A 55,421-nucleotide genomic window follows, 5' to 3' on the forward strand; every position below is an offset into this window, starting at 1 on the left:
CAGGAAGGAGAGAAGCGAGGCGTCGAAACCGGCGCCCTGAAAATAGGTGAACTGGTAGGGCGAGGGAACGAAGGCATCGGCGTTGGAGGCGCAGCCGAAGGCGAAGTCGAGGAGCGGCACGCCGCCGACCGCGCCCTGCTCGATCACCCAGGTCACGGCGCCGTGCAGGCCTTCCTCCAGCAGGATGCGCGGCACGTTGGCGGAGATGCCGAAGCCGAGATTGACGGCGCTGCCGGCCTCAAGCTCCTGCGCCACGCGGCGGGCGATGACCTTCTGGATGTTGAACTCCGGCACGCGGAACGAGCCGAGCGGCCGGAAGATCTCGCCGGAGATGGTGGGATCATAGAGCGTCTGCGTCGTCTGCTTCTGCTCCGGGTCGACCACGACATAGTCGACCAGCGTGCCCGGCACGCGCACGTCGTGGGGCTTCAGCGAGCCGTCCTTGGTGATGCGTTTCACCTGGGCAATGACGATGCCGCCGTTGTTGCGGGCGGCGAGCGCCTGGTCGAGGCCGCCGAGATAGGCGCCCTCGTGCTCGTAGGTGAGGTTGCCGCGCTCGTCGGCCGTCGTGGCGCGGATGATCGCCACCTGGGGTGCGATCGCCTTGAAATAGAGCCAGTCCTCGCCGGCGAAGACGATCTTCTCGACCACCGGCTCGGCGCTCGCCAGCGCGTTCATCGCGCAGCCCTCGCGGGTCGGGTCGACGAAGGTTTCGAGCCCGACCTTGGTGATGACGCCCGGGCGCCTGGCGGCGGCCTCGCGGTGCATGTCGAAGAGGATGCCGGAGGGGATGTTGTAGGCCGGGATCTCGTTGCCGGTGATCATCTGCCAGATCAGCGGCGGCTCGGACGAGGAGGGGCCGGAAGGGTAGGAGCCGGCGATGATCTTCGCGAGCAGGCCCTTCTTGGCGATGTGGTCCACGCCTTTGATGCCACTCATGTCGCCGGCGGCGATCGGATGCAGCGTCGTCAGGTTCCTCGGGTGGCCCGTCTCGTCGAAGCGCGCGCCGATCGCCTTCAGCATCAGGTCGGGGCAGCCGAGGCCGGAGGAGGAGGAGACCGAGACGACCGCGCCGTCGGGAATGAGGCGTGCCGCCGCTTCGAGGGAAATATGCTTGCTCATCGTTTCTTTCAGAGTCCCGGTTCGATCTTCACCGCGCGGCCCGTGCGGGCCGCCTCGACCACGGCAAGGCCGGCGGCGAGCGACCAGACGCCGTCCTCGCCGGTGGCGGCCGGCGCACCCTTGCCGGCGACGGCGGCATGGAAGGCGGCAAGCGCGGTCTCGTAGAGATTGCGGTGGTCGAGCGGCAGGTCGTGCTCGCCCGTGGCGTCGCGCAGCGTCACGGTGCCCGTCGCGCGCTGGGTCATGACGTTGCGGCCGACCAGCGACCCCACGGTGCCGTGCACCTCGAGGCCGGTCTCGGCATATCCGGTGGTGAAGCCGTCGTGGAACTGGGCGACCAGGCCGGACTTGAAGCGCATCACGCCCATGACCGCGTCCGCCAGCTCGCCCTTCGCCATGCCGCCGGCCTGCGAGAAGGCGACGGCCTCCACCGGGTCGTCGTCGAGCACGAAGCGCAGCGTGTCGGTGTCGTGCACGGTGATGTCGAGGATGACGCCGCCGCCGGCCTCGGGCCTGTCGAGCCGCCAGCCCTGCAGGTGCGGCGGCAGGTAGACGGCGTGGAAGACGCGGGCGGCAAGCGGCCGGCCGATCCGGCCGGCGCGGACGGCGTCGCGGATCGCCCGATGGGTGGCGGCGTTGCGCAGGTGATGATTGGTGGCGAGCACCACGCCCGCCTCCCGGGCCGCGGCGACCATGGCGCGGGCATCGTCCAGCGACAGGGCGAGCGGCTTCTCGCACAGCACGTGCTTGCCGGCCCTCACGGCCGCGAGCGTCTGGTCGCGGTGGAGCTCGTTGGTGGTGGAGATGTAGACGGCGTCGATTGCGGGATCGTTCACCAGCGCGTCGAGATCGGTCACGGCCTTCGCGATGCCGTTCTCGGCGGCATAGGCCTGGCCGCGTCCGGCGCCGGTGCTCATCACGGAGACCACCTCGCCGCCGGCGGCGCGGATCGCGCCGATCACCCATTCCTTCGCGATCGTGCTCGCGCCGATCAGCCCCCATCTCGTCATGCCGAAATCCTCCTCTGCCCGTCCGCACGGGGCGCGCCGCAGCTTTCGCGCACCACGAGGCGCACCGAGCTGACGACGGCCTCCGGCTCGACCCGGCCCGCGTTGATCTGTTTCAGAAGCATCTGCGCCGCGCGCCGGCCCATGCCCTGCGGATCGACCGAGACGGTCGTCAGCGCCGGCACGGCCGTCTCCGCCTCGATTACGTCGTCGAAGCCGACGACGGCGAAGTCGTGGCCGGGCTCCTTGCCCTTCGCGCGCAGCCCGTCGCAAACGCCGAAGGCGGCCGCGTCGTTGAAGCAGAGGGCGGCGGTCGGCGGCACGGGCAGGGAGAGCGCCCGCTCGACGGCCGCGACCCCGCCGGCACGCGCGGCGGTGGAGGCGATCGCCAGCTCTTCCGGCGCCTCCAGCCCGGCCTCCGCAAGCGCGTCGCGCCAGCCCTGGGTGCGCTCGGCGAAGACCGTCGTGTTGGCGATGCCGCCGAGGAAGGCGATGCGGCGGTGGCCGAGCGAGATGAGGTGCCGGACGGCGTCCTTGGCGCCCGCATGGTTGTCGGAAAACAGCGTCGAGACCTTGGCGCCGACCACGTTGCGCACGACGGCGACGACCGGCACGCCGCTTGCGGTGAGCGGCTTCAGGTCGGCGGCCTCCGTGCCGCGGGCGGGCGAGAGGATGAGGCCGGAAATGCCGTGCTCGCGCATCGAGGCGATCACCTGGCGCTGGCGGTCGAGGCTTTCGGCGGAATTGGAGAGGAACTGCACGTAGCCCGCCGACTGCAGCACCATGTCCATGCCGACGGCGAGCTCGGCGAAGAAGGAGTTGGTGAGATCGTTGACGACGATGCCGATGATCCGGGAGGAGGCCGATTGGCGCAGGTTTGCCGCGCCCCGGTTGTAGACATAGCCGAGGTCGCGGATCGCCGCGTTCACCCTGGCGCGGGTCGCCTCGTTGACGAGGGGGCTCGCCTGCAGGACGAGCGAGACGGTCGACTTCGACACGCCGGCGGCGCGTGCGATATCGACGACGGTCACGCGTCCCTTGCTCACGGTCTTCCTCCCTGCCTCTCCCGGCTCGTTGTGCGGGCAGTTAATTGGATCGTTCCAAATTTGTCAAGCGCTCCTTGCGGAAATTATTAGCTGAATTATGCGGAGACGCGGACCTCTTCTATCTTGCAATTTGGAACGATCTAAATTATTCGACACAAAACTCCGGAGGACGCCATGCCCATCAGCCTCACCCTGCCACAATCGGACGGCCGCCTCGAACGCTACGATCTCGCCGGCACGCCGCTCGCCCGGCCGGCCGCCGTGCCGCGCTTCAACCGCATCGCCTATGCGGCGGCCCACGTGGTCTCCGATCCGCTGCGCGACGCGCGGCCGTGGGAGCAACCCGCCATCGACTGGGAGCGGACGATGGCCTTCCGCCATCACCTCTGGACGCTCGGCTTCCGCATCGCCGAGGCGATGGACACCGCCCAGCGCGGCATGGGGCTCGATTGGGCGGGTGCGCAGGAGCTGATCCGCCGCTCGCTCGTCGAGGCGAAGACCGTGCCGGGCGCCGATCTCGCCTGCGGCGCCGGCACGGACCATCTCGCGCCCGCCGACGCCCGGTCGCTGGACGACGTGATCGCCGCCTACGAGGAACAGGTCGGCTTCGTGGAGAAGCACGGCGGCCGGGCGGTCATGATGGCGAGCCGGGCGCTCGCCCGCATCGCCGCCTCGCCGGACGACTACCGCAAGGTCTACGGCCGCATCCTGTCCCAGGCGAAGGACAAGGTGGTGCTGCACTGGCTCGGCGACATGTTCGACCCGCAGCTGAAGGGCTACTGGGGCTCGGAAGGCTTCGAGCCGGCGCTCGACACGGTGCTGTCGATCATCGCGGAGAACCGCGACAAGGTCGAAGGCATCAAGATCTCGCTGCTCGACAACGCCTGTGAGGTGGCGCTTCGCGACCGGCTGCCGGAGGGCGTGCTCTGCTTCACCGGCGACGACTTCAACTATGCGGAGCTGATCGAAGGCGACGGGGAAAAATACAGCCACGCGCTGCTCGGCATCTTCGACGCGGTGGCGCCGCAGGCCTCGAAGGCGCTCGCGTCGCTTGCCGCCGGCGATGCCGCCGCCTTCCGCGCCGTGATCGAGCCGACTGTGCCCCTGTCGCGAAAAATCTTCGAGGCGCCGACGCAATATTACAAGACGGGCGTCGTCTTCCTCGCCTGGCTGAACGGGCACCAGGACCATTTCACCATGCCGGCCGGCATGCAGTCCGCCCGCGGGCTCCTTCATTATGCGGAGGTCTTCCGCCTCGCCGACCGGGCGAACGTGCTCGACCGGCCGGAGCTTGCGGCGGAGCGGATGAGAAGCCTGATGCGCGTCTTCGGCGTCACCTGACGTTTCCTGTGGATGGCCGCGGGGCTGCGGCCTCCCTGCCGGGCCTTTGCGCTAAACTCGGCCCGTTTGCGGACGGTGAGAGGAGGCGGCGATGACGGAGGTGAAGATCGGCGAGACCTGGAAGGCGCCGCTTTCGGCGGAGTTCACCAGTCCCTACATGGGCGCGCTGAAGACCTTCCTCGTCGAGCAGAAGGCGCAGGGGCGGCGTGTCTTCCCCAAGGGATCGGAATATTTCCGCGCGCTCGACCTCACGCCGCTCGACGACGTGCGCGTCGTCATCCTCGGGCAGGACCCCTATCACGGCGAGGGACAGGCGCACGGGCTCTGCTTTTCGGTGCGCCCCGGCGTGCGCATCCCGCCTTCGCTCGTCAACATCTACAAGGAGCTGCAGGACGACCTCGGCATCCCGCCCGCCCGCCACGGCTTCCTCGAACATTGGGCACGGCAGGGCGTGCTCCTGCTCAACAGCGTGCTGACGGTGGAGATGGGCCGCGCCGCCTCGCATCAGGGGCAGGGCTGGGAGCGCTTCACCGACGCGGTGATCCGCGTCGTCAACGAGCAGGAGAAGCCCGTCGTCTTCATCCTCTGGGGCTCCTACGCCCAGAGGAAGGCCGCCTTCGTCGACCGCGCGCGCCATCTCGTGCTGCGCTCGCCGCATCCCTCGCCGCTCTCCGCCCACAACGGCTTCTTCGGCTCGCGGCCCTTCTCCAAGGCGAACGATTTCCTGAAGAAGCACGGGCGCGAGCCGGTCGACTGGCGGCTGCCGGACGACGTGGCTTAGAGGTTCGTCCCTCATCCCCCTGCCGGGACCTTCTTCCCGCAAGCGGGGAGAAGGAGAAAAACGGTACGGCATTGGTTCCTCTCCCCGCTTGCGGGGAGAGGATGCCGGCAGGCAGGTGAGGGGCAAATCTACCCCTCAGGCCGCCCGCACCAGCGTCTCGCGGAGCAGCGCCATCGCCCGGTCGACGTCGATTCCGGTGCAGACCTGCTGGCTCGGGATGTCGTCCCAGTTGCCGGGCGGGAAGGCGTGGCCGTCGGGCTTCTGGATGGTCTGGCCGTCGGCGATGCCGCCGGCGACGACGCGGATCGCACCGCTGCGGGTGGCGAAGAGCTCGGGCGCGACGAGGTAGAGGCACGCGCAGCTGTCGTGCACGACCATGCCGTCCTCGACGTGGCGGCCGTAGAAATCGATGTAGAACTGCGAGATGTCGGAGAGCAGCTTCAGCCGCTCTCCGCCTCTCGTCACGAGATCGGCGAGCATTTTCCGGGTCATGACCGTGCGCATCGTCACGTCGAGGCCAACGACGACCACCTTCCACGGTGCGGTCATCACCACGTCGGCGGCCTCCGGGTCGCCGTGGATGTTGGCCTCGGCGGCGGGGGTGATGTTGCCCGGCACGTCGAAGGCGCCGCCCATGATGATCACCTGCCTGACGAGGCCGGCGATCTCCGGCGCCTCCTTCAGCGCATAGGCGAGGTTCGACATGCGGCCGACGGCGATCAGCGTCACCTCGCCGGGATTCGCCTTCACCGTGTCGATGATGAAGCGGTGGGCCGGGCGCGGGTCGACCGGCAGGTCGATCGTCTCCGGCACGTCGATATTGCCGAGCCCGTCGTCGCCGTGGATCGTCACCGGCCAGTCGACGGGGTTGCGCATCGGGTTCCAGGTCCTGCCCTCGCCGCGGGCGACCGGGGCGTCGATGCCCCATTCGCGCTTGAGGAAGAGGGCGTTGCGCGTCGTCGTCTCGACCGAGGCATTGCCGAAGACCGTGGTGATGCCGAGGAGATCGATCTCCGGGTGATGGTGCAGGAAGAGCAACGCCATCGCGTCGTCGACGCCGGGATCGGTGTCGAAAATGACCTTGTGCATGGAAAACCTTCTTTGTCGTTGTTCTTACTGGAAGCGGGCGATCGAGAAGGGCTGGAGTGCGCTTGCGCCTTCTCCGGCCAGGAGCCGCGCGACATGGCGGCCGGTCGTCGCCGAGAGGGTGAGGCCGAGATGGCCGTGGCCGAAGGCGAAGGCGATGCGCGGGTCGGCCGGATGCAGGCTGATGACCGGCAGCGAATCCGGCGTGGAGGGTCGGCGGCCCATCCATTCCGTGCCGCCCTCTTCCGGCAGGTCGGGCACGTAGCGGCGCATCTTGCGGCGCATGGCCGCGGCGCGGGCGTAGTTGGCGGGCGCGTCCGGCCGGGCGAGCTCCACCGCGCCGCCGACGCGCAACGCCTTCTCGAAGGGCGTGGCGACGAAGCCGTGCTCGGCGAAGAAGACCGGCATTTCCAGCGTGACGGCCGGGTCGACGAAAGTGGTGTTGTAGCCGCGCTCCGTCTCGAGCTGCACCCGCAGGCCGAGATCGGCGACGAAGCGGCGCGACCAGATGCCGGCGGTGATCGCCAGCCGGTCGAAAACGAGCCGCTTGCCGGCCTCCGTCGCCACGGTGACGCCGTTCTCGCCCCGGCTCACGGCCGCGACCGCGGCGTCCACGAGCGTGGCGCGCTCGCGCAGCGCGGCCTGCAGCCGGCGCAGCAGTGTCAGCGGATATTCGAAGGTCTGGTAGCCGTCGTTGAAGGTCGCGCCGGCGAAGTCGCCTCTCAGCGCCGGCACGCGGCGGCGGGCCTCGGCCGCGTCCAGCTTCTCGACGGTGAAGCCGAACAGGCGGGCATTCTCCGCCTCCTGGGCGAAGGCCTTGTCGAGGGCCTTGGCGCCGTCGAAGAGCGTCATCGAACCGGTGCGGCGGATATGGCCGGAGATGCCGGCTATCTCGCCGAGGCGCAGGTGATCGGCCTCCGTCGTCTTCATCAGGAAGGTGAGCGCGTCGCGGGCGGCGGCCACCTTCGTCGGGCGGGCGGAGGCGAGGAAGCGGAAGAGCCAGGGCATGAGCGCCGGCAGGTCCTGCCAGCGCACCGAGAGGGGGCCGAGCGGATCGAGCAGCCATTTCGGTGCGGCGAACAGCATGCCGGGCCGGGCGAGCGGATCGATCTCCGGCACGGCGAGGATGCCGGCATTGCCGACGGAGGCGGGCTGCCCGCCCGCGTCGCGCTCGATGATGGTGACGGTGTGCCCGTCCTCCAGCAGGAAGAGGGCGGTGGCGCAGCCGATGATGCCGCCGCCGACGATGCCGATATGTGCCATGGGTCCGGTCTTGCCTCTTGCGATCGCGGCGGACGATAGACGGAAAGGCAAGCGATGTCGATCAGCCGGCGGGCTTCTCCCCGGCCTTGCGGCCGGCAAGCGCCTGCCGCAGGAAAGCGGCGACGAAGAGCCCGGCCATCAGCAGCACGATGGTCGGCGCCGGCGCGCTGTCGAGGAAGAAGCTGAGGTAGATGCCGGCGAAGGAAGCGCCGAGCGCCACCGCCACGGCGACGGCGAGCATGGCGGAAAAGCGCCGCGTCACGAGCGCGGCGATTGCGCCGGGCGCGACCAGCATGGCGACGGAGAGGATGATGCCGACGGCCTTCAGCGCGCCGACGACGACAAGCGAGATCACCGCGAGCAGGCCGTAGTGCAGGAGGCGGACCGGCAGGCCGATCGCCGCCGCATGCTGCCGGTCGAAGGCCTGCACGAGCAGGTCCTCGCGGAAGAACAGGACGAAGCCGGTGGAGGCAAGGGCGATGGCCCCGGTTTCGACGAGGTCGGCAAAGGCGATGCCGAGCATGTCGCCGAAGAGGATGTGGTCGAGATGCACGTCCGGCTGGATCTTCACGTAGAGCACGAGGCCGAGCGCGAACATGCCGGAGAAGACGATGCCGAGGATCGTGTCCTCCTTCACCCGGCTGTTGTCCTTGAGGTAGCCGGCGGCGAGCGCGCAGAAGAGGCCGGCGACGAAGGCGCCGACCGCGAAGGGAAGCCCCACGACATAGGCGATGACGACGCCCGGCAGCACCGCATGCGAGACCGCGTCGCCCATCAGCGACCAGCCCTTGAGCACGAGATAGCAGGAGATCAGCGCCATCGGCACGGCGATCATCAGCGTCACCAGGAAGGCGTTCTGCATGAAGGCGAGCTGGAAGGGCAGGAGTGCCAGCGCGAGCGTCTCGTTCATGGCCGCTCCTCCGTGGCGACGAGTGCCAGCCGCCCCTTGCGCCGCGCCGCCAGCAGCCCGTGCTTCGGCGCGAAGACGAAGGCGGCGAGGAAGATCGCCGTCTGCAGCACGACGATGACGCCGCCCGTCGCACCGTCGAGGAAATAGGATAGATAGGCGCCGACGAGGCTGGTTCCGGCGCCGAGACCGGCGGCTATCAGGATCAGCCGCTGGAAGCGGTCGGTCAGCAGATAGGCGGTCGCCCCCGGCGTCACCACCATGGCGACGACGAGGAAGGCGCCGACCGTCTGCATGGCGGCGACGGTCGAGGCGCTGAGAAGGGTGAAGAACAGGATTTTCAAACCCGTCGGGTTGAGGCCGATCGAGCGGGCGTGGGCCTCGTCGAAGAAGGCCGCCATCAGGTCCTTCCACTTGAGGAGGAGGGCCGCGAGCGTCACCGCGCCGATGATGGCGAGCTGGACCGTGTCCTCGGGCGTGATGGCGAGGATGTTGCCGAGCACGATGGTCTGGATGTTCACCGGCGTCGGCGAGAGCGAGACCATGAACAGGCCGAGGCCGAAGAAGGAGGAGAAGATCATGCCGATGATCGCGTCCTCCTTGAGCTTCGTCGCGCGGTTGAGGAAGAGCATGGCGGCGGCTGCAAGCCCGCCGGAGAGGAAGGCGCCGGCGGCGAACGGCAGGCCGAGCATGTAGGCGCCGGCCACACCCGGCACGATGGAATGGGAAAGCGCGTCGCCGATCAGGGACCAGCCCTTCAGCATCAGATAGGCGGAGAGGAAGCCGCAGATGCAGCCGACCAGCGCGCTCACCCACATGGCGTTGATCATGTAGCCGTAGCCGAAGGGCTCGAGGAGCGTGGCGATCACGACCGTTCCTCCTCCGCCTTGCGCTCGCCGTAGATGACGAAGGGGCGCTCGTCGTCGGTGATCACCTTCACCTCGCGCCGGTCCTCGTCGTCGTGCAGGTCGCGGCCGGCGAGGATGAAATGGCGCAGCACGCCGCCGAAGGCGCGTTCGAGGTTTTCCTCGGTGAAGGTCTCCTCCGTCGGGCCGGAGGCGATCACGGTGCCCTTGACGAAGACGGTGCGGTCGCAGAAGTCCGGCACGCTGCCGAGATTGTGGGTGGAGACGAGCATGACGCGGCCCTCGTCGCGCAGCTTGCGCAGGAGGTCGACGATCTGCTCCTCGGTGGTGACGTCGACGCCGGTGAAGGGCTCGTCGAGCAGGATCACCTGGCCCTCCTGCGCCAGCGCCCGGGCGAGGAAGACGCGCTTTCTCTGCCCGCCGGAGAGCTCGCCGATCTGGCGCTTGCGGAAGGCGGACATGCCGACGCGCTCCAGCGCCTCGTCCACCATCTCGCGGTCGCGCTTTCCCGGGATGCGCAGCCAGTTCATGTGGCCGTAGCGGCCCATCATGACGACGTCCTCGACGAGGACAGGAAAGCTCCAGTCGACTTCCTCGGCCTGCGGCACGTAGGCGACGAGGTTCTTCCTGAGCGCCTCGCGCACGGACAGGCCGAGGATCGTCACTTCGCCGGCGGCGAGCGGCACGAAGCCCATGATCGCCTTGAAGAGGGTGGATTTTCCCGAGCCGTTGACGCCGACCAGCGCGGTGATCGTGCCCTTCGGCACGGAGAAGCTCGCGTGCCGGAGCGCCGTCAGGCCGTTGCGGTAGGTGACGGTCACATCCTCGGCGGTGATGCCCGCCACCACCTTCGCCCGGCCGCCCATCATCATTGCGAAAGGCCCTTCACGATGGTCTCGGAGGTCACGCGCAGGAGGTCGAGATAGGTGGGCACGGGGCCGCCGGCCTCGGAGAGCGAGTCGACGTAGAGCACGCCGCCATAGGCGGCGCCCGTCTCGCTCGCCACCTGCCTGGCGGGGTCGGCGGAGACGGTGCTCTCGCTGAAGACGACATGGATGTCATGCTCGCGCACGGCGTCGATCACCGCCTTCACCTGCTTCGGCGTGCCCTGCTGGTCGGCGTTGATCGGCCAGAGGAAGAGCTCCTTCAGGCCGAAGTCGCGGGCGAGGTAGCTGAAGGCGCCCTCGCTCGTCACCAGCCAGCGCCTTTCCTCCGGCAGCCTGCCGATCTCGGCCTTCATCGCCTCGCCGAGCGTCCTGATCTTCTCGCCATAGGCCTTGGCGTTGGCGTCGTAGGTCGCGGCGTTGGCGGGGTCGGCGGCGGCGAGCGCCTTGCGGATGTTCTCGACATAGATCAGCGCATTGTCCGGCGACATCCAGGCATGCGGGTTCGGCTTGCCCTCGTAGGGGCCCTCGACGATGCTCATCGGCTCCACGCCGTCGCTGACGGTGACGTTCGGCACGTCGCCGAGATTGGCGAGGAACTTCTCGAACCAGAGTTCGAGGTTGAGGCCGTTCCAGAGCACGAGCTTGGCATCCTGCGCCTTGAGGATGTCGCGCGGCGTCGGCTGGTAGTTGTGGATCTCCGCGCCCGGCTTGGTGATCGATTCCACTTCGGCCGCGTCGCCCGCCACGTTCGCCGCGATGTCCGCGATGATGGTGAAGGTGGTGACGACCTTGATCTTCTCCTGCGCGTGGACCGGACCGGCGGCGAGAAGCGGAAGGCTGAGGAGAAGGGCATGGAACGAACGACGGAGCATGAGACAATCCTGCGAATGCTTTTGCGAGTGAGTTGCAATAGAATATAGAGCGCTTTTTCCGCCTGTCAACGCAATTGCAAATCATTCGCAAGAATGGCTTCAAAATTCGTCGAGCGCTTAAAACTTCGGAAACGCCGAAGGGCTAAAGTGCACGGGTTCGCGTGCCGCGCCCGCGTCCCCCCGTACCCCGAGTCCCAGAGAAAAGTCCGCGTTCCCGTGAAGTTGCTTCCGACCTCGTTCCGGCTGTCCCGCAAACTGCTGATCGTTCTTGCCGGCTTGGTGGTGCTGACCGGCGCATCGGGCGCGGCGGCGATCCTCGTCGGACGCGACGCGATCCTCGGGCCGCCCGCCGAGGAGGTTTCGGGTGCCGCCTGCACCACGGTGACGACGGTGCGCGTCGAGCGCGACGGGCAGAACTGGCTGCGCAAATACGTGCGTTCCGACGCCAAGGACGGCGCGGTGCGCGTCAAGACGGCGCTGCGCGTCGCGGGCGCCGTGTCGAACCGCGAGGAGGCCGACCTCTACCAGATCGTGCTGCTCGATGCGGCGGGACCGGTGAACCGTGCCGACATGCGCGGCCGGGCGATCGGCGCGGAGGTGCTGTTCAGCCGCAATCCGGCCGCGATCCCCGGCATGGCGGCGCCCTTCGTCGCCCGCTACGTCGACGGACAGCCGGGCGCGAACGGCGAGTTCTACGGCGAGCGCAAGGAACTGACGCTGGACGAGATCAAGGCGATCGTCACCGCGATGAAGGAACGCTCGGACTGTCTCGACCCGAACGCCGCGGCCGAGACGGACGGCCACGGCGAGGCGAAGAAGGACGGCGGCCACGAGGCGCCTGCCGAAGACCACGCCGCGGCGACAGCCGCCCACGAGGTGGCCTCGAACGGGCATTGAGGGCGCTGCCCCTCATCCTGCTACCGCGCCCTTCTCGCCGCAAGCGGGGAGAGGGATATGCCGCACGGCTTTCCCGAAACGGCAATGTTGGTGGAAGCGCTCGCCGTTCCCCCTTCTCCCCGCTTGCGGGGAGAAGGTGCCGGCAGGCGGATGAGGGGGCTTATCTAAAGACCCTCAGTCCGCCTTGGCGCGCCGTGCCGGGAAGAGGATGACGTCGCGGATCGAGGGCGCGTCGGTGAGCAGCATGATCAGGCGGTCGACGCCGATGCCGAGCCCGCCGGCCGGCGGCATGCCCTGGTCGATGGCGTCGAGGAACTCCTCGTCGAGCTGCTTGTCCTTCTCGCCGCGGGCGTGTGCCTGCTCGAGCTGCTCGACCATGCGGGCGCGCTGCTCTTCCGGGTCGTTGAGCTCGGAGAAGGCATTGCCCAGTTCCCAGGTGTTGCAATAGGTCTCGAAGCGCTCGACGAGGCGCGGCTCGCCCGGCACCTCCTTTGCGAAGGGCGAGATGTCCTTCGGGAAATGGGTGACGTGCGCCGGCTGGATCAGCGTCGGCTCGACCTTCTCCTCGAAGATGAAGGCAAGGCATTCGCCCCAGGTCCAGTCCTTCTCCACCTCGAAGCCGGCGGCCTCGGCCGCGGCGCGGGCCTCCTCGTCCGTCCTGATGGCGAGGAAGTCGATGCCGGTCGCCTCCCTGACGGCATCGGGCATCGGCACGCGGCGGAACGGGCCCTTGAAGGAGATCTGCTTGTCGCCGTAGGTGAACTCGGTCGTGCCGTGGACCTTGATGGCGAGCTCGGCGAAGAGCCGTTCGACGAGGTCCATGATGTCCTCGTAGTCGGCATAGGCCCAGTAGCACTCCATCATCGTGAACTCGGGATTGTGCCGCGTCGACACGCCCTCGTTGCGGAAGTTGCGGTTGATCTCGAACACCTTGTCGGTGAGGCCGGAGACGAGCGTGCGCTTCAGGAACAGTTCCGGCGCGATGCGCAGGTACATGTCGAGCTTCAGCGTGTTGTGGTGCGTCTTGAAGGGTTCCGCCGTCGCCCCGCCGTAGACGGAATGCAGCATGGGGGTCTCGACCTCCATGAAGCCGTCGTTCTCCATGAAGCGGCGGATGCCCGAGACGATCTGCGAGCGCTGGCGGAAGCGCAGCTTCGATTCCTCGTTGGTCATGATGTCGAGGTGGCGCTTGCGGTAGCGGATCTCGACGTCGGCGACGCCGTGCCACTTCTCCGGCATCGGCAGCAGCGTCTTCGTCAGCATGACGATCTTCTGGGCGTTGATCGTCAGCTCGCCGCGCTTCGTGCGGCGCACGACGCCGGTCACGCCGATGATGTCGCCGAGGTCGATCATCGGCAGGAGCGCGCGCGCCTCCTCCGGCGTCGTGTCCTTGTGGCTGAAGATCTGGATCTTGCCCGAGGCGTCATGGATGTCCATGAACATGCCGGAATTGCGCGAGGAATAGACGCGGCCGGCGACCGTCACCACGTCGCCGCTCTCCGTGTCCGGCTCCAGCGCCTCGTATCTGGCGGCGAGCTCGGCATTGGTCATCGTCCGGTGGAAATGCGCCGGATAGACGTCGCCGATCGTCTTGCGCAGCTGCTCGAGCTTCTGGCGGCGGACTTCCGTCGGGTCGGAGGAAAGGGCGGTCTCGGTCTTCGTATCGGTCATCTCGTTAAACCCTATTATGGCACACGCCAGGCAATCAATTGCAAGATTTCCGCCCGTGGCGCCCCTAACCCTCTCACCGAGGGGAGAGGGGACCGGAGCGTTCGGCGACGGCCGCGTTCCCCTTCTCCCCACGAGGAGAAGGTGCCGGCAGGCGGATGAGGGGGTGCCCCTCCTTACCTTCCGCTGCCCGCCATCGAGGCCACCACCTGCGCGGCCACCTTCAGGCGCTGGCGCACGACCGAGCGGCCGAGGATCGCCATACTGTCGAAGAGCGGCAGCGAGCGCGACGAGCCGGAGACGGCGACGAAGAGCGGGGCGACGACCACCTTCAGCTTCTTGCCCAGCCGGTCGGCGCTCGCGCGCAGTTCCGCCTCGATGCTCTCGACGGTCCATTCCGGCATCTTTTCCAGGTCCGCCTGCACCTGGTTGAGGATTTCCAGGATCTCCTCCGGCGCGGACTTCACCTTCGCGAAGGATTCCGGCGTCAGGCCGACGTCGGATTTCAGCAGGAAGCCGGCGAGGTCCGGCAGCTCGCCGAGCTTGGAGATGCGCGACTGCGACAGCTTCAGGCCCTGGCGGATGCGGTCGTTCTCCATCGCCCAGTCGAGCACGCACCTGGCGAAATCCTCCTCCGAGAGCTTTTCGCGCAGCCAGCGGCCGTTCAGCCAGTCGAGCTTCTGGATGTCGAAGATCGCCCCGGCCTTGGAGAGGTTATCGGGATCGAATTTTTCCGCGAGCTGATCCATCGTCAGCAGCTCCTCGCCCTCGGCGATCTGGATGAAGAACAGGCCGAGGAAGTTCATCAGCGCTTCCGGCAGGTAGCCGAGCGCGGAATAGTAGGAGATCGAGGTCGGGTTCTTGCGCTTGGAGAGCTTCGACTTGTCGGCGTTGCGCATCAGCGACAGATGCATGAAGACCGGCTCCTGCCAGCCGAAATAGCGGTAGAGCAGGATGTGCTTCGGCACGGAGGCGAGCCATTCCTCGCCGCGCGCCACATGGGTGATCTTCATCAGGTGGTCGTCGACGACGTTGGCCATGTGATAGGTCGGCATGCCGTCGGCCTTGATCAGCACCTGCATGTCGACGCTCTCCCACGGGATCGACACGTCGCCGTAGACGCCGTCGTGGAAGTCGCAGGAGCCCTCGACCGGGATCTTCATGCGCACGACGGAGGGCTCGCCGGCGGCGAGCCGGCCCGTCACCTCCTCGGCCGAGAGGTTGAGGCAGTGGCCGTCATAGCCCGGCGGCTTGCCGGCGGCACGCTGCGCCTCGCGCATCGCCTCCAGCCGTTCCGGCGTGCAGAAGCAGCGGAAGGCGTGGCCCTTTTCGAGCAGCTGCTCGGCATAGGGCCAGTACATCGCCTTGCGGTCGGACTGGCGGTAGGGGCCGTAGGGGCCGCCGATATCCGGGCCTTCCGACCATTCGAGCCCGCACCATTTCAGCGCGTCCAGCACCTTCTGCTCGAATTCCGGCGTCGAGCGCGTGGCGTCCGTGTCCTCGATGCGTAGGATGAAGGTGCCGTTGTGCTTCTTCGCGAAGAGATAGTTGAAGAGCGCGATATAGGCGGTGCCGACATGCGGCTCGCCGGTGGGCGAAGGGGCGATGCGTACGCGGACGCCGGAAGTGCTCATGATGTGGCCCGTCCTGACAGGGTTCAAAGCCTCGCGGCGGCGGAGGCGTCGTTTCAGGGGAAATCGGGCCGGGTGAGACCATATTCAGCCCGGCGCGTCAAGGGAGGAGAACCTACCGCAACGGCCAGACGTAGAGCAGCGCCGGCACGCTCACCAGCACGATGAGGAGGGACAGCGGCAGGCCGACGCGCGGGTAGTCGGCAAACCTGTAGCCGCCCGGTCCCATCACCAGCGTGTTGCACTGGTGGCCGACGGGCGAGAGGAAGTCGCAGCCCGCGCCGATCGCCACCGCCATCAGGAAGGCCTCCGGCCGGAAGCCGAGCGTGGCGGCGAAGCTCGCGGCGATCGGCGCCATGACGAGCACGGTCGCGGCATTGTTGAGGAAGGGCGTCACGGCCATGGCGGTGATGAGGATGAGCGCGAGCGCGCCGAAGGGCGGCAGGTGGATCGCGACGTCGCCGAGCCAGCCGGCGATGAGCTCGCTCGCCCCCGTCGTGCGCAGGCTGTCGGAGACCGGGATCAGGGCGGCGAGCATGACGAGGATCGGCCCGTCGAGCGCGCCGTAGACCTCGCGCAGCGGCACGGCGCGGAAGACGACCATGGCGACGGCGGCGGCGAAGAAGCCGGTCGCCACCGGCACGACGCCGAGCGCGGTCGCGGCCATCGCGGCGATCAGCACGAGGACCGGGATGAAGGCGCGGCGCGGCGCGCCGAGCAGGATCTCGCGCTGGGCGAGCGGCAGCAGGCCGAGCTCCGGCAGCAGCGTCGGCAGCGTCCGGTTGTTGCCCTGCAGCACGACCATGTCGCCGGGGCGCAGGCGCACCTGCGAGAGCTTTTCGCGCAGCCGCTCGCCCTGGCGGCTGACGGCGAGCAGGTTGATGCCGTAGGAATGGAAGAGCGCAATCGAGCGCGCGGAGATGTCGATGAGGCGGGAATCGTTGGCGACCACCGCCTCGATGGCGCTGATCTCGCCCGCCTCGCCGCGCCCGGCGCGGATCGGCTGGCCGGAGAGCGTCAGGCCGGCGGCGGAGACGACCTTGTCGAGCGCGCCCGCCGTGCCCTCCATCAGGATCGTGTCGCCCGCGGCGAGCCGCACGTCCGGCAGCGGCGCGATGTGGACGTGGCCGCGGATGATGGCGGTGGCGATCACGTCGCCGTCGCCGTTCTTCAGCACCTCGTTCAGCGACTTGCCGATGGCGGGCGAGTTTTCGCCCACGGTCGCGTCGGAGGAATAGGCGGCGGCCTCCAGCGATTCCTCGATCGAGGCGCTGCGGTTCGTCCGCTCCGGCACGATGCGGTTGAAGGCGAGCATGAACAGCACGCCGCAGGCCGTCAGCACCGTGCCGACCGGCGTGAAGTCGAACATGGTGAAGCTCTCGCCGGAAATCTCCTGGCGCAGCCGCGAGACGACGATGTTGGGCGAGGTGCCGATCTGCGTCATCAGCCCGCCGAGGAGGGCCGCGAACGCCATCGGCATCAGGAATTTCGAGGCCGGCGTGCCGGACTGGCGGGCGAACTGGAAGGCGAGCGGCATCATGATGGCGAGCGCGCCGATGTTCTTGATGAAGGCCGACAGCACCGCGACGGAGACGAGCAGCAGCGCGAGCTGCGCGCGCATTCCGGTGAGGTTCGGGAAGAAGCGCTTCACCGCGACGTTGACGATGCCCGAGCGGGCGACCGCGGCGCTCACCATCAGCGCGCTGCCGACGATGATGACGATGTCGTCGGAAAAGCCGGAGAAGGCCTTGTCGAAGGGGACGATGCCGAGACAGAGCGCGAGCAGCAGAGAGCAGCAGGCGACGAGGTCGTAGCGGAAACGCCCCCAGATGAACGCGCCCATCATCAGGGCGATCACGGCGAAGGCGAAGATCTGTTCCGTGGTCATCGGCGGCGGCGCACTCGGCAGGCGGGTTTCAAGGCTGGGCGTCCGCGTCGGCAGGCCGGACGGATGTCGGAACAAATCGCGCGTCCGGCGGGTTTGTCAAGGGAAGGCGCGGCCCGTGTCAACCGGACGCGACGGAGATGGAGAACGCGGGAATTTTTCCGGTTTCTTCCCGCGGCCAACGAAACGGCAGTCGAGCTCCCCACCCGTCCGGCCCGTCTTCTTCCCCTTTTCGTCCGGCAGGAGCCGGCGGCGTCGCCGCCGGCTTCTCCGCGTCAATGGACGGCCGCGCCCTTCGCCTTCTGCCGCGCGCGGCGCGACAGCATGTTGAGGAGCTCGACCAGCGCCGAGAAGGCCATGGCGGCGTAGACGTAGCCCTTCGGCACGTGGAAGCCCATGCCCTCGGCGATCAGCGTCGTGCCGATCATCAGCAGGAAGGCGAGCGCCAGCATGACGATCGTCGGGTTCTTCTCGATGAAGTTGGCGAGCGGCGTGGCGGCGACGAGCATCACCGTGACGGCGGCGATGACGGCGATGACCATGATCGGCAGATGCGGCGTCATGCCGACGGCGGTGATGATGCTGTCGACGGAGAAGACGAGGTCGAGCACGAGGATCTGGCCGATCGCCGCGGCGAAGCCCGTCGTCGCCGTCCCGCCCACCAGGTCCTCCTTGTGGTCGATCGGGTCGACGTTGTGGTGGATCTCCTTCGTCGCCTTCCAGACGAGGAAGAGGCCGCCGGCGATCAGGATCATGTCCTTCCATGAGAAGGCGTGGCCGAAGGCCTCGAAGACCGGCGTGGTGAGCTGCACGATCCAGGCCACGGTGCCGAGCAGCGCCAGCCGCATGACGAGCGCCAGCCCGATGCCGATGCGGCGCGCCTGGACGCGGTGCTCGGCCGGCAGCTTGTTGGTGAGGATCGAGATGAAGATCAGGTTGTCGATGCCGAGGACGACCTCCATCACGACAAGGGTGATGAGCGCGATCCAGGCGCCGGGATCCTGCGCGAGGGCGAGGATGCTGTCCATGCGGTCTTCTCTCCGTGAGGGCTGTTGAATTGCCTCCCGTATTTATGCGGATTTCGCCATCCGGCAAGCGGGGCGGCCTGCGATTTCTCAGCGATCACGAATTCGTCATCGCGCCGGCCGGTCCGCGCCGTAGGCGGCAAGGAAGACGCGGACGGCCGAGGCGACGTTGCGCTCGATCTCGGCCCTGGCCGGCGGCTGCTGGAGGGCGCCGAAGAGGCGCTGCTTGAAGAGGCCGACGGTCGTCAGCTCGATGAACTGCTTGGCGGCGTGCACGGTGTCGTCGCAGACGATCGCGCCCGCCTCCTTCTGCCTGTCGAGATAGGCCTGCAGGACGGAGACCGGGTTGATGCGCATCGCCGAGAAGAAGCTGCTGCAGACCGTCGGCAGGCGATGGTTGGCGGCGATCACCATGCGCATGGCGCGGATCGTGGTGTCCGCGGTCAGGTGCGTGGCGAAGAGTGTGCCGAATGCCGTCAGGCTCTCGGCGACCGGCCGCGAGGCGTCGAGCGTGTTGCCCACCGTCTCGGTGATGCGCGCGCGCTCGCGTTCGATCATCGCGCCGAACAGGTCTTCCTTGTTCTCGAAATAGACATAGATCGTGCCCTTGGAGACGCCGGCCGCGCGCGTGATGTCGTTCATGCTGGCGGCCTCGAAGCCCTGCTCCATGAACGTCCTCTTGGCGCCGTCGAGGATCTGCTCGCGCTTTGCCGGGTCCTCGCCCGCCGCCCGCCTGCCGGGAGGCGGGGCTGCCGGCTTCGATTGCCTCGTGTCCATCTCCGTTTCCTGTCCGTAAGCCATTCGGTGAATTTCGAACCGCTCGGTTCGATTTCACTTGATATGCGGTAGAAAGTGGCCTATGTCAAATCGAACCGAACGGTTCAGTTCGATTTTTTCAATTCAGGATATGGTGGCAAGCGCATGTCGACTTCCCATGGCGCCGGCACGGCGAAGGTTCGCCCGGTCAACGACGATTTCGAACCCGTACCGGCGGCGGACGCGCCCGTCGCCGAGCCTGTCGCGGCGCCTGCCGTGGCGGAAGGGAAGAAGAAGGGCGGGCGCCGGCTGGTGCTGCCGCTGCTCGTCGTCGCGCTCGTTGCGGCGGGCGGCTGGTACGGCCATCAGTGGTGGACGCACGGCCGCTTCATGATCTCCACCGACGACGCCTATGTCGAGGGCGACATCGCGGCGATCTCGCCGAAGGTCTCCGGCTATGTCGCCGCCGTCAACGTCGTGGCGAACCAGCCGGTCAGGGCCGGCGACCCGCTGGTGACGCTGGAGGACGGCGACTACCGGCTGGCGCGCGAGCAGGCCGAGGCGCAGATCGCCACGCAGACGCTCGCGCTCGGCCGCATCGACGCGCAGATCGAGGGCGCGAAGGCGAGCCTCGCCCAGGCCGAGGCGCAGAAGACGGCGGCCACGGCCGCCCTCGGCGGCGCGGAGGTCGCCGAGAAGCGCGCCAAGGCGCTGAACGCCAAGGAGGTGGGCACCACCGCCGCGCTCGACAGCGCCACCGTGGCGCTCGACCAGGCGAAGGCCAACCTCGCCGGCGCGGACGCCAACATCGTCGCCGCCAGGGCGAACATCGCGGTCCTGCAGGCCCAGCGCGCCGAGGCCGAGAGCGGCATCCGCACGCTGGAGCTCGTCCGCGACAAGGCCGAGCGCGACCTCGGCTTCACTGTGCTGAAAGCGCCCTATGACGGCGTCGTCGGCAACATCTCCGTGCAGGTCGGCGACCTCGTCTCGGCCGGCCAGCGGCTCGCAGCCCTCGTGCCCGTCAACGACCTCTATGTCGAGGCGAACTTCAAGGAAACGCAGATCGCCGGCCTCGTGCCGGGCTCGAAGGTGCACCTGCACATCGACGCCTATGCCGAGGACGACATCGTCGGCACGGTGCAGTCGATCGCGCCGGCCTCCGGCTCGGTCTTCTCGCTTTTGCCGGCGGAGAACGCCACCGGCAACTTCACCAAGGTCACGCAGCGCGTGCCGGTGCGCATCGCCATTCCGGCCGAGGCGCTCGCGAGCGGCAAGCTGCGCGCAGGCTTGAGCGTCGTCGTCGACGTCGACAGCCGCACGGCGCCCGACGCGACCCGCGTCGCCGCGAAAGCCGACTGAACCGATCCAGCAGAGGAGCGCGGGCCATGGCCGCGACCGCCCAGGTGGGCCGAGGCGCCGTGACGGCGGCGCCGGCTCATGCCGACAAGGTTCCCGTCCGCCGCGTCATCGCCTTCTTCGCGATGGTCTTCGGCATGTTCATGTCGATCCTCGACATCCAGATCGTCTCCGCCTCGCTCTCCGAGATCCAGGCGGGGCTCGGGGCCGGCGCCGACGAGATCGCCTGGGTGCAGACCTCCTACCTGATCGCCGAAGTGATCATGATCCCGCTATCGGGCACGCTCGCGCGCATCGTCTCGACGCGCGTGCTCTTCGCCGTCTCGGCGGCGGGCTTCACGGCGGCGAGCGCGCTCGCCGCCACCGCGACGAACATCGACCAGATGATCGTCTACCGTGCCATCCAGGGCTTCATCGGCGGCGGCATGATCCCGTCGGTCTTCGCCGCCGCCTTCACCATCTTCCCGCCGTCGAAGCGCAGCGTCGTCTCGCCGATGATAGGCCTCGTCGCCACGCTCGCGCCGACCATCGGGCCGACGGTCGGCGGCTATCTCAGCCATGCCTTCTCCTGGCACTGGCTGTTCCTCGTCAACATCGTGCCGGGCATCATCGTCACGGTGCTCGCCTGGAACCTCATCGACTTCGACAAGCCGGAGCTCGGCCTGATGAAGCGCTTCGACTGGTGGGGGCTCGCCTCGATGGCGGTGTTCCTCGGCTCGCTCGAATACGTGCTGGAGGAGGGCAACAACAAGGACTGGTTCAGCGACGCGCATATCGTCTACGGCTCGATCGCCGTGGCGGCCGGCGCCATCGTCTTCTTCTGGCGCGCCTTCAAGGTGCCGTTTCCGGTGGTGGATCTGCGCGCCTTCTCCGACCGCAACTTCGCCTTCGGCTCGCTCTTCTCCTTCGCCATGGGTATCGGCCTCTACGGCCTCACCTATATCTACCCGCTCTATCTCGCCCGCATCCGCGGCTACGACTCGCTGATGATCGGCGAGACGATGTTCGTCTCGGGGCTTGCCATGTTCTTCACCGCACCCGTCGCCGGCGCGCTCTCCACGCGGCTCGACCCGCGGGTGATGATGACCATGGGCTTCGCCGGCTTCGCGCTCGGCACCTGGACGATGACGCAGCTCACCGCCGACTGGGACTTCTACGAGCTCCTCGTGCCGCAGATCCTGCGCGGCGTCTCGCTGATGATCTGCATGGTGCCGATCAACAACATCGCGCTCGGCACACTGCCGCCGGACCGCATCCGCAACGCCTCCGGCCTCTTCAACCTCACCCGCAACCTCGGCGGCGCGGTCGGCCTCGCCGTCATCAACACGCTGCTCACCCAGCGCTCGCAGGAGCACTACCTGCGTCTCTCCGAGCACGTCCAGTGGGGCAATCCGGAGGCGGTCGAACGCCTGCGCAACATGGCCGCGAACTACGGCGCGCACGGCCTCGACGGCGCGACCATCGCCGTCAAGCAGATGGCCGGCCTGGTTCACCAGCAGGCCTATATCCTCTCCTTCATCGACGTCTTCCTGCTCCTGACGGTCCTTTTCACCGTGCTCATCATCGGCGTGCTGGCGATCCGCAAGCCGCAATCGGGCGTCGGCGGCGGCGGAGGGCACTGAGCCTTCCGCCGTGCGGCCCTCGCCCGCGGGCCGTCGCCGGAACTTTCTGATTTACGTACATCAAAAAATCCTCTAAGGGTCTCCGGGCGGAGGAGAGATGAGACCCACGGTTCACGACATCGCCGAACGGGCGGGCGTCAGCCTCGCGACGGTCGACCGGGTGCTGAACGACCGGCCGGGCGTGCGCGCCGTCACGCGGGCGAAGGTCGAGGCGGCGATCGCGGCCCTCGGCTATGTCCGCGACGTCGCCGCCGCCAATCTCGCCAAGGGACGCGTCTATCCGCTCGTCTTCATCGTGCCTGCGGGCGAGAACCCGTTCATGCGCGGGCTGGAGGCGGAGATCCGCCATGCGGGACGGCATTCGGCCGCCGAGCGCACGCGCCTTTCCGTCGTCACCGTCCCCGCCTTCGATGCGGCCGCGCTTGCCGCCGCCATCGATGCGGCCGCCGCCTCGGACGATACCGCCGGCATCGCCGCCGTCGCCGTCGATGCGCCGGAGGTGGCCGCCGCCATCGCCCGGGCGCGCGAGGCCGGCATCCCGGTGGTGACGCTCGTTTCCGACCTCGCCGCCTCCGGCCGGGACCATTTCGTCGGCGTCGACAACGTCGCCGCGGGCCGCACGGCCGGCAGCCTGATGGGCCGTTTCCTCGGCGGCCGGCCCGGCCCCGTCGCGGTGCTCGCCGGCTCGATGCGCGTGCGCGACCACCGCGACCGCCTCGAGGGCTTTCTCGCCGCCATGGCCGCGATGCCGGTCGCCCGCCAGGTGCTGCCGGTGCTGGAGGGGCAGGACGATCCGGCCGTCTCGCGACGGCTGATCGCCGGTCTTCTCGCCGCCACGCCGGACCTCGCCGGTATCTACAGCCTCGGTGCCGGCAACGGCGGCCTCGTCGCCGCGCTCTCCGGCCGCAGCGACATCTGCGTCATCGCGCACGAGCTGACCGCGGATACCCGCGCGGCACTGGAGACGGGCGTCATCGACGCCGTGCTGAACCAGGATGCCGGCCACGAGGTGCGCAGCGCCGCCCGCGTGCTGCGCGCCAAGGCCGACGGCCTGCCGGTCGTCGCCGCGCAGGAGCGTATCCGCATCGACATCTTCATCAGGGAAAACCTTCCGCCCGCCGCGGAGGAGGACGAACGGTCCGGCGCGGGCCTCTATCAGGGAGACTAGACATGTATCTCGGGATCGACCTCGGCACGTCGAGCGTCAAGGCCATGCTGATCGACGATGCCCAGCGGGTCGTCGGGTCGGCGTCGAGCAGGGAGGTGGCGACATCGCGGCCCCATCCGGGCTGGTCCGAGCAGGACCCGGCCGACTGGATCCGCGCGACGGAGGAGGCGATCGCCGGCCTCAAGGCGGCGCATCCGGCGGAGCTTGCCGCCGTGCGCGGCATCGGTCTCTCCGGCCACATGCACGGCGCGACGCTCATCGACCGGCAGGACAGGATGCTCAGGCCCTGCATCATGTGGAACGACACGCGCAGCCATCGCGAGGCCGCTGCCCTCGACGCGGATGCGCGCTTCCGTGCCATCACCGGCAACATCGTCTTCCCGGGCTTCACCGCGCCGAAGCTCGCGTGGGTGAAGAACAACGAGCCGGACATCTTCGCCGCCGTGCGCTGGGTGCTGCTGCCGAAGGACTATCTGCGCTTCTGGCTCACCGGCGAGCACATGTCGGAAATGTCGGATTCGGCCGGCACGTCCTGGCTCGACACCGGCGCGCGCACATGGTCGGCCGAGCTTCTCGCAGCGACCGATCTCGACGAGAAGCAGATGCCGGACCTCGTCGAGGGCACCGACAGCGCCGGCACGCTGCGGCCCGAGCTTGCCGCGCGCTGGGGCCTCGGGGACGGCGTCGTCGTCGCCGGCGGGGCGGGCGACAACGCGGCGTCCGCCTGCGGCATGGGCACGGTGCGGGAAGGGGCCGCCTTCGTCTCGCTCGGCACCTCGGGCGTGCTCTTCGCCGCGAACGGCAGCTACCTGCCCAATCCGGCGAGCGCCGTGCATGCCTTCTGCCATGCGCTGCCCGCCACCTGGCACCAGATGGGCGTGATCCTGTCGGCGACCGACGCACTCAACTGGCATTCGCGCGTCACCGGCGCATCGGCGTCCGACCTGACGGCGGAGCTCGGCGAGGCGCTTCGCGCGCCCTCCGGCGTCATCTTCCTGCCCTATCTTTCCGGCGAGCGGACGCCGCACAACGACGCCTCGATCCGCGGCGCCTTCGCCGGCCTCGGCCACGAGAGCGGCCGCGCCTTGCTGACGCAGGCGGTGTTGGAGGGCGTCTCCTTCGCCATCCGCGACAGCCTGGAGGCGCTGAGATCGGCCGGCACGAACCTCACGCGCGTCACGGCCATCGGCGGCGGCTCGCGCTCGCGCTACTGGCTGAAGTCAATCGCCACCGCGCTTAACCTGCCGGTCGACATCCCCGCCGACGGCGATTTCGGGGCGGCCTTCGGTGCGGCCCGCCTCGGCCTGATCGCCGCGACCGGCGCCGATCCGCTCGCCGTCTGCACGCCGCCGGCCACTGCGGAGACGATCGCCCCGGAACAGGCGCTCTCGGCCGCTTACGAGGACGCATACCAGCGCTACCGCCGCCTCTACCCCGCCATCAGCGCCGCCACCGCGCTCTGACCGACAAAACGCCATCCAGGGAGACATCCACATGAGCACAGGCTTCTTCGGCGACACGCCCGAAATCCGCTACGAGGGACCGGACAGCACCAATCCGCTCGCCTTCCGCCACTACAACCCCGACGAGATCGTGCTCGGCAAGCGCATGGAGGACCACCTGCGCTTCGCCGTCGCCTACTGGCACACCTTCGTCTGGCCCGGCGGCGACCCCTTCGGCGGGCAGACCTTCGAGCGGCCCTGGTTTTCCGACACGCTCGACGCCGCGAAGCTCAAGGCCGACGTCGCCTTCGAGTTCTTCCAGCTCCTCGGCGTGCCCTTCTACTGCTTCCACGACGCGGACGTCCGGCCCGAGGGCCGCGACTTCGCCGAGAACACGAAGAATCTCAACGCCGTCGTCGATTACTTCGCCGAGAAGCAGGCCGCGACCGGCGTGAAGCTGCTCTGGGGCACGGCGAACCTCTTCTCCAACCGCCGCTACATGGGCGGTGCGGCCACCAATCCGGACCCGGACGTCTTCGCCTTCGCGGCGGCGACGGTGAAGACCTGCATCGACGCCACCCATCGCCTCGGCGGCGACAACTACGTGCTGTGGGGCGGCCGCGAGGGCTACGAGACGCTGCTCAACACCGATATCGGCCAGGAGCTCGACCAGCTCGGCCGCTTCGTCAACATGGTGGTGGAATACAAGCACAAGATCGGCTTCAAGGGCGCGATCCTGATCGAGCCGAAGCCGCAGGAGCCGACCAAGCACCAGTACGACTACGACGTCGCGACCGTCTACGGCTTCCTCAGGCGCTACGGGCTGGAGAACGAGGTGAAGCTCAACATCGAGCAGGGCCACGCGATTTTGGCCGGCCATTCCTTCGAGCACGAGCTGGCGCTCGCCAACGCGCTCGGCATCTTCGGCTCGATCGACATGAACCGCAACGACTACCAGTCGGGCTGGGACACCGACCAGTTTCCCAACAACGTGCCGGAAATGGCGCTCGCCTATTACCAGGTCCTCGCCGGCGGCGGCTTCACCACCGGCGGCACGAATTTCGATGCGAAGCTGCGCCGCCAGTCGATCGATCCGGAGGACCTGCTGATCGGCCATATCGGCGGCATGGACTGCTGCGCGCGCGGCCTGAAGGCGGCGGCGCGGATGCTCGAGGACAAGGCGCTCTCCGGCCCGCTCGCCGAGCGCTACGCCGGCTGGCGCACGCCGGAGGCAGAGAAGATCCTCAAGGGCGGTTCGTCGCTGGAGGAACTGGAAGCCCGCGTGCTCTCCGCAGGCATCAATCCGAAGCCGCGCTCGGGCAGGCAGGAGTTCCTGGAGAACATCGTCAACCGCTACGTCTGAACGGTTCTTCGAGGCGGACAATGCGACAGGGCGCCCTCGCGGCGCCCTTTCCATTTGCCCTGTTCGCGGTGATTCCTCTGGTGCTGCCCGATTCTATACATGTGTGCAACGCCTCACGTTAGGGAAGGACTATCTCCGATTGAGGCGTGATTGTGTACGGTAGCGTACAAATCCAGTTGCGCCATGCCATTTCTCTTCATTCCGGCCTCTTTTGTCTGGAAATACATGGCGAAAGTGGCGCTCTATAGTGTTTTTTTACTATTTCATGCAAAAAATCGCTACATGCCGGAAGCGAAGGCCGACGGTGGTTCCACATCCAGCCGCACACTAAGGAATCCCGATGTCAGCGCAGGATACCAAGACACAGCAACTCCAGGAGCGCCTCCACTTCGTCAATCTCGACGAGAAGCAGCGCGGGGCGCTCAAGCAAGCCTATCCCACCATCTCCGCCTCGCTGGACGGCGCGCTCGACGCCTTCTACCGCAAGGTCCGCGCCCATCCCGAGACGGCGCGTTTCTTCGCGAACGAATCGCATATCCAGGGTGCCAAGGGCCGGCAGGTCAAGCATTGGGAACTGATCGCCTCGGCCCGCTTCGACGCACAGTACGTCGATGCGGTGACGACGATCGGCAAGACCCACGCCCGCCTCGGCCTGGAGCCGCGCTGGTACATCGGCGGCTACGCGCTGGTCATGGAGGCGATCGTCCGGGCGGTCATCGACAAGCATCTCGACGGCCTCCTCCACCGCCGGAAGGCGGCCGTGCTCGGCGAGGAGGTCTCGGCCATCCTCAAGGCGGCGATGGTCGACATGGACTATGCGATCTCCGTCTATCTCGAAGCCCTGCAGCAGGAGCGGGAGAAGGCCGAGGCCGAGCGCCAGGCGCTCAACGCCGAGCAGGAGGAGGCGCTGGCCGCGCTCGACGCCTCGCTCAACCGGCTCGCCGAGGGCGACCTGACGGCGGCGATCACCCAGCCGCTCGCCCCGCAGTTCGACCGGCTCAAGAGCAATTTCAACACCGCGATCGAGCGGCTGGACTCGACGCTCGGTTCCATCGTCGTGGCGGCCGAGGATGCCGCGGGCGATGCCGGCGAGCTGGTGCACGCCACCGACGACATGGCCCGGCGCACCGAGCAGCAGGCCGCTTCGCTCGAGGAGACGGCCGCCGCCGTCGAGGAGATCACGACGATCTCCCACGAGGCCGCCCAGCGGGCGGAGGAGGCGCGCCGCGTCGTCGGCAGCGCCACCGAAGAGGCGAAACGTTCCGGCGAGGTGGTCGAGCAGGCCGTGACCGCCATGGGCGCGATCGAGGATTCCTCGCGCAAGATCACCCAGATCATCGGCGTGATCGACCAGATCTCCTTCCAGACCAACCTGCTCGCGCTCAACGCCGGCGTCGAGGCGGCGCGGGCGGGCGAGGCCGGCAAGGGCTTCGCCGTCGTGGCGCAGGAGGTGCGCGAGCTCGCGCAGAAATCCGCCGAGGCCGCCAAGGAGATCAAGACGCTCATCGACAAGTCCTTCTCGGACGTGCTGCTCGGCGTGTCGCTCGTCAACAAGACCGGCGAGGCGCTGCATCACATCGGCGAGCAGGTGATCCACATCAACGCCCATATCGACGCGATCGCCAGCTCGGCGCGCGAGCAGTCGGCCGGCATCGCCGAGATCAACACCTCCGTCGGCACCATGGACCAGATGACCCAGCAGAACGCGGCCATGGTCGAGGAGACCAACGCGGCGACGCACAACCTGATGCAGATCAGCGCGTCGCTGAAGACGCTGGTCGACCGCTTCACGGTCTCGGCCGCCCGCAGCGAACGGGCCGTGCGGGCGCCGGCCGCGCGCCGCCGCGCCTGACACGGCGGCCTGCAGACGACACCGCGAAGGGGCGGGGGCGACAGGCCTCCGCCCCTTCGCGTTTGCCCGGATTTTTTCGCGTCTCCCGAGGAATCGGATTGCCCGTCCAGACAAAGGCCGGTACGGTCCGCATCGTTGCAGTACGTACCGCAGGTACGGGATACGACGACCGGCCGGGGAGAGCGGCCGGCGCTAGGGAGAAAGCCGAGAGATGAAGACGATCAAGGGTCCGGGCCTGTTCCTCGCCCAGTTCGCCGGCGACGCCGCACCGTTCAATTCCTGGGATTCGATTACCAAGTGGGCCGCCGACATCGGCTACAGGGGCGTGCAGGTCCCGACCTGGGACGGCCGTCTGATCGACCTGAAGAAGGCCGCGGAATCGAAGGCCTATTGCGACGATCTCGCCGGCCGGGCGCGCGACAACGGCGTCGAGATCACCGAGCTCTCCACCCATCTCCAGGGACAGCTCGTCGCCGTGCATCCCGCCTATGACGAGGCCTTCGACGGCTTCGCCGCCCCGGAGGTCCGCGGCAACCCGAAGGCGCGGCAGGCCTGGGCGGTCGAGCAGGTGAAGCTCGCGCTCACCGCCTCGAGGAACCTCGGCCTCGACGCGATGGCGAGCTTTTCCGGCGCGCTCGCCTGGCCTTTCGTCTATCCCTGGCCGCAGCGCCCGGCGGGCCTCGTCGAGACGGCCTTCGACGAACTCGCACGCCGCTGGAAGCCGATCCTCGACCACGCGGAGGACTGCGGCGTCGACGTCTGCTACGAGATCCATCCGGGCGAGGACCTGCACGACGGCATCACCTACGAGATGTTCCTGGAGCGCACCGGCAACCACGCCCGCGCCTGCATGCTCTACGACCCGTCGCATTACGTGCTGCAGTGCCTCGACTATCTCGACAATATCGACATCTACAGGGACCGCATCCGCATGTTCCATGTGAAGGACGCGGAGTTCAACCCGACCGGCCGGCAGGGCGTCTACGGCGGATTCCAGGGCTGGGTGAACCGGGCCGGCCGCTTCCGCTCGCTGGGCGACGGGCAGGTGGATTTCGGCGCGGTCTTCTCCAAGATGGCCGCCAACGACTTTTCCGGCTGGGCCGTGGTCGAGTGGGAATGCGCGCTGAAGCACCCGGAAGACGGCGCGCGCGAGGGTGCCGAGTTCGTCAAGGCGCATATCATCCGCGTCACGGACAAGGCCTTCGACGACTTCGCCGACGCCGGCACGGACGAGGCCGCGAACCGGCGCATGCTGGGGCTTTGAGGCCCGTCGCCGGGCCACGACAGACGTTCAGGGAGAAAACACGATGGCAATCGAAGGAAGCGCGGGCGGCGCCCGCGAGGCGCGTATCAGGCTCGGCATGGTCGGCGGCGGGACGGGCGCCTTCATCGGTGGCGTCCACCGCATCGCCGCCCGGCTCGACGACCAGTTCGAGCTGGTGGCCGGCGCCCTTTCCTCCTCGCCGGAAAAGGCGCTGCAATCGGCGCGCGACCTCGGGCTCGATCCGTCGCGCAGCTACGGCGGCTTCAAGGAGATGGCGATCCGCGAGGCGAAGCTGAAGAACGGCATCGAGGCGGTGGCGATCGTCACGCCCAACCACGTGCATTACGAGGCGGCGAAGGAGTTCCTGAAGCGCGGCATCCACGTCATCTGCGACAAGCCGCTGACCTCGACGCTCGCCGACGCGCGCAAGCTGAAGAAGCTCGCCGACGAGAGCGACGCGCTGTTCGTGCTCACCCACAACTATACCGGCTATCCGATGGTCCGCCAGGCGCGCGAGATGGTGCTGAACGGCGACCTCGGCGCGATCCGCATCGTGCAGATGGAATACCCGCAGGACTGGCTGACGGAAGACATCGAATCCTCCGGCCAGAAGCAGGCGGCCTGGCGCACCGACCCGTCGAAGACGGGCGCCGGCGGCTCGACGGGCGACATCGGCACCCACGCCTACAATCTCGGCTGCTTCGTCTCCGGCCTCGAGCTTGCGGAACTGTCGGCCGATCTCGACAGCTTCGTGCCCGGCCGCCGCGTCGACGACAACGCCCATGTGATGATGCGCTTCAAGGAGCGCGACGGCGTGCGGGCCAAGGGCCTGCTCTGGTGCAGCCAGGTGGCGCCGGGCCACGAGAACGGCCTCAAGGTGCGCGTCTACGGCACGAAGGGCAGCCTCGAATGGGTGCAGGCCGACCCGAACTACCTCTGGTACACGCCCTTCGGCGAGCCGAAGCGGCTCATCACCCGCAACGGCGCCGGGGCGAGCGCCGCCGCCGCCCGCGTCAGCCGCGTGCCGTCCGGCCATCCGGAGGGCTATCTCGAAGGCTTCGCCAACATCTACAGCGAGGCCGCGCGCGCGATCCACGCCAGGCGCAAGGGCGTGGCGGTCGACTCGGCCGTCCTCTACCCGACCGTGGACGACGGCCTCAAGGGCATGCTCTTCGTCGACGCCTGCGTGCAGTCCTCGAAGCGCAACGGCGCCTGGGTCAAGGTCTGAGATACCCTCCCTGTGGGGTCGCTCACGGGCTCGCCGTTCCGGCGGGCCCTTTCCGTGTCCGCTTCGCGGCTATTGGGCGAAATGACGGTTGACATTTCCGTCCGCATCCTTACTGCAACGTTGCAGTTTCCCTGACAGACGGACGATATGACAATGGATCCCAAGGTGCTCGCCGCGCGTTTTCCCGGCGATTTCGTGTTCGGCGTGGCGACCGCCGCCTTCCAGATCGAGGGGGCTTCGAAGGCCGACGGCCGCAAGCCCTCCATCTGGGATGCCTTCTCCAATATGCCGGGCCGCGTCCACGGCCGGCACAACGGCGACATCGCCTGCGACCATTACAACCGGCTGGAGGATGACCTCGACCTCATCCGGTCGCTCGGCGTCTCGGCCTACCGCTTCTCGATCGCCTGGCCGCGGATCATTCCCGAAGGCACCGGCGCGGTGAACGAGAAGGGCCTCGACTTCTACGACCGGCTCGTCGACGGCCTGAAGGCGCGCGGCATCAAGGCCTTCGCCACGCTCTATCATTGGGACCTGCCGCTGATGCTGTCCGGCGACGGCGGCTGGACGGCACGGCAGACGGCCTATGCCTTCCAGCGCTATGCGCGCACCGCCGTCGCCCGCCTCGGCGACCGGCTCGATTCGATCGCCACCTTCAACGAGCCGTGGTGCTCGGTCTGGCTCAGCCATCTCTACGGTATCCACGCGCCGGGCGAGCGCAACATGGATGCAGCACTCCATGCGCTCCACGTCACCAATCTCGCCCACGGGCTCGGCGTCGCCGCCGTACGGGCGGAGCGGGCGGACCTGCCGGTCGGCCTCGTGCTCAACGCGCACCAGATCTATCCCGCAAGCGACAGCGCCGAGGACAGGGCGGCGGCGGAGCGCGCCTTCGATTTTCACAACGGCGTCTTCTTCGGCCCGGTCTTCAAGGGCGAATATCCCGAACGCTTCCTCTCGGCGCTCGGCCACCGCCTGCCGGCGATCCAGCCCGGCGACATGGAGACGATCTCCCAGCCGCTCGACTGGTGGGGCCTCAACTACTACACGCCGATGCGGCTTTCCGCCGATCCGTCTGCCGAGGCCGTCTTCCCGGCCGCCGTCGACGTGCCGCGGGCGGCGGCGGACAGGACCGACATCGGCTGGGAGATCAACGCGCCGGCGCTCGGCGACCTCATCCGCAGGCTCAATGCCGCCTACGACCTGCCGGAGTGCTACATCACGGAGAACGGCGCCTGCTACAACATGGAGGTCGAGGACGGCGCGGTCGACGACCAGCCGCGCCTCGACTACGTCGCCGCCCATCTCGACGTCACGGCCGACCTGATTGCGGAAGGCTATGGCATGCGCGGCTATTTCGCCTGGAGCCTGATGGACAATTTCGAATGGGCGGAAGGCTACAGGATGCGCTTCGGCCTCGTGCACGTCGACTATGCGACGCAGGTGCGAACGGTGAAGAAGAGCGGGCAATGGTATGCCGCGCTCGCCGGCGAGTTCCCGAAGGGCAACCATAGGGCGGGGTAGGGCACTGCCCCTCATCCCGCTGCCGCGGCCTTCTCCCCGCAAGCAGGGAAAAGGGGTGTGCCGAACCGGTTTCCCGATTTCAGGAAACCTTTGCCGTTTTTCTCCTTCTCCCCGCTTGCGGGGAGAAGGTGCCGGCAGGCGGATGAGGGGCGGAAATCCCCGGTCCTACTTCCCCAGATGCCGTTCCCCGCGCTTCCGCGCGAGGTCCATCTGCTTCTGCCGCTCGCGGAAGCGCAGGCGGTCCTCGTCGCTGCGGGCGGCGTGGCAATGGGGACAGGAGACGCCGGGCTCGAAGAGGGGAGAGCGGATCTCCTCCGCGGTCAGCGGGTGGCGGCAGGCGCGGCAGAGGCGGTGCTCGCCCTCGACGAGCCCGTGCTCGACGGAGACCCGCTCGTCGAAGACGAAGCAGGCGCCGTCCCACAGGCTCTCCTCCGCCGGCACCTCTTCCAGGTATTTCAGGATGCCGCCCTTGAGGTGGTAGACCTCGTCGAAGCCCTCCGCCTTCATGAAGGCCGTCGCCTTCTCGCAGCGGATGCCGCCGGTGCAGTACATGGCGATCTTCGGCTTGTTGTGGAGCCCGGCGTTCCGCCGCACCCAGCCGGGGAACTCGCGGAAGGTCTTCGTCCTGGGGTCGACGGCGCCGCGGAACATGCCGATTGCCGTCTCGTAGTCGTTGCGCGTGTCGATGACGATCGTGTCGGGGTCGGAGATCAGCGCGTTCCAGTCGGCCGGCGCCACGTAGGTGCCGACGGAGCGCGTGGGGTCGATGTCCTCGATGCCCATGGTGACGATCTCCTTCTTGAGCCGCACCTTCATGCGCAGGAAGGGCATTTTTTCCGCGCGGCTCTCCTTGTGCTCCAGCCCGGCAAATTCCGGCTGGGCGCGCAGGAAGGCGATGACGGCGGCGATGCCGGCGTCCGGCCCGGCTATGGTGCCGTTGATGCCCTCGTGGGCAAGCAGCAGCGTGCCGCGCACGCCGCTCGTCTCGCACAGCGCCTGCAGCGGTGCGCGCAGCTCGGCAAAACGCGGGATCGCGACGAAATGATAGAGCGCGGCGACGAGGAAGCCGTCGTTAGGGCAAGGGATGTCGGTCATGGCCGTCCCATACCGCGTCGCCGCTTTCGAGGCAATGCGGACGAGGCAATCCGCCCGGCTCAGGCGAGCCTGTGCAGGCCGGCGCTCTCGCCCGTCCCGAAGGCCATCGCCTGGTTGGAATAGCGGCTCTCGCCGGTGACCTCGCGGCCGACCCAGTTCGGCATCTCCGGCTCGTCGTGGATCGAGGCGAGCTCGACCTCGGCGATCACCAGGCCGCGATGGACGCCGCCATAGACGTCGATCTCCCAGAGATGCCGGCCGAAGGGCACCTTGTAGCGCACCTTCTCGATGACGTTGCCGACGCGGTGGCGCAGCATGTCCTCGGCCTCGGCATGGTCGATCTCGAATTCGTACTCGTCGCGCACCAGCGCGGCATGGCCGACCTTCAGCGTCAGCCGCGCCCGCCCGTCGCCATAGAGGCGCACGCGCAGCGAGCGGTCCTCCTGGGCGACGACATAGGCCTGGCGGATCGCCACGCCCTCGTCCGCAAGCGCGCGCCAGCGCCGGTCGGACACCAGGAACTTCCGCTCGATTTCTTTCGCCATCGGGTCGCTTTCGCTCGCGGGAAGGGCTTGGGCAGGGGGAGACTACACGATAAGCTCGCCGTGACAAGACGAGGCTTTCCGCTTTGGGCTCGACAGAGTGACGCGGAGCCTGTATTCCGGACCCGATTTCAATCGTTTTAAAGGCCGAGCCATGAGCGAGAAGAACGCAAGACTCCTTTCCGTCCTCAAGTTGCAGCCGGTGGTGCCGGTGCTGATCGTCGACGACGCGGCCTCGGCCGTGCCGCTCGCCCGCGCGCTGGTCGCCGGCGGCCTCAAGGCGATCGAGATCACGCTGCGCACGCCGGCCGCGCTCGAGGCGATCCGCGCGGTGGCGGACGAGGTCGAGGGCGCCGTCGCCGGGGCCGGCACGATCCTCAACGCGGCGCAGTACGAAGCGGCGGTGGAGGCGGGCTCGCAGTTCGTCGTCAGCCCCGGCACGACGCAGGAGCTGATCGACGCGGCCGCCGACAGCGACGTGCCGCTCCTGCCGGGGGCGGCGACGGCGAGCGAGGCGATGGGCCTGCGCGAGGAGGGCTACGAGGTCATGAAGTTCTTCCCGGCCGAGCAGGCGGGGGGCGCCGCCTATCTCAAGGCGCTCTCCTCGCCGCTCGCGGGCACGCTGTTCTGCCCGACCGGCGGCATCTCGCTTGCCAATGCGCGCGACTACCTGTCGCTGCCGAACGTGGTGTGCGTCGGCGGCTCCTGGGTCGCGCCGAAGGACCTCGTCGCCAGGGGCGACTGGGCCGGCATCACGAAGCTCGCGGCGGAAGCGGCGGCGCTGAAGGGCTGAGCTGGCCTCGACGGGGAGGTGAAGGCGGCGTTTGTAATTGGCCGAGCGCGTTCCTATCTTGCCCTGCAGTCGGCAGGAGAAACGGAGACGCCCGATGTTTGACGCGAAGAAGTTGCTTGACCAGTTCCTCGGTTCGCAGGTGCCGGGTGCGGGAGGGACCGTGCGCGGCCGCGCCGAGCAGGTCGGCCAGCTTGCCAAGGACAATCCGCTTGCCACCATCGCCATCGCCGGCGTGCTGCTCGGCACCGACGGCGGCCGCAAGGTCGCGGGCTCGGCGCTGAAGCTCGGCAGCCTCGCCGCCATCGCCGGCCTCGGCTACCAGGCCTACAAGAACTACCGCGCCGGCCAGAACCCGGCCGAGACGGCCGAGGCCGGCACGCCCGAACTCCTGCCGCCGCCCGTCGATTCCGGCTTCCACCCCGAAGCCGTCAGCGCCGATTTCGCGCTGGTCCTCGTGCGCGCCATGATCGCCGCCGCCCGCGCCGACGGCCATATCGACGCGGCCGAGCGCGTGCGCATCCTCGACAGGCTGAAGGTTTCGGGCCTTGCCGCGGACGCCGCCGACTTCCTGGAGAAGGAGCTGGCGAACCCGGTCGATCTCGACGCCATCGTCGCGGCCGCTGCGAGCGAGGAGCAGAAGGTCGAGCTCTACACCGCCTCGCGGCTCGCCATCGAGCCGAAGACGCGGGCCGAGCGCGGCTATCTCGACCTCGTCGCCGGCCGGCTCGGCCTGCCGGATTCGCTGGTCGACCATATCGAGGCGACGGTCTCGGCGGCGAAGGTCTGACCGCCGCTTTGCCGATTGCGCGGCCGGGGCGCCTGTTCTATGCCTTCCGCACGCCGTGAGAGGGAAGGATTGTCCATGCGCGATCTCAAAGACTGGAAGGGCTGCCCGCCGCCGGCGCCCGTAACGCTCGAAGGCCGCCACGTGCGTCTCGAACCCTACGATCGCGAACGGCATCTCCAGGCACTCTGGGATGCCTTCGGCGGCACGGCGATCAATCCGCTGCTGCGCTATTTCACCCAGCCCGACTTTTCCGGCGTCGCGGATTTCGACGCCTGGTCGGAATCGGTCATCAAGTCCGGCTGGGTGCGCGAGGTCATCGTCGACAAGGCAGATGGCCGGCCGGTCGGCATGGCGCATTACATGCGGCCGGACCCCGTAAACGGCGTGGTCGAGATCGGCGGCATCGCCCACGGCCCCGGCATGGCGCGCTCGCCGCTCTCCACCGAGGCGCAGTATCTGCTGGCGAAGCATGTCTTCGAGGATCTCGGCTATCGACGCTACGAGTGGAAGTGCCACGACGGCAACGCGGCGAGCAAGCGCACCGCCGCCCGCCTCGGCTTCACCTTCGAGGGCATCTTCCGCCAGCACATGCTGTCGAAGGGCGAGAACCGCGACACGGCCTGGTTCTCGATCATCGACGGCGAATGGCCGGTGATCGGAAAGGCGTTCGAGGCGTGGCTGGCGCCGGAGAATTTCGACGCGGAGGGCCGGCAGAAGCGGCGGCTCGAAGACATCCGCGCCGAGATCGCCGGGGAGGACTCGGCATGAGCGGCGCACCGGACCGCAGCGGCCGCTCGGCCGCGCTCGCCGCCCTGACGATCCTGCTCGGCACGGGGCTCGTCTTCTATTTCCTGCCGCGCATCATGGTGGCGCTCGGCGACGTCTCGCCCTGGCTTGCCGGCGTCTTCGGAACGCTGATGGTCCTCGGCTTCTTCCTCGTCTTCTGGCTGCGCGCCCGCTACCAGCGCCGACGCTAGGCCTGCAAGGCCGCGCCGAGCAGCAGGAGACCGAGCAGCATGACAAGCGCTGCCCCGGCGATCTCGATGACCGTGCCGACCCGTGCCGCGGCGGCCCCTTCGCCGGCGAAGCGCACGGCCGCGCCCTTCGCGGTGACGGCGAGTGTGGCAAGCACGGAGACGGTGATGGCGGTGCCGACCGACATGGCGAGGACGGCGAGCACGCCGCCGAGATAAAGGCCGTTCAGAAGCGCGAAGGACAGCACGATCAGCGCGCCCGAGCAGGGGCGCAGGCCCACCGCGACGATGGCCGACCAGGCCTCGCCGAGCGAGAAGCGCTTGCCGCGGAGCATCGCCGGATCCGGCGCATGGGCATGGCCGCAGGTGGCGCAGACTTCGCCCGCCGCGTGGTGATGATGGTGATCGTGACCATGGTCTTCATGCCCGCTTGCCGCCGGCGCGGGGCGGAGCTTGCGGAAGAGCAGCCAGGCGCCGAAGAGGGCGATCAGGCCGTAGCTCGCAATCTCCAGCGCGCGGGTGGCGTCGGTCATCGAGACGGTGGTGCCGCGCAGGAACAGATAGGCCGCGCCGACGAGCAGGATGGCGACGACGCCCTGCAGCAGCGCGGAGAGGAAGGAGAGCGCCACGCCGCGCTTCAGCTCCACCTCGTTCGCCAGCATGTAGGAGGAGATCACCGCCTTGCCGTGGCCGGGGCCGGCGGCGTGGAAGACGCCGTAGGCGAAGGCGAGCGCCACGAGCGTCGAGGCGGCGGCGGGGCTTTCGCGCATCTCCTTCAGCGCGCCGGTCATCAGCCGGTAGAAGCCCTGCTGCTGCGCGTTGATCCAGGAGAAGAGGCCGCCGAACACGCCGGTCGTGCTGAAGCCCGGCTCAGCAGTGCCGATGCCGAGTGGCGACTGCGCATGGGCGACGGTCGCGGCGAGGGTGAGGGCGAGCGCGATGAGGAGGATGGGGGACGCCCCCCTCATCCGGCCCTTCGGGCCACCTTCTCCCCGAGGGGAGAAGGGGAATGCCGTCAGCGCCGCATATCCCTTCTCCCCTCGGGGAGAAGGTGCCGGCAGGCGGATGAGGGGAATTGCCTTGAACCCATTCATCAGCATGTCACTTCCAGCCGCGTGGCGAAGAGCTTGGACATGTCGGTGCCGGCGGGGTCGTCGAAGAAGGCCTCGGTCAGCTTGTCCTGGTTCTGGGCCAGCACCTCGTCCGGGTCGGGGCGGACGACCTTGCGCGTGCAGGCGGTGAATTTCTCGCCGACGGTGACGAGGTCGTCGTCGGAGGCGAAGTCCATCGCCGCATACATGGTCGGGTCGTAGACGCCGAAGCTGAGCCGGCCCTTCAGCGGCATCGCCTCGCCAGGCTTCAGCGTGAAGAACATCAGGAGCTGCCCGTCCTTGAAATCGACGTTAATCGCCTCGGGCTTGGCGACCTTCACGGTCCTCCCGTCCTCGGTGAGGGTCGTGTAGTAGCTGTATTCCTCCAGCGATTCGAGCACGGTCTGGCCGACCTCGGCCAGTTCCTCGGGATCGAGCGTCGCGTTGCCGTTGGCATCGAAGTCCATCACCACGCTCGCCGAGAACATCTCGTCGAAGCGCCAGACGTTGCGCAGCTCGCTCACCGTGCCGTCCGCGCCCGCCACCACCTCCAGCCGCGCCTCGGCGAAGATGTGCGGATGGGCCGCCGCCGCGGCGGGTGTGGCGAGCGCGATGCCGGCAAGGAGAAGGGAGAGCGGTCTCATGGGGCTTCGTCTTTCGGCGCGGCGTTCGGTTCGTCGGATGGCATGAAACGCAAATGGGTCGGAATTGGGACTTCTCACCCCTCGACGCCGGCATTGCGGCGGAACCAGGCCGAGAGGAAATCGACGAAGGTGCGCACCTTCGCCGGCAGGTAGCGCCGGTGCGGATAGATCGCGTAGATGCCGCGGTCGGACGGCAGGAAATCCTCCAGCACCGAGACGAGCGCGCCCGATTCGAGATGGGTACGGGCGATGAAGGCCGGCACCTGGGCGATGCCGAGTCCGCTTGCGGCCGCCCGCAGCGAGGCCATCGGGCTGTTGACCTCGATATGGCCGCTGACCGGCACGCTGAACCCCGCGCCCTTGCCGTCGACGAAGCGCCAGTTGTTGTAGGACTTGCCGTTGGTGTCGATGATGCAGGGCAGGCGCGAGAGGTCGCCCGGATGCGTGACCGGCCCGGCGCGTTCGAGGAAGGCGGGGGCGGCGCAGATCTTCAGGTGGAAGTCGCAGAGCTTTCGCGCGATGAGGGCGGAATCCTCAAGCCGGGTGATGCGGATCGCCACGTCGAAACCCTCCTCGACCAGGTCGACGAAGCGGTCCTCCGCGACGATCTCCAGCGACAGCTCCGGATGCTCCTTGCCGAAATCGATCAGCGACTGGCCGATGTCGGCATCGACGAAGGTGCGCGGCGCGGAGATCTTCAGCTTGCCGCGGAGATCGGCATTGTTCTCGCGCACGAGGTCGGCGAGGTTATCGATCTCCTTGAGGATGTCGGCGGCGGTGCGGTAGTAGGTGTGGCCGGCCTCGGTCATGGAGAACTGGCGGGTGGTGCGGTTGAGCAGCAGCGTGCCGAGCTCGTCCTCCAGTTCGCGCACGTATTTGGACAGCAGCGCCTTCGACCGGCCGGTCTTGCGCGAGGCGGCCGAAAATCCCTCGGCATCGACCACGTCGATGAAGGCGCGGATGCGGGTCAGCGTGTCCATATGTCCCCACTCGTCTTGCAGTGCCGGCTCTGCGGCCGCGTTTTGCGAATGTCGTGGCCGGGGCATAATTTTCAAGGGCGGCGGGCAAAAAACCTCTTGATTGCGACAGGGAATCTCCCTATCTCACCCCTGCCCAAAGTCGCACGTGCCTGTGGGTGTCCGCCGACCCTCGATTTGGTGAGGATCATCGGTAAGGTACCTGGACCTAACCGCTCCAGTCGCTATCCCGGCCAACCGGGAAATGCGAGGACACCTTGAAGCAACGACGGTGCGGGCCTTTCTGGTCTCTGCCGGCTTTCCATCAGCCGGGGTTACTGAAGAGGCACACCTTCATTGCCGGACGTGCGGTCGGGTCTTCCCAACCAATCCATGGCAGACAAAGCCGGATCGAAGCCCTGGCAGGCGTCGTTCCATCGTTCGCGCATCATGCGCATGCCCGGTTCCGGTGTCTCCACCGGCTGGTTCCGGCGCGTGTCCGCATATGCCCTTTGTCCTCCGGGTTTCCGGAGCAACCTGGATATGGGGAATATTGGGATGACCACCGCTCGCATCATCGACTTTCTCGCCACCCGACGTCCCGACGGCCCGTGCCTCGTGGTCGACCTCGATGTCGTGCGCGACAATTTCAAGGCCTTCCGCCACGCGCTGCCCGACAGCGCCATCTACTATGCCGTCAAGGCCAACCCGGCGCCGGAGATCCTGCGGCTCCTCGCGAGCCTCGGCTCCAGCTTCGATTGCGCCTCCGTCGCGGAAATCGAGATGGCGCTCGACGCCGGTGCGACGCCCGCCCGCATCTCCTTCGGCAATACGATCAAGAAGGAGCGCGACATTGCGCGTGCGCATGCGCTCGGCGTGACACTCTTCGCCGTCGACAGTCACGAGGAAGTCGAGAAGATCGCCCGTGCCGCCCCCGGCGCCCGCGTCTTCTGCCGCGTGCTGACGGACGGCGAGGGGGCGGAATGGCCACTGTCGCGCAAGTTCGGCTGCGTGCCGCAGATGGCCGTCGACGTGCTCGTCTACGCCCACCAGCTCGGTCTTGCCTCCCACGGCGTCTCGTTCCATGTCGGCTCGCAGATGACGAAGGTCGATGCCTGGGATTCGGCGCTCGCCGACGCCAAGCGCGTCTTCGTGTCGCTTGCCAAGCAGGGCATCACGCTGAAGATGGTCAACATGGGCGGCGGCTTCCCGGCGAAGTACCTGAAGGACGTGCCGACGGCGGAAGCCTACGGCCAGGCGATCTTCGGCGCGCTGAAGAAGCACTTCGGCAACCAGATCCCGGAGACGATCATCGAGCCGGGCCGCGGCATGGTCGGCAATGCCGGCGTGATCAAGGCGGAGGTCGTCCTCGTCTCGAAGAAGTCGGACAACGATGCGCATCGCTGGGTCTTCCTCGACATCGGCAAGTTCGGCGGTCTGGCCGAGACGATGGACGAGGCGATCCGCTACCCGATCCGCACGGCGCGCGACGACGACGCGATGGAGCCCTGCGTGCTCGCGGGTCCCACCTGCGATTCGGCCGACGTGCTCTACGAGAAGAACATGTACCCGCTGCCGATCACCCTTTCGATCGGCGACGAGGTGCTGATCGAGGGCACCGGCGCCTATACGACGACCTACTCGGCCGTCGCTTTCAACGGCTTCGAGCCGCTGAAGGCCTACGTCATCTGACGTCAAGCGCTCCCGTTGGGACGCAAGGTTGTCGCCCATGGCTTTTGCCCCTCACCCTAACCCTCTCCCCGCAAGCGGGGAGAGGGGACCTGCCCGACGAAATGGAACCGCTTCGGGAAAAGCGGTGCGGCGCATTTCCTTCTCCCCGCTTGCGGGGAGACGGTGGCCGGCAGGCCGGATGAGGGGCCATATCCACACGCAATAACCCTGCATCTCGGCGGGAGCGCACATCCACCGATCCTTTCCGTACCGTCTGAAACGGTTTTGAGCATGGGAGGCCGTGATGGCCGCTGTCCTCGATCCTGTCCGCTCCTTCCTCGTCGACCGGGAGAACGCCGGTGACGTGCTCGCCCGCGAGCGCCTGCTCGACCGCGCCATGGGCGAGGGGCGTTTCAAGAAATCCTCGGAGAAGCTGCGCCGCGGCCGCATGCCGGCCGAAGGGCTGGCGCTCGTCGCGCGCGATGCGGCCGGCCACGTCATCGGCACGGTGCGGCTCTGGGACGTCGAGGCCGGCGTCGACGGTGACGGCGAGGGCGCGCCGGCGCTGCTGCTCGGCCCGCTCGCGGTCGCTCCGGAGCATGAGGGCCTAGGCATCGGCGGCGCGCTGATGCGCGCAGCACTCGCCGAGGCGCGCGACCGCGGCCATGGCGCGGTCCTTCTCGTCGGCGATCCGGAATATTACGAGCGCTTCGGCTTCTTCGCCGAGAAGGCGCGGCATCTCGTCATGCCCGGTCCCTTCGAGCGTCGCCGCTTCCTCGCGCTGGAGCTGAAGGAGGGCTGGCTTGCCGATGCCGCCGGCGTGCTGGTGCCGAGCGGCCGCCGGCGGATCGCGGCCGGCCCGCGCAAGGCGGCCTGAGCCCCTCGTTTGACTTGCCGGGGTCTTTGCGCTATCAGGCCGGCAGGGTGAGAGCCCCTGCCGTCCGCGAGCGCAAGCTTTGGTGAAGTCTCTCCTTCGAACGAACGATCGGTCTTCCACGCTTCAGGCATGCGAACCGGCGGCAATGCGGGCTCCCTCCGAAACGACGCATGCGGACAATGGAGACTCGACATGCGTTCATCGACGCCCCTTCCATCCCTCGATGCCCTGAAAGAACAGGCGAAGCGCCTGCGCAGCCGCTTTGCCGGCGACGGTGAGCCGGTTTCCCATTCGCGCGCGCTGGAGCTCGTTGCCGCGCAATACGGCTTCCGCGACTGGAACACGCTGCACGCGGCGGCCGGCAACCGCCCGGCCTTCGATCCGTGGGCTCTTGGCGCACGCGTGCGCGGCCATTATCTCGGCCAGCCCTTCGATGCCGAGGTGCTGGGCGTGCAGGTCCTGGCCGGCGAGCCGCGGCGCTACCGCATGACCCTGCATTTCGACACGCCGGTCGATGTGGTGACCTTCGAGAGCTTTTCCGCCTTCCGCCAGCGCGTCATCGGCACCGTGGACGAGACGGGACGGTCGGCCGCGAAAACCTCGAACGGCCGGCCCCATCTCGAACTCGAATGGTGAGCTATCCTGCGATGTCGATCACGCCGCAGTCGCCGGCCTCGCTGGCGAAGGCGGCGAGGCGGCCGTTGCGGCTCCAGGCGATCGACGTGATCGCGCCCTTGCCGGGGCGGCGCAGCAAGACCTCGCGGCTGTCGGCGAAGCGGGCGGCGAGCACCATGCCGTCGGAATAGCCGATGGCGACGACGTCCTCGGCGGGATGACAGGCGACGGCCGTCACCATCACGTCGGCGCGGGTGCCGAGCTCCAGCGGCGGCTTGCCCATCGGCCCGTCCTTCGAGGAGAAGGGCCAGACGATGGCGGCCGGCGCACCGGAGGAGGCGAGCCACTTGCCCTTCACCGACCAGGAGAGCGACTTCACCTTGGCGGGATAGCCGGTCATGCGCATGTGGCGAGTCTCCGCGCCCGGCTTGGTGTCGAGCTTCCAGCCGTGCAGCGCGTTCTCCTGCATGCTGGTGACGACGAAGCGGCCGTCCGGCGAGAAGGTGACGGCGTTGTGCGCGCCCTTCCATTCGAGGTCGACCGGCGCCGCTGCCATCGCCACCCAGTGCATCGACACGCCGTTGTAGCGGGAAACGCCGATGCGCAACCCCTTCGGCGCGAAGGCGATGCCCTCCACCGTGCGCGTCTCGGGAAATTCCCTGATCGTGCCGTCGGCAAGCCGCACGCGGCTGGTGCGGCCCTCGGCGAAGGCGACTGCGCCCTGCGGGCCGGCGGCGACCACGGAGATCCACTTGCGCGGCACCTGCGCCAGTTCCGCGACCGTGCCGTCGCCGGAGATCCGAAGCACGCGGCCGTCCTCGCCGCCGGTGACGAGCGTGTCGTTCGCCTCGTCGCGGACCGCGGCGAGCAGGCCGTCATGGGCCACAGTCACCTTGTGGCCGTGGTCGAGGCGGTGAATCTCGCCGGAAGAGGCGGCGAAGAAGGGCACGTCGCCGAGGAAGGCGGCCGAGAGCACATGGCCGTCGAGATCGAGAGGAGCGACTGTCGGCATCAGTGAGGCTGCACTTCACACGCCTTGAAGGTGCGCTCGATCTTCTCGCGGTCGAGGTCGCGGCCGATGAAGACGAGGCGGCTTTCGCGTTTCTCGCCCTCCTTCCAGGCGCGCTGATGGTCGCCCTCGACGATCATGTGCACGCCTTGGACGACATAGCGCTCGTCGTCGCCGGCAAAGGCGATGATGCCTTTGAGGCGCAGGATGTTCGGGCCGTCCGTCTGGGTGATCTTCTGGATCCACGGGAAGAAGCGGTCCGGGTTCATCTCGCCGCCGCGCAGCGAGATCGACTGCACCGTCACGTCGTGGATCGGCGAGGGGCCGTGGTCGTGATGGTGATCGTGGTCGTGGTCGTGGTGATGATGGTCATGATCGTGATGATGGTGGTCATGATCATGGTGGTGATGGTCGTGGTCGCAATCCGGACCGCAGACGTGGTCGGGATGGTCGTGGTCGAGGAAATGCGGATCGTTTTCCAGGGCGCGATCGAGATTGAACGCCCCCTGGTCGAGCACTTTCGTCAGATCGATGTCGGAGCGGGTGGTGCGGTGGATGCGGGCGGACGGGTTGATGGCGCGCACGGTCGCCTCGACCTTGGCCAGTTCCTCCGGCGTCACGAGGTCGGTCTTGTTGACGAGCACGACGTCGGCGAAGGCGATCTGGTCCTCGGCCTCGCGGCTGTCCTTGAGGCGCAGCGGCAGGTGCTTTGCGTCGACCAGCGCCACGACGGCGTCGAGCTCGGTGCGGGCGCGCACGTCGTCGTCCATGAAGAAGGTCTGGGCGACGGGGACCGGATCGGCGAGGCCCGTCGTCTCGACGACGATGGCGTCGAAGCGGCCGGGGCGGCGCATCAGGCCTTCGACGACGCGGATCAGGTCGCCGCGCACGGTGCAGCAGATGCAGCCGTTGTTCATCTCGTAAATCTCCTCGTCGGATTCGACGATGAGGTCGTTGTCGATGCCGATCTCGCCGAACTCGTTGACGATGACGGCGTATTTCTTGCCGTGGTTGCCGGTGAGGATGCGGTTGAGCAGCGTCGTCTTGCCGGCGCCGAGATAGCCGGTGAGCACGGTGACGGGAATGGGTTTCTGCGCGGCGGTGTCGGTCATGGGAGCCTCGGGCGTGTCGGAATCCGTTGCGCCTGATATAGGAGATCGCACGGGGGAGCGCAAATATGCCCGCGCTCAATTCCGCCGGAACAGCTCCATGTCGAAGGTCGCCACGTCTTCAAGAAGCGCGACGAGGCCGCGCACGGCGTGGGCGATCAGCCGCTCGCCCTTCTCCGCCGTCGCGGCACTTGCGTCGCCTGCCACGCCCTTCGGGTTGAGGTCGGACATCTTCCAGCCGAAGGCGTGCGGGCCGTAGGCCCTCAGATGTGCGAAGCGGGCGGAGAATTCCGCCTGCCGCGAGCCGAAGCGCTCGGCGCGGGCCATGTCGACGCGCTCGGGATGAAGCGCCAGCATCGCCGAGGTCTCGATGTCGCCGCCGTGGATGTCGATCGCCCTGTCCTCGGGCGCGATCCAGCCGTCCGGCTGGCCGAAGCGCGTCCAGCTCGTGGCCACGGCGAGCATGCCGAAGCGCACGCGCGCTTCCGTCGCGACGATCGTCATCAGCGGGGAATTGCCGCCATGGGCGTTGAGCATGACGAACTTGCGGATGCCGAGCCCGGCAAGCTCTTCCGCGATGCCGAGCCAGCGCTCCACCGCCTCGGCATAGCCCAGCGAGCGGGTGCCGGGCACGTCGAGATGCTCGGGCGAATAGCCGACCGGCTCGGCGGGCAGGAACGTGACGGGCAGGTGCGCCGGCAGCACGGCGATCAGCCGCGCGGCGATGCCTTCGGCGATCAGCGTGTCGGTCTCGAGCGGCAGGTGGGGGCCGTGGTCCTCGTGCGCGCCGAGCGGCAGGACGGCGATCCAGTCGGCCCGCCCGGCCGGATCGGGCGCCGGGTCGTTGTCGGCCCATCGAATGTGCGGGTGCGCCATCGTCCGATCCTCCCTTGCCGCCGGCCTTCGTCCTCTGTCATACAGGGCCGTCCCCGCGATGCAAGGGAGGCGGACCGATGGGCAAGAAGAACAAGGACGGCAAGAAGGGCAAGAAGAAGTCGCGCGAGGCCTCGAACGGCGCCGGCCTTGCGAGCGCCGTCATCAACGCCGCCCGCTCGATGCGCACGGTGCTCTCCCGCAACCTGCTGGCGACCGGCCTCTATGCCGGGCAGGACGGCGTCATCCTCGCGCTCGCCGAGGCGGACGGGCTGACGGCGGGCGCACTCGCCGCGCGGCTCGGCGTCAAGGCACCGACCATGACGCGCACCATCGGCCGGCTGGAGGCGCAGGGCTTCGTCGAGCGCCGGCCCGACGGCGACGACGGGCGGCTGACGGTCGTGCATCTCACCGAGGCCGGACGCGCCTCGCTCGATGCGATCGCCGAGGCCGGCCGGACGAGCGAGCGGCAGGCCGCCGAGGGGCTGAGCGAGAAGGACGTCCGCACGCTGCTGAAGCTCCTGCGCGCGATGGACGAGAACCTGCACGCGAATCTGCCCGACGGTCCGCGCAACGGCGGAAAGGCAGTTGCCGACGAGATTTAAACTGTTTAAATAAACGGTTTTAAACGGGCTTCGTCGGGAGGAAACGTGGCACAGAAGATCAAGCTATCGACCATCGCGGAGACGCTCGGCGTCTCCACGGCGACGGTCTCGCTTGCGCTCCGGGACAGTCCGCTGGTGGCGGCGTCGACCCGCGAGCGCATCAAGGAGCAGGCGCGTTCGCTCGGCTATATCTACAACCGCCGCGCGGCCAGCCTCAGGACCTCGCGCTCGGGCATCATCGGCGTCGTCGTGCACGACATCATGAACCCGTTCTATGCGGAGATCCTCAAGGCGATCGAGAGCGAGCTCGACCGCGACCGCCAGACCTTCATCCTCTCCAACCATTACGACTCGGTCGAGAAGCAGCGCAATTTCGTCGAGACGCTGCTGCAGCTCGGCGGCGACGGCGTCATCATGTCGCCGGCGATCGGCACGCCGCCGGAGGACATCCGCCTCGCCGAGGACAACGGCATGCCGGCGATCCTGATCGCCCGCTCCATCGAGGGGCTGGACGTGCCGATCTTCCGCGGCGACGACACCTACGGCATCTCGCTCGCCACCAACCACCTGATCGGGCTCGGCCACCGGGTCATCGCCATGGTCGGCGGCACCGACCAGACGTCGACCGGCCGCGACCGCTACCAGGGCTATGTCAACGCGCTGCGCAAGGCCAATATCGAGGTCGATCCGGCGCTGCGCATCCCGGGGCCACGCTCCAAGCAGGGCGGCTTCGAGGCGGCGGTGCATTTCCTGTCGCTGCCGCAGAAGCCGACGGCCGCCGTCTGCTGGAACGACCTCGTCGCCATCGGCCTGATGAACGGCATCGCGCGCGCCGGCCTCGTGCCCGGCCGCGACGTCTCCGTCACCGGCTACGACGACCTGGAGGAGGCGGCGATCGCCACGCCCGCGCTCACCACCGTCTGGAACGGCCAGTCCGAGGTCGGACGAAGTGCCGCCCGCGCGCTGCTCGACAAGCTCTCGGGCAGCCACGAGCCGGACGGCATCCACCTCATCAAGCCCGAGATGCGCATCCGGCAGTCGACCGGGCCGCTGAAGCCGCATTCCGACGACTGATCCCGACAAGGAGGCCCGCCATGACGGAAAAGGTCCGTATCCTCGTGCCCGGCGTGATCCGCGAGCGCGTCGTCGACCGGCTGAACGAGCGGTTCACGGTCGTGCGCATCGAGCGCGACGACCCCGCGCTGCTCTCGCCGGAGGATGCGGCGGCGATCGCCGGCGCGGCCGTGTCCGGCACCTTCGGCGCGGCGCTGATCGAGCGCCTGCCGGCCCTGGAAATGATCGCGAGCTTCGGTGTCGGCTATGACGGCGTCGACGTCACGGCGGCCGCCGCGCGCGGCATTGTCGTCACCAACACGCCGGACGTGCTGAACGACGAGGTGGCGGATGCCGCCATCGGGCTGCTGATCAACACGGTGCGCCGGCTGCCGCAGGCCGAGGCGTGGCTGCGCGAGGGGCGCTGGGTCGGCGAGGGTGCCTTTCCGCTGAGCCCGCTCAGCCTGCGCGGCCGCCGCGCCGGAATCTACGGGCTTGGCCGCATCGGCATGGCGATCGCCAGTCGCCTGAAGGGCTTCGGCATCCCCGTCGCCTATCATACCCGCCGCCGGCGCGAGGACGTGCCCTATCTCTACTACCCGTCGCTCGAGGAACTGGCGGCGGCGGTCGACATCCTGATCGCCATCGTGCCGAAGACGGCGGAGACCCACCGGACGGTCGATGCCCGTATCCTGCGCGCGCTCGGGCCGAACGGCGTGCTGATCAATGTCGGGCGCGGCTGGACGGTGGACGACGAGGCGCTCGCCGCCGCACTTGCGGACGGCACCATCGCCGCCGCCGGCCTCGACGTCTTCCACGACGAGCCCAACGTGCCGCCGGCCTTCCTCGACCTTCCCAACATGACGCTCACGCCGCATGTCGCCTCCGCCTCGGTCGTCACACGGAACGCGATGGCCGACCTGGTGGCGGACAATCTCGTCGCCTGGTTCGAGCGCGGCGCGGCACTGACGCCGGTGCCGGAGACGCCGGTCATGCGCCGGGCAGGGCCTGCCGCGGAAAGCCTTCGTTAACCCTTCGGCAAGCTTGCAGGCGCATGATTCCGTCATCGAGTCGTGTCGCGAAGGAGAGGCCCCCATGAAGACGCTGATCGTTGCCGCCCTGGCCGGCGTCGTTTCCGTCGGAGCCTGGTCGCTCACCGGGCACGAGGAGGCGGGCGTCGATCCGGTCGTCTCCCATTCGGTGCCGGTCCATGCCGGCGCGCGCAGCTACACGATCTCCAACGTCTCGGCCGGTGCGGCCTGCCTGGCCGAGCGGGGCGGCAAGATCTCCAACCGCAGCGAGCGATTCACCGCGGAGGCGGATTGCGAGGCCGTCTGGCCGGGCCTGTCGCGGGCGCATACCTGGATCAACAACGGCGACGGCACGATCGACCTTGCCGACGCGCAGGGCGAGGCGATCATCACCGTGGTCGACGGCGACGGCCTTGCCTACGAGGCGGTGGAGCCGTCGGAAGCGATGGTGACGCTGATGGTGGCCGACTAGGCGCCTTTATTCTGGCGGAGGCGCGGTGCCCCGGCGGCCGCTCATTCCGCGGCGGAGCGTTGCGCGACCGCCTGCTTCGCCGCCGCATAGGCGCGCACGGCGTCGCCGAAGGCGGCGAACAGCCGGTTCGACGGCTGGTCGGAGCCGACCCAATATTCCGGATGCCACTGCACGCCGACCGCGAAGGCCTTCGCGCCGATCACGGAAACGGCCTCGATCGTGCCGTCCTCCGCGACGGCCTCGACCGCCAGGTTGGGCGCGGCGCGCGAGATCGCCTGCCGGTGCAGCGAGTTGACCTGGATGTCGCCCGCGCCGAGCACGGAGGCGAGGCACGTCCCCTCCCTGACGATCACCTTCTGGCGGATGCCATAGGCCTCGTCGAGCACCGGCGTGTCCGGCTTGCGGTGGTCCCACATGCCGGGCTGCTCGTGGATCTCGTTGGCGAGCGTGCCGCCGAGGGCGACGTTCAGCTCCTGGATGCCGCGGCAGATGGCGAGAAGCGGGATGCCGCGCTCCAGCGCGCGGCGGATGAGCGGCAGGCTGGTGGCGTCGCGCGCCCGGTCGAACGGGCCGTCCGCCTCCGTCGCCTCTCGGCCGTAGAGCGAGGGATGCACGTTGGTGCGCGAGCCGCTCACCAGCAGCCCGTCGACATGGTCGAGGATGCCGTCGACGTCGTTGCCCGTCTCCAGCGCCGGCACCAGGAAGACGAGGACGTCCGCGCCCTTGACGGCGGCGCGCACGTACTGGTTCGGCGTGGCGTGCCAGACATTGCCTTCGATCTCCCGGATATCGGCCGGGATGGCGACGACGGGTTTTGACATGACGGTCTCCGGAAAAGAAATATCAAATGGGGATTTGATATCAAACCTGCCGGTAGTCAATTCCCATCTTTCCGGCGAAATGACGGCCGGCGCCCCCGGAAGGATAACGCGCCCTATCGTGACCCGCTCGGATTAGCTCCGTTTCGTAAGAACGGCGTTAACCAAGCGGCCACAAACGCCGATTGCGGATTGTAAATTCTGCATCCTGTCGCGCGCAATACTGTGTCGCCCGCGGCTAAGGAAGTTGCGCGTGCGGGCTATGCATGGTTGAATCTTTCGTCTTCTGCGCGAAATTGCGCAATATGGGGTTGAAAACGCCGCGACAAGGCCGTTTCGGGCGGCCGCAATACATGGAAATTCCCCATGTTATTCGGTAATCGCCCGAAATCATTCATTAAATTTTGGCCGGTATCGCTCGCTTGTCAAAGGGAGTACCGAGTCCATGAGGGATAAGGGTCAAAATGGACTGCCGGCCGACGTGTACCTGTCGTTCGTCAGCTCGCTCTATGGGAATCGGCAGACCCTTTTCGTGGGCATGCTTTCGCATGTGATCACGTTCTCCTTCGTCTACGCGAAGACCGACGATCCCTTCTTCCTCGTCTGCAGTGCGCTCGTCGTGCTCGTCTGGTCGCTCCGCGCCTACGGCATGCGCTGCTTCGACCGGGTCGACACCGCCACGCTCGACATGGACGGCATCCGCGTCTGGGAGAACCGCTACAATCTCGGGGCGGTCGGCACGACGCTCGTGCTGGGCTCGGCCTGCGGCTACAGCCTGCTCGTCAGCCGCGACAGCTTCGCGGAGCTCGCCTGCATCTCCGTGACGCTGGCGACGATGGTCTCTGTCGTCGGCCGCAACTACGGCTCGCGCCGGGCGGTGGACTACATCACGCTGTCGGCCTGCATTCCCATGGTGTTCGGCTTCCTGGCCCTGCAGGACTTCTACCATGCGGTCCTCGCGGTGCTGATCCTGCCCTTCATCCTGACGACGCGGATGATGGCGAACGGCGTGCGCGCCTTCCTCTACAAGAACGTGCTCGCCGCGCGCGAGATCGCCACCATCGCCGAGCGGTTCGACACGGCGCTCAACAACATGCCGCACGGCCTGTTCATGCTGGACGCGGACCAGCGCATCCTCGTCGCCAACCGCCGCGCCTGCGAGCTGCTGCACCTCGGCAACCAGGAGCGGCTGAAGGATTGCCACCTCGACGTGGTGCTGCGCTTCGGCGTGCGCAACACCTTCCTCGACGCCGAGCAGAGCCGGGCGATCCTGCGCCAGCTCGACGAGCTCCTGAAGGGCGAGCGCTCGCGTGCGCTGGTGCAGGTGACGGACGCGCTCTATCTCGAATTCACCGCCTCCACGCGGGAAAACGGCGGCGCCGTGCTGATCTTCGAAGACGTGACCGCGCGGGTGCGCGCCGAGAACAAGATCCTGCACATGGTGCGCTACGACACGCTGACCGGCCTGCCGAACCGCACCTGGTTCGCCGAGATCGTCCAGGCCGCGCTCGCCGAGCGGCGCAAGCCCGGCACCGTCGGCTTCATGGTGCTCGACGTCGACGACTTCAAGCATGTCAACGACATGCGCGGACACATCACCGGCGACCGGCTGCTCTGCGCCATCGCCGAGCGCATCCGCCGGATGGCGGGCGACAAGGCGATCGCGGCCCATCTCATGGGCGACGAGTTCATGCTGTTCTTCCCCAACGAGGCGAACCGGCGCGACCTGGAGGCGCGCATGCGGCGCTTCCACGAGCAGCTTCGCGGCACCTACGACGTCGACGGCACCAACCTGCAGGTCTCCTTCAGCGTCGGCGCCGTCACGGTGCCGAGCGGGGAGTTCCGCCTCGAGGACATGCAGATCCGCGCCGACCTCGCCCTCTTCGAGACGAAGTCGCGCGCCAAGGGCGGCTTCACCCTGTTCGAGCAGGAGATGGACGCACGCTACGTCGACCGGCAGAAGCTTAAGGAGGAGTTGCGCGAGGCGCTCGCCGCCAATGCGCTCTCCGTCGCCTACCAGCCGATGTTCCTGCCGGACGGCTCGCGCATCGAATGCTGCGAGGCGCTGTCGCGCTGGGTCCATCCCGAGCGCGGTCCCGTCTCGCCGGAGGTCTTCATCCGCGTCGCCGAGGAGATGGGCATCGTCTCGTCGATCACCCGCTTCATGATCCACCGCGCCTGCGCCGACTGCGCGACCTGGCCCGCCCACATGAGCGTCTCCGTCAACCTCTCGGTGCAGGACCTGCGCGACACCGCGCTCGTCACGCTCGTCGCCGAGGCGCTGGAGGCGTCCGGCCTGGAGGCGCATCGCCTGCATCTCGAGGTGACCGAAAGCTGCCTGATGGAGGAGCCCGTCAAGGTGCGCACGATCCTGCAGGAGCTGCGCGCCCGCGGCATCACGATCGCCATCGACGATTTCGGCACCGGCTATTCGAGCCTCAGCTATCTCGACCAGCTCCCGCTCGACCTCGTCAAGATCGACCGCTCCTTCGTGCGCAACATCTGCGAGGATTCCCGCCGCTTCCAGCTCCTGCGCGGGACGGTCAACCTGTCGCGCGAGCTCGGCCTGCGCATCGTCATCGAAGGCGTGGAGACCCGCGAGCAACTCGCGCTCCTCAACAAGCACGGCTGCGCCGACCTCGTGCAGGGCTATGTCTTCGCCGCGCCCATGACGGCCACGGCGCTGCGAGACCTCACCGAGACCCTGGCGCGCGCCAAGGGCGGGGCATCCGTCCGCCGCCCCGGCCGCCAGGTCGCCTGATCCTCCGGCACCGGTCCGCGCCCCTCCCGCCCGGGGGGGGCGCATTTTAGCGTTAACTGTCCGTTAACCTTAATAGATAGTAGTTTACACAAATGCTCCGGAATTGACGATTGTAGGCCGGGCGGCGCGGGGGCGCCGGCAAACGGGGCTTCGCACGATGACCGGTACGGGGACGACCAATCGCTTTTCGGACAAACTCCTGGAACTGCTCGACCGGGTGGAATACCGGCGGGTGGAGACGGGCGAGGACATGGAGGAGGTCGCCCGCATCCGCTTCAAGGCCTACAAGATGGCCGACATCCTGCCGCTCAAGGGCAACACGCTGATCGACGACATCGACTTCGACAGCCATGCCTATGTCTTCGGCATCTACTACGAGGAGCGGCTGATCTCGACCGTCAGGCTGCATCACGTGACGCCGGAGCATCGGGTCAGCTCCTCCGGCTCGATATTCCCGAACGAGATCGACGCCTTCCTCGACGCGGGCATGACGCTGATCGACCCGGTCCGGCTCGCCGCCGATCCGGAAGTGCTGAGCGAGATGCCGGCGATCCCCTATCTCACGCTGCGCATCGCGACGATGGCGACCGACTATTTCGAGGTCGACCGCTGCCTGCAGCTCGTGAAGCCCCAGCACGCCGCCTTCTACAAGCGGGTCTTCGACGCGGATACGATCGTCTCGCCGCAGAAGAACTGCGGCAACTACAACATCGACCTGACGCTGATGGCGACGCGCACCAAGGAAACCCTGCCGCCGCTCTACAAGCGCTTCCCGTTCTTCAAGTCCGAGCCCTACGAGCGGCGCATGATGTTCGCCCGCGGCGAGGAGATGCCGTTCAGCCCGCTCACCGTGCGGCCGACGGCGCGGCGCGCCCATTTTGGGCAGGGTCGCGTGCAGATCGGCAATGCGGGCTACGCCGGGTAGGCTGCGCCGAGATGTCGCATGCCGGGGCGGCTGCGCGAGCGGACCGCCCCTTTTCCATGCCGATTCACGGCGGATTGCGCGGGCGGCATCCATGGCTTGCCGTTGCGCTTTGCCGATCCATTGTGTATGGCCTGAACGACGCGCGTCCCCGCGCTTTCGGAGGAATCGCCGGGCCCATCCGCCCGGCCTGTTTCGAGCCTGCATCGGCCGTCCAGCGCCGGCGGATGCGGCCTTCGCATTTTAGGAGAAGACGACGATGGCTGAGCATCATTCCGGACCGGTCGAGACGGGCGCCGCGATGGATTACCCCGAGCACGAGAAGACCTACAACCTCTTCATCAACGGCGCCAAGTACGGCACGATGTTCTGCGTCACCCTGATGATCGCGATGGCCGCCGGCTTCTTCACCAGCGCCGGCTTCTTCTCCGCGCTCGTGCTGCTCATCATCCTGAACGTCGCCGGATACTTCATCCTTCGCTGATGCCGGATCCCGCGTGACGCGGGACCTGCCGGCGCCCGATCCCGGGCGCTGAGACCCTTATCACGACCGTACCGGGGGAGGAGTGGTTAGTGACTGACCGAGTATTCGTGCCCAGAGAAAGCGATCCCGCGGAGGGACGCGTCGCGGCATCGCCCGAAAGCGTGAAGAAGATGAAGGGGCTCGGCCTCGACGTCGTCGTCGAAGCCGGCGCGGGCCTGCGCTCGCGCATCCTCGACGCCGACTACGAGGCGGCCGGCGCGCGGATCGGCGGGGCGTCGGACGCGGCGGAGGCCGACGTCGTCCTCAAGGTGCGTCGCCCCACGGCCGAGGAGATTTCCGGCTACAGGCGCGGCGCTCTCGTCATCGCCACCATGGATCCCTACGGCAACGAGGCCGCCATCGCGGGCATGGCCGAGGCCGGGCTTTCCGCCTTCGCCATGGAGCTGATGCCGCGTATCACCCGCGCCCAGTCGATGGACATCCTCTCCTCGCAGGCGAACCTCGCCGGCTACCAGGCGGTGATTGACGCGGCCTACGAATTCGACCGCGCCATGCCGATGATGATGACGGCGGCGGGCACCGTGCCGGCCGCGAAGGTCTTCGTCATGGGGGCGGGCGTCGCCGGGCTGCAGGCCATCGCCACGGCGCGCCGCCTCGGCGCCGTCGTGTCGGCGACCGACGTGCGCCCCGCCGCCAAGGAGCAGGTCGCCTCGCTCGGCGCGAAGTTCATCGCCGTCGAGGACGAGGAGTTCAAGGCGGCCGAGACCGCCGGCGGCTACGCCAAGGAAATGTCCAAGGAATACCAGGCCAAGCAGGCCGAGCTCGTCGCGTCGCACATCGCCAAGCAGGACATCGTCATCACCACGGCGCTGATCCCCGGCCGGCCGGCGCCGCGGCTCGTGACGCGGGCGATGCTCGCCGCGATGCAGGCGGGCTCCATCGCCGTCGACCTCGCCGTCGAGCGCGGCGGCAACGTGGAAGGCGCGGTCGCGGGCGAAGTCGTCGAGGTCGAGGGCGTGAAGGTCATCGGCCATCTCAACGTCGCCGGCCGCATCGCCGCCTCCGCCTCGGCGCTCTACGCCAAGAACCTCGTCACCTTCCTGGAGACGATGGTCGACAAGGAGAAGAAGGCGCTGGCGCTCAACATCGAGGACGAACTGGTGAAAGCCACGATGCTGACCCACGGCGGCGCCGTCGTGCATCCCGGTTTCGGTGCCGTTAGCAAGGAGAACGCGTGATGGCGAACGAACTTCTCGACAAGGCGATCACCGATCTCGAGCGCGCCGTGGAAGCGGTGCGCACGGCCTCCGACTACGTGCCCGATGCGGCCGCCGCCGCGGCGCACGGCATTTCCGGGGGCGCGATCGATCCCTTCGTCTTCCGCCTGGCGATCTTCGTGCTGTCGATCTTCGTCGGCTACTACGTCGTCTGGTCGGTGACGCCGGCGCTGCACACGCCGCTGATGGCCGTCACCAACGCCATCTCCTCGGTCATCGTCGTCGGCGCGCTGCTTGCCGTCGGCATCTCGCTCTCGGGGCTTGCCACGGGCTTCGGCTTCGTCGCGCTGGTGCTGGCCGCCGTCAACATCTTCGGCGGCTTCCTCGTCACCCAGCGCATGCTCGCCATGTACAAGAAGAAAGAGAAGTGAGGACGGCCGATGTCTGAGAATCTCGCAGCCTTCCTCTATCTCGTCTCCGGCGTGCTCTTCATCATGGCATTGCGCGGCCTGTCGCATCCGACGACCAGCCGGCGCGGCAACACGCTCGGCATGGTCGGCATGGGCATCGCCATCGGCACGACGCTGCTTCTGGCGACGCCGTCCTTCGGCGGCCTCGCGCTGATCGTGCTCGGCCTCGCCGTCGGCGGCGGCGCGGGGGCCTACATCGCCCGCTCCATCCCGATGACCTCGATGCCGCAACTCGTCGCAGGCTTCCATTCGCTGGTCGGCCTCGCCGCCGTGCTGGTGGCCGCCGCCGCGCTCTATTCGCCGGTCTCCTTCGGCATCGGCCAGGTCGGCGACATCCACGGCCAGGCGCTGGTCGAGATGGCGCTCGGTGCGGCGATCGGCGCGATCACCTTCACCGGCTCGATCATCGCCTTCCTGAAGCTCGACGGGCGCATGTCCGGCAAGCCGATCATGCTGCCGTTCCGCCATGTCATCAACATCGTGCTGGTGGCGGCGATCGTCTTCTTCATCGTCGGCCTGACGCTGTCGGAAAGCCACATGGACTTCTGGCTGATCGTCGTGCTGTCGCTCGTCCTCGGCGTCCTGATCATCGTGCCGATCGGCGGGGCGGACATGCCCGTCGTCGTGTCGATGCTCAACTCCTATTCGGGATGGGCTGCGGCCGGCATCGGCTTCACGCTCGGCAACCTCGCG

General features: G+C 67.9%; 52 protein-coding genes (2 of these 52 cut by a window edge). 29 read left to right on the forward strand and 23 right to left on the reverse strand.

What is annotated here, in order from left to right; genetic code table 11:
* The 3 genes in view from NNZ72_RS02060 to NNZ72_RS02070 are tightly spaced (at most 8 nt apart) and all read right to left on the reverse strand, a layout consistent with a single transcriptional unit that may run on beyond the window.
* Window positions 1–1,122, reverse strand: partial view of an acyl CoA:acetate/3-ketoacid CoA transferase gene (locus tag NNZ72_RS02060; protein ID WP_257311956.1) — the 5' portion only. It extends 492 nt beyond the left edge of the window; only the first 1,122 of its 1,614 coding nucleotides appear in the window; it begins with the start codon at window positions 1,120–1,122; the stop codon falls past the left edge of the window.
* Between the two features lie 8 nt (window positions 1,123–1,130).
* Window positions 1,131–2,132 (reverse strand): Gfo/Idh/MocA family protein, encoded by a 1,002-nt coding sequence (locus NNZ72_RS02065; protein ID WP_257311959.1) that lies wholly within the window; start codon window positions 2,130–2,132, stop codon window positions 1,131–1,133.
* Entirely contained in the window at window positions 2,129–3,175 is a 1,047-nt protein-coding gene (locus tag NNZ72_RS02070) for a LacI family DNA-binding transcriptional regulator (protein WP_257311962.1), read from the reverse strand. The genes NNZ72_RS02065 and NNZ72_RS02070 overlap by 4 nt, the downstream gene beginning before the upstream one ends.
* 174 nt (window positions 3,176–3,349) lie before the next feature.
* Between NNZ72_RS02070 and NNZ72_RS02075 the strand changes: the two genes are divergently transcribed.
* Window positions 3,350–4,516: a dihydrodipicolinate synthase family protein gene (locus NNZ72_RS02075; RefSeq protein WP_257311966.1), complete on the forward strand. Its 1,167-nt coding sequence runs from the start codon at window positions 3,350–3,352 to the stop codon at window positions 4,514–4,516.
* 91 nt (window positions 4,517–4,607) lie between these two features.
* Entirely contained in the window at window positions 4,608–5,297 is a 690-nt protein-coding gene (gene ung, locus NNZ72_RS02080) for a uracil-DNA glycosylase (RefSeq protein ID WP_257311968.1), read from the forward strand.
* 135 nt (window positions 5,298–5,432) lie between these two features.
* Here ung and NNZ72_RS02085 read toward each other — a convergent pair whose 3' ends face one another.
* From NNZ72_RS02085 to NNZ72_RS02110, 6 genes are all read right to left on the reverse strand, one after another.
* Entirely contained in the window at window positions 5,433–6,386 is a 954-nt protein-coding gene (locus NNZ72_RS02085) for a nucleoside hydrolase (protein ID WP_257311971.1), read from the reverse strand.
* A 24-nt stretch (window positions 6,387–6,410) separates the two neighbouring features.
* Window positions 6,411–7,646, reverse strand: a complete 1,236-nt coding sequence (locus NNZ72_RS02090; RefSeq protein ID WP_257311973.1) for an NAD(P)/FAD-dependent oxidoreductase — start codon at window positions 7,644–7,646, stop codon at window positions 6,411–6,413.
* Window positions 7,647–7,707: 61 nt separating this feature from the next.
* On the reverse strand, window positions 7,708–8,556 hold the full coding sequence (locus tag NNZ72_RS02095) for a metal ABC transporter permease (protein WP_257311974.1): 849 nt from the start codon (window positions 8,554–8,556) through the stop codon (window positions 7,708–7,710).
* On the reverse strand, window positions 8,553–9,422 hold the full coding sequence (locus NNZ72_RS02100) for a metal ABC transporter permease (RefSeq protein WP_371747670.1): 870 nt from the start codon (window positions 9,420–9,422) through the stop codon (window positions 8,553–8,555). The genes NNZ72_RS02095 and NNZ72_RS02100 overlap by 4 nt, the downstream gene beginning before the upstream one ends.
* Window positions 9,419–10,291 (reverse strand): manganese/iron ABC transporter ATP-binding protein, encoded by an 873-nt coding sequence (locus NNZ72_RS02105; protein ID WP_371747671.1) that lies wholly within the window; start codon window positions 10,289–10,291, stop codon window positions 9,419–9,421. Before NNZ72_RS02105 ends, NNZ72_RS02100 begins: the two co-directional genes overlap by 4 nt.
* Entirely contained in the window at window positions 10,288–11,178 is an 891-nt protein-coding gene (locus NNZ72_RS02110; protein WP_257311977.1) for a metal ABC transporter substrate-binding protein, read from the reverse strand. Before NNZ72_RS02110 ends, NNZ72_RS02105 begins: the two co-directional genes overlap by 4 nt.
* 216 nt (window positions 11,179–11,394) lie before the next feature.
* Between NNZ72_RS02110 and NNZ72_RS02115 the strand changes: the two genes are divergently transcribed.
* The gene (locus NNZ72_RS02115) at window positions 11,395–12,075 is read left to right on the forward strand and encodes a hypothetical protein (protein ID WP_257311980.1); all 681 of its coding nucleotides are present in this window, start codon (window positions 11,395–11,397) and stop codon (window positions 12,073–12,075) included.
* A 174-nt stretch (window positions 12,076–12,249) separates the two neighbouring features.
* Here the strand turns inward: NNZ72_RS02115 and lysS are convergent, their stop codons facing one another.
* From lysS to NNZ72_RS02140, 5 genes are all read right to left on the reverse strand, one after another.
* Window positions 12,250–13,746: a lysine--tRNA ligase gene (gene lysS / locus NNZ72_RS02120; protein WP_257311982.1), complete on the reverse strand. Its 1,497-nt coding sequence runs from the start codon at window positions 13,744–13,746 to the stop codon at window positions 12,250–12,252.
* Between the two features lie 173 nt (window positions 13,747–13,919).
* Window positions 13,920–15,377 (reverse strand): glutamate--tRNA ligase, encoded by a 1,458-nt coding sequence (gltX, locus tag NNZ72_RS02125; RefSeq protein WP_257311985.1) that lies wholly within the window; start codon window positions 15,375–15,377, stop codon window positions 13,920–13,922.
* Between the two features lie 112 nt (window positions 15,378–15,489).
* Window positions 15,490–17,262 carry an SLC13 family permease gene (locus NNZ72_RS02130; protein WP_257311987.1) on the reverse strand — a complete coding sequence of 591 codons (1,773 nt, stop codon included), beginning with the start codon at window positions 17,260–17,262 and terminating at the stop codon, window positions 15,490–15,492.
* 272 nt (window positions 17,263–17,534) lie between these two features.
* The gene (locus NNZ72_RS02135; RefSeq protein WP_257311990.1) at window positions 17,535–18,287 is read right to left on the reverse strand and encodes a TerC family protein; all 753 of its coding nucleotides are present in this window, start codon (window positions 18,285–18,287) and stop codon (window positions 17,535–17,537) included.
* 105 nt (window positions 18,288–18,392) lie between these two features.
* The gene (locus NNZ72_RS02140) at window positions 18,393–19,061 is read right to left on the reverse strand and encodes a TetR/AcrR family transcriptional regulator (protein ID WP_257311993.1); all 669 of its coding nucleotides are present in this window, start codon (window positions 19,059–19,061) and stop codon (window positions 18,393–18,395) included.
* Between the two features lie 144 nt (window positions 19,062–19,205).
* Between NNZ72_RS02140 and NNZ72_RS02145 the strand changes: the two genes are divergently transcribed.
* The 9 genes from NNZ72_RS02145 to NNZ72_RS02185 all read left to right on the forward strand — a co-directional run bounded on the left by NNZ72_RS02145 (window position 19,206) and on the right by NNZ72_RS02185 (window position 31,859).
* Window positions 19,206–20,399 (forward strand): HlyD family secretion protein, encoded by a 1,194-nt coding sequence (locus tag NNZ72_RS02145; protein WP_257311995.1) that lies wholly within the window; start codon window positions 19,206–19,208, stop codon window positions 20,397–20,399.
* Window positions 20,400–20,425: 26 nt separating this feature from the next.
* The gene (locus tag NNZ72_RS02150) at window positions 20,426–22,018 is read left to right on the forward strand and encodes a DHA2 family efflux MFS transporter permease subunit (protein WP_257311997.1); all 1,593 of its coding nucleotides are present in this window, start codon (window positions 20,426–20,428) and stop codon (window positions 22,016–22,018) included.
* 97 nt (window positions 22,019–22,115) lie between these two features.
* Window positions 22,116–23,186, forward strand: coding sequence for a LacI family DNA-binding transcriptional regulator (locus NNZ72_RS02155; protein ID WP_257312000.1), 1,071 nt, complete (start codon window positions 22,116–22,118; stop codon window positions 23,184–23,186).
* A gap of 2 nt (window positions 23,187–23,188) precedes the next feature.
* Window positions 23,189–24,649 carry a xylulokinase gene (gene xylB, locus NNZ72_RS02160; protein ID WP_257312003.1) on the forward strand — a complete coding sequence of 487 codons (1,461 nt, stop codon included), beginning with the start codon at window positions 23,189–23,191 and terminating at the stop codon, window positions 24,647–24,649.
* A 31-nt stretch (window positions 24,650–24,680) separates the two neighbouring features.
* Window positions 24,681–25,991, forward strand: a complete 1,311-nt coding sequence (xylA, locus tag NNZ72_RS02165) for a xylose isomerase (protein ID WP_257312005.1) — start codon at window positions 24,681–24,683, stop codon at window positions 25,989–25,991.
* 340 nt (window positions 25,992–26,331) lie between these two features.
* A complete protein-coding gene (locus NNZ72_RS02170) occupies window positions 26,332–27,843 on the forward strand; it encodes a methyl-accepting chemotaxis protein (protein WP_257312007.1) in 1,512 nt (503 codons plus the stop codon).
* 211 nt (window positions 27,844–28,054) lie between these two features.
* The gene (locus NNZ72_RS02175; protein WP_257312009.1) at window positions 28,055–29,107 is read left to right on the forward strand and encodes a sugar phosphate isomerase/epimerase family protein; all 1,053 of its coding nucleotides are present in this window, start codon (window positions 28,055–28,057) and stop codon (window positions 29,105–29,107) included.
* 43 nt (window positions 29,108–29,150) lie between these two features.
* Window positions 29,151–30,335, forward strand: coding sequence for a Gfo/Idh/MocA family protein (locus tag NNZ72_RS02180; RefSeq protein ID WP_257312012.1), 1,185 nt, complete (start codon window positions 29,151–29,153; stop codon window positions 30,333–30,335).
* A gap of 147 nt (window positions 30,336–30,482) precedes the next feature.
* Window positions 30,483–31,859, forward strand: a complete 1,377-nt coding sequence (locus NNZ72_RS02185; RefSeq protein ID WP_257312015.1) for a GH1 family beta-glucosidase — start codon at window positions 30,483–30,485, stop codon at window positions 31,857–31,859.
* 165 nt (window positions 31,860–32,024) lie between these two features.
* Here NNZ72_RS02185 and trhO read toward each other — a convergent pair whose 3' ends face one another.
* Together trhO and NNZ72_RS02195 are read right to left on the reverse strand one after the other, a co-directional pair.
* Window positions 32,025–32,954, reverse strand: a complete 930-nt coding sequence (gene trhO, locus NNZ72_RS02190) for an oxygen-dependent tRNA uridine(34) hydroxylase TrhO (RefSeq protein WP_257312018.1) — start codon at window positions 32,952–32,954, stop codon at window positions 32,025–32,027.
* 59 nt (window positions 32,955–33,013) lie between these two features.
* Window positions 33,014–33,499, reverse strand: coding sequence for a CYTH domain-containing protein (locus NNZ72_RS02195; protein ID WP_257312021.1), 486 nt, complete (start codon window positions 33,497–33,499; stop codon window positions 33,014–33,016).
* A gap of 151 nt (window positions 33,500–33,650) precedes the next feature.
* Between NNZ72_RS02195 and NNZ72_RS02200 the strand changes: the two genes are divergently transcribed.
* From NNZ72_RS02200 to NNZ72_RS02215, 4 genes are all read left to right on the forward strand, one after another.
* Window positions 33,651–34,289, forward strand: a complete 639-nt coding sequence (locus NNZ72_RS02200) for a 2-dehydro-3-deoxy-phosphogluconate aldolase (protein WP_257312023.1) — start codon at window positions 33,651–33,653, stop codon at window positions 34,287–34,289.
* A gap of 94 nt (window positions 34,290–34,383) precedes the next feature.
* Window positions 34,384–35,076, forward strand: coding sequence for a tellurite resistance TerB family protein (locus tag NNZ72_RS02205; RefSeq protein WP_257312026.1), 693 nt, complete (start codon window positions 34,384–34,386; stop codon window positions 35,074–35,076).
* Window positions 35,077–35,151: 75 nt separating this feature from the next.
* Window positions 35,152–35,844 carry a GNAT family N-acetyltransferase gene (locus NNZ72_RS02210; protein WP_257312027.1) on the forward strand — a complete coding sequence of 231 codons (693 nt, stop codon included), beginning with the start codon at window positions 35,152–35,154 and terminating at the stop codon, window positions 35,842–35,844.
* Window positions 35,841–36,053 carry a hypothetical protein gene (locus NNZ72_RS02215; RefSeq protein WP_257312031.1) on the forward strand — a complete coding sequence of 71 codons (213 nt, stop codon included), beginning with the start codon at window positions 35,841–35,843 and terminating at the stop codon, window positions 36,051–36,053. Before NNZ72_RS02210 ends, NNZ72_RS02215 begins: the two co-directional genes overlap by 4 nt.
* On the opposite strand, the gene NNZ72_RS02220 is transcribed toward NNZ72_RS02215, so the two are convergent.
* The 3 genes from NNZ72_RS02220 to NNZ72_RS02230 form a co-directional block, all read right to left on the reverse strand.
* Window positions 36,050–37,018: a nickel/cobalt transporter gene (locus tag NNZ72_RS02220; protein WP_257312033.1), complete on the reverse strand. Its 969-nt coding sequence runs from the start codon at window positions 37,016–37,018 to the stop codon at window positions 36,050–36,052. The genes NNZ72_RS02215 and NNZ72_RS02220 overlap by 4 nt on opposite strands.
* Window positions 37,019–37,143: 125 nt before the next feature.
* Entirely contained in the window at window positions 37,144–37,785 is a 642-nt protein-coding gene (locus NNZ72_RS02225) for a DUF1007 family protein (protein ID WP_257312035.1), read from the reverse strand.
* A 74-nt stretch (window positions 37,786–37,859) separates the two neighbouring features.
* Complete coding sequence (locus tag NNZ72_RS02230) at window positions 37,860–38,765, reverse strand: LysR family transcriptional regulator (RefSeq protein WP_257312038.1); 906 nt, start codon at window positions 38,763–38,765, stop codon at window positions 37,860–37,862.
* Between the two features lie 534 nt (window positions 38,766–39,299).
* Here NNZ72_RS02230 and odc2 point away from each other — a divergent pair.
* The 3 genes from odc2 (at window position 39,300) to NNZ72_RS02245 (ending at window position 41,925) form a co-directional block, all read left to right on the forward strand.
* The gene (gene odc2 / locus NNZ72_RS02235; protein ID WP_257312039.1) at window positions 39,300–40,433 is read left to right on the forward strand and encodes an ornithine/lysine decarboxylase; all 1,134 of its coding nucleotides are present in this window, start codon (window positions 39,300–39,302) and stop codon (window positions 40,431–40,433) included.
* A 283-nt stretch (window positions 40,434–40,716) separates the two neighbouring features.
* Window positions 40,717–41,289 carry a GNAT family N-acetyltransferase gene (locus NNZ72_RS02240; RefSeq protein WP_257312042.1) on the forward strand — a complete coding sequence of 191 codons (573 nt, stop codon included), beginning with the start codon at window positions 40,717–40,719 and terminating at the stop codon, window positions 41,287–41,289.
* Between the two features lie 192 nt (window positions 41,290–41,481).
* On the forward strand, window positions 41,482–41,925 hold the full coding sequence (locus NNZ72_RS02245) for a glyoxalase superfamily protein (protein ID WP_257312044.1): 444 nt from the start codon (window positions 41,482–41,484) through the stop codon (window positions 41,923–41,925).
* 1 nt (window position 41,926) lies between these two features.
* Here NNZ72_RS02245 and NNZ72_RS02250 read toward each other — a convergent pair whose 3' ends face one another.
* From NNZ72_RS02250 to NNZ72_RS02260, 3 genes are all read right to left on the reverse strand, one after another.
* A complete protein-coding gene (locus NNZ72_RS02250; protein ID WP_257312046.1) occupies window positions 41,927–42,916 on the reverse strand; it encodes a WD40 repeat domain-containing protein in 990 nt (329 codons plus the stop codon).
* A complete protein-coding gene (locus NNZ72_RS02255; RefSeq protein WP_257312049.1) occupies window positions 42,916–44,025 on the reverse strand; it encodes a CobW family GTP-binding protein in 1,110 nt (369 codons plus the stop codon). Before NNZ72_RS02255 ends, NNZ72_RS02250 begins: the two co-directional genes overlap by 1 nt.
* Window positions 44,026–44,100: 75 nt before the next feature.
* On the reverse strand, window positions 44,101–44,898 hold the full coding sequence (locus tag NNZ72_RS02260) for a creatininase family protein (RefSeq protein WP_257312052.1): 798 nt from the start codon (window positions 44,896–44,898) through the stop codon (window positions 44,101–44,103).
* A 77-nt stretch (window positions 44,899–44,975) separates the two neighbouring features.
* Here NNZ72_RS02260 and NNZ72_RS02265 point away from each other — a divergent pair, with 77 nt between their 5' ends.
* The 4 genes from NNZ72_RS02265 (at window position 44,976) to NNZ72_RS02280 (ending at window position 48,056) form a co-directional block, all read left to right on the forward strand.
* The gene (locus tag NNZ72_RS02265; RefSeq protein ID WP_257312055.1) at window positions 44,976–45,500 is read left to right on the forward strand and encodes a MarR family winged helix-turn-helix transcriptional regulator; all 525 of its coding nucleotides are present in this window, start codon (window positions 44,976–44,978) and stop codon (window positions 45,498–45,500) included.
* A 45-nt stretch (window positions 45,501–45,545) separates the two neighbouring features.
* Entirely contained in the window at window positions 45,546–46,574 is a 1,029-nt protein-coding gene (locus tag NNZ72_RS02270; protein ID WP_257312056.1) for a LacI family DNA-binding transcriptional regulator, read from the forward strand.
* 20 nt (window positions 46,575–46,594) lie between these two features.
* Entirely contained in the window at window positions 46,595–47,584 is a 990-nt protein-coding gene (locus NNZ72_RS02275) for a 2-hydroxyacid dehydrogenase (protein WP_257312058.1), read from the forward strand.
* Window positions 47,585–47,648: 64 nt separating this feature from the next.
* Window positions 47,649–48,056: a hypothetical protein gene (locus tag NNZ72_RS02280; RefSeq protein ID WP_257312060.1), complete on the forward strand. Its 408-nt coding sequence runs from the start codon at window positions 47,649–47,651 to the stop codon at window positions 48,054–48,056.
* A 41-nt stretch (window positions 48,057–48,097) separates the two neighbouring features.
* Here NNZ72_RS02280 and NNZ72_RS02285 read toward each other — a convergent pair whose 3' ends face one another.
* Complete coding sequence (locus tag NNZ72_RS02285; protein ID WP_257312062.1) at window positions 48,098–48,877, reverse strand: gamma-glutamyl-gamma-aminobutyrate hydrolase family protein; 780 nt, start codon at window positions 48,875–48,877, stop codon at window positions 48,098–48,100.
* 442 nt (window positions 48,878–49,319) lie between these two features.
* On the opposite strand from NNZ72_RS02285, the gene NNZ72_RS02290 reads away from it, so the two are divergent.
* The 6 genes from NNZ72_RS02290 to NNZ72_RS02315 form a co-directional block, all read left to right on the forward strand.
* Window positions 49,320–51,635, forward strand: a complete 2,316-nt coding sequence (locus NNZ72_RS02290; protein WP_257312064.1) for a putative bifunctional diguanylate cyclase/phosphodiesterase — start codon at window positions 49,320–49,322, stop codon at window positions 51,633–51,635.
* Between the two features lie 157 nt (window positions 51,636–51,792).
* Window positions 51,793–52,560, forward strand: a complete 768-nt coding sequence (locus NNZ72_RS02295) for an N-acyl amino acid synthase FeeM domain-containing protein (RefSeq protein ID WP_257312066.1) — start codon at window positions 51,793–51,795, stop codon at window positions 52,558–52,560.
* A 256-nt stretch (window positions 52,561–52,816) separates the two neighbouring features.
* Complete coding sequence (locus NNZ72_RS02300) at window positions 52,817–53,041, forward strand: aa3-type cytochrome c oxidase subunit IV (protein ID WP_257312069.1); 225 nt, start codon at window positions 52,817–52,819, stop codon at window positions 53,039–53,041.
* An 89-nt stretch (window positions 53,042–53,130) separates the two neighbouring features.
* On the forward strand, window positions 53,131–54,279 hold the full coding sequence (locus NNZ72_RS02305) for a Re/Si-specific NAD(P)(+) transhydrogenase subunit alpha (RefSeq protein ID WP_257312072.1): 1,149 nt from the start codon (window positions 53,131–53,133) through the stop codon (window positions 54,277–54,279).
* Window positions 54,279–54,689 carry an NAD(P) transhydrogenase subunit alpha part 2 gene (locus NNZ72_RS02310; RefSeq protein WP_257312075.1) on the forward strand — a complete coding sequence of 137 codons (411 nt, stop codon included), beginning with the start codon at window positions 54,279–54,281 and terminating at the stop codon, window positions 54,687–54,689. The genes NNZ72_RS02305 and NNZ72_RS02310 overlap by 1 nt, the downstream gene beginning before the upstream one ends.
* A gap of 9 nt (window positions 54,690–54,698) precedes the next feature.
* Window positions 54,699–55,421, forward strand: the 5' portion of a protein-coding gene (locus NNZ72_RS02315) for an NAD(P)(+) transhydrogenase (Re/Si-specific) subunit beta (protein ID WP_257312078.1). The gene runs 675 nt beyond the window's last position; the window shows 723 of its 1,398 coding nt (coding positions 1–723); it begins with the start codon at window positions 54,699–54,701; the stop codon falls past the right edge of the window.

This window comes from Shinella pollutisoli, assembly GCF_024609765.1.
GTDB lineage: Bacteria > Pseudomonadota > Alphaproteobacteria > Rhizobiales > Rhizobiaceae > Shinella > Shinella pollutisoli.

Bases quoted from the DNA above. Each gene is read 5' to 3' on its own strand.
- NNZ72_RS02065 (WP_257311959.1), bottom strand. From the start codon at position 2,132: ATGACGAGATGGGGGCTGATCGGCGCGAGCACGATCGCGAAGGAATGG.
- NNZ72_RS02075 (WP_257311966.1), top strand. From the start codon at position 3,350: ATGCCCATCAGCCTCACCCTGCCACAATCGGACGGCCGCCTCGAACGC.
- ung (WP_257311968.1), top strand. From the start codon at position 4,608: ATGACGGAGGTGAAGATCGGCGAGACCTGGAAGGCGCCGCTTTCGGCG.
- NNZ72_RS02085 (WP_257311971.1), bottom strand. From the start codon at position 6,386: ATGCACAAGGTCATTTTCGACACCGATCCCGGCGTCGACGACGCGATG.
- NNZ72_RS02090 (WP_257311973.1), bottom strand. From the start codon at position 7,646: ATGGCACATATCGGCATCGTCGGCGGCGGCATCATCGGCTGCGCCACC.
- NNZ72_RS02095 (WP_257311974.1), bottom strand. From the start codon at position 8,556: ATGAACGAGACGCTCGCGCTGGCACTCCTGCCCTTCCAGCTCGCCTTC.
- NNZ72_RS02105 (WP_371747671.1), bottom strand. From the start codon at position 10,291: ATGATGATGGGCGGCCGGGCGAAGGTGGTGGCGGGCATCACCGCCGAG.
- NNZ72_RS02110 (WP_257311977.1), bottom strand. From the start codon at position 11,178: ATGCTCCGTCGTTCGTTCCATGCCCTTCTCCTCAGCCTTCCGCTTCTC.
- lysS (WP_257311982.1), bottom strand. From the start codon at position 13,746: ATGACCGATACGAAGACCGAGACCGCCCTTTCCTCCGACCCGACGGAA.
- gltX (WP_257311985.1), bottom strand. From the start codon at position 15,377: ATGAGCACTTCCGGCGTCCGCGTACGCATCGCCCCTTCGCCCACCGGC.
- NNZ72_RS02130 (WP_257311987.1), bottom strand. From the start codon at position 17,262: ATGACCACGGAACAGATCTTCGCCTTCGCCGTGATCGCCCTGATGATG.
- NNZ72_RS02135 (WP_257311990.1), bottom strand. From the start codon at position 18,287: ATGGACAGCATCCTCGCCCTCGCGCAGGATCCCGGCGCCTGGATCGCG.
- NNZ72_RS02140 (WP_257311993.1), bottom strand. From the start codon at position 19,061: ATGGACACGAGGCAATCGAAGCCGGCAGCCCCGCCTCCCGGCAGGCGG.
- NNZ72_RS02145 (WP_257311995.1), top strand. From the start codon at position 19,206: ATGTCGACTTCCCATGGCGCCGGCACGGCGAAGGTTCGCCCGGTCAAC.
- NNZ72_RS02150 (WP_257311997.1), top strand. From the start codon at position 20,426: ATGGCCGCGACCGCCCAGGTGGGCCGAGGCGCCGTGACGGCGGCGCCG.
- NNZ72_RS02155 (WP_257312000.1), top strand. From the start codon at position 22,116: ATGAGACCCACGGTTCACGACATCGCCGAACGGGCGGGCGTCAGCCTC.
- xylB (WP_257312003.1), top strand. From the start codon at position 23,189: ATGTATCTCGGGATCGACCTCGGCACGTCGAGCGTCAAGGCCATGCTG.
- xylA (WP_257312005.1), top strand. From the start codon at position 24,681: ATGAGCACAGGCTTCTTCGGCGACACGCCCGAAATCCGCTACGAGGGA.
- NNZ72_RS02170 (WP_257312007.1), top strand. From the start codon at position 26,332: ATGTCAGCGCAGGATACCAAGACACAGCAACTCCAGGAGCGCCTCCAC.
- NNZ72_RS02175 (WP_257312009.1), top strand. From the start codon at position 28,055: ATGAAGACGATCAAGGGTCCGGGCCTGTTCCTCGCCCAGTTCGCCGGC.
- NNZ72_RS02180 (WP_257312012.1), top strand. From the start codon at position 29,151: ATGGCAATCGAAGGAAGCGCGGGCGGCGCCCGCGAGGCGCGTATCAGG.
- NNZ72_RS02185 (WP_257312015.1), top strand. From the start codon at position 30,483: ATGACAATGGATCCCAAGGTGCTCGCCGCGCGTTTTCCCGGCGATTTC.
- trhO (WP_257312018.1), bottom strand. From the start codon at position 32,954: ATGACCGACATCCCTTGCCCTAACGACGGCTTCCTCGTCGCCGCGCTC.
- NNZ72_RS02195 (WP_257312021.1), bottom strand. From the start codon at position 33,499: ATGGCGAAAGAAATCGAGCGGAAGTTCCTGGTGTCCGACCGGCGCTGG.
- NNZ72_RS02200 (WP_257312023.1), top strand. From the start codon at position 33,651: ATGAGCGAGAAGAACGCAAGACTCCTTTCCGTCCTCAAGTTGCAGCCG.
- NNZ72_RS02205 (WP_257312026.1), top strand. From the start codon at position 34,384: ATGTTTGACGCGAAGAAGTTGCTTGACCAGTTCCTCGGTTCGCAGGTG.
- NNZ72_RS02210 (WP_257312027.1), top strand. From the start codon at position 35,152: ATGCGCGATCTCAAAGACTGGAAGGGCTGCCCGCCGCCGGCGCCCGTA.
- NNZ72_RS02215 (WP_257312031.1), top strand. From the start codon at position 35,841: ATGAGCGGCGCACCGGACCGCAGCGGCCGCTCGGCCGCGCTCGCCGCC.
- NNZ72_RS02220 (WP_257312033.1), bottom strand. From the start codon at position 37,018: ATGAGGGGGGCGTCCCCCATCCTCCTCATCGCGCTCGCCCTCACCCTC.
- NNZ72_RS02225 (WP_257312035.1), bottom strand. From the start codon at position 37,785: ATGAGACCGCTCTCCCTTCTCCTTGCCGGCATCGCGCTCGCCACACCC.
- NNZ72_RS02230 (WP_257312038.1), bottom strand. From the start codon at position 38,765: ATGGACACGCTGACCCGCATCCGCGCCTTCATCGACGTGGTCGATGCC.
- odc2 (WP_257312039.1), top strand. From the start codon at position 39,300: ATGACCACCGCTCGCATCATCGACTTTCTCGCCACCCGACGTCCCGAC.
- NNZ72_RS02240 (WP_257312042.1), top strand. From the start codon at position 40,717: ATGGCCGCTGTCCTCGATCCTGTCCGCTCCTTCCTCGTCGACCGGGAG.
- NNZ72_RS02245 (WP_257312044.1), top strand. From the start codon at position 41,482: ATGCGTTCATCGACGCCCCTTCCATCCCTCGATGCCCTGAAAGAACAG.
- NNZ72_RS02250 (WP_257312046.1), bottom strand. From the start codon at position 42,916: ATGCCGACAGTCGCTCCTCTCGATCTCGACGGCCATGTGCTCTCGGCC.
- NNZ72_RS02255 (WP_257312049.1), bottom strand. From the start codon at position 44,025: ATGACCGACACCGCCGCGCAGAAACCCATTCCCGTCACCGTGCTCACC.
- NNZ72_RS02260 (WP_257312052.1), bottom strand. From the start codon at position 44,898: ATGGCGCACCCGCACATTCGATGGGCCGACAACGACCCGGCGCCCGAT.
- NNZ72_RS02265 (WP_257312055.1), top strand. From the start codon at position 44,976: ATGGGCAAGAAGAACAAGGACGGCAAGAAGGGCAAGAAGAAGTCGCGC.
- NNZ72_RS02275 (WP_257312058.1), top strand. From the start codon at position 46,595: ATGACGGAAAAGGTCCGTATCCTCGTGCCCGGCGTGATCCGCGAGCGC.
- NNZ72_RS02280 (WP_257312060.1), top strand. From the start codon at position 47,649: ATGAAGACGCTGATCGTTGCCGCCCTGGCCGGCGTCGTTTCCGTCGGA.
- NNZ72_RS02285 (WP_257312062.1), bottom strand. From the start codon at position 48,877: ATGTCAAAACCCGTCGTCGCCATCCCGGCCGATATCCGGGAGATCGAA.
- NNZ72_RS02290 (WP_257312064.1), top strand. From the start codon at position 49,320: ATGAGGGATAAGGGTCAAAATGGACTGCCGGCCGACGTGTACCTGTCG.
- NNZ72_RS02295 (WP_257312066.1), top strand. From the start codon at position 51,793: ATGACCGGTACGGGGACGACCAATCGCTTTTCGGACAAACTCCTGGAA.
- NNZ72_RS02300 (WP_257312069.1), top strand. From the start codon at position 52,817: ATGGCTGAGCATCATTCCGGACCGGTCGAGACGGGCGCCGCGATGGAT.
- NNZ72_RS02310 (WP_257312075.1), top strand. From the start codon at position 54,279: ATGGCGAACGAACTTCTCGACAAGGCGATCACCGATCTCGAGCGCGCC.